The sequence below is a fragment of the Curtobacterium aurantiacum genome, from assembly GCF_018598555.1.
Lineage (GTDB): Bacteria > Actinomycetota > Actinomycetes > Actinomycetales > Microbacteriaceae > Curtobacterium > Curtobacterium aurantiacum.
This window is the reverse complement of record NZ_JAHEWN010000006.1, coordinates 1-56,619: the sequence shown is the minus strand read 5'-3', so window position 1 is coordinate 56,619 and position 56,619 is coordinate 1. Positions and strand designations below refer to the sequence as shown.

Below are 56,619 nucleotides of genomic sequence, written 5' to 3'. Positions count from 1 at the left end.
CCAGACCGCGATCCTCCGCGGGTTCATCGCCGCCGCCACCGGTGCGCAGGACAACTACGCGATCGCCCGGCAGTTCCTGGCCGCCGACTTCGCGCAGCGGTGGAACCCGCGTCAGGGCGTCACGATCCGCGACGGCAGCGGCACCGTCGAGCGCGCCGACGACCGCGAACTCACGTACACGATGACGGCCAGTGCGACCGTCGACTCCGAGGGGGAGTACACCCAGGCCGTCCGGCCGACCTCGTCGACCCTGACGTTCCAGTTCGTCCGCGAGGACGGGGAGTGGCGCATCGCGTACGCCCCGGACGGCATCATCCTGTCGCCGGTCGGCTTCGAGTCGGTGTTCCAGCCGCACGCGCTCTACTTCTACGACCCGACGTACCGCTTCCTCGTGCCCGACCAGCGCTGGTTCCTCGCCCGGTCCTCCACGAGCACCCGCATCGCGAGTGCCCTGCTGGCCGGTCCGGCGGACTGGCTGAAGGGTGCCGTCGTCTCGTCGTTCCCGGAGGGCACCCAGCTGTCCCTCAACGCCGTGACCATCGACAGCGGGACCGCCCTCGTCGACCTGTCGAGCGACGCCCTCCGCGCGAGCACCGTCGACAAGGTCCGGATGCGCGAACAGCTCAGCAAGTCGCTCGCCTCGGTCGCCACCATCTCGTCCGTCTCGATGACCATCGAGGGCGCCACCCTGTCCGTCCCGGACTCCGGTGGCGCCGACGCGCAGCAGAACCCGGACGTCGACCCCCGGCCCCTGGTCGAGGAGGACGGCGTCGTCGGCTACGCGGCATCGGGCACCGGCAAGGTCGCCGAACTCGGCAGCGGCGTCGGTGCCGCGATCGCCCGCCTCGACCCGACCTCGATCGCGCTGTCGGCGTCCGGCACCACCGCCGCCGTCGGCAACCGCGACGGCGCCGTCGTCGTGCGCGGCAAGGACCGCCTGCGGGTCGACGCTCGCGAGGACCTCGTCGCCCCCGTCGTCGACGACCTCGGCTTCGTCTGGGTGGGACAGCAGTCCGACACCCGCCGCATCACCGCGTACGGCCTCGGAGGCGACCCCCACCAGGTCCGCACCACCCTGCCGCGCGGCGACCTCGTGTCGTTCCAGGTGTCCCGGGACTCCACCCGCGCACTCGCCCTCATCGAGACCTCCGACGGTCCGGGGCTGTACGTGATGGCGATCATCCGCGGCTCCGACCGGTCACCGAGCTCGTTCGGCGCCCCCGTCCGCGTCCAGGCGGCGAGCGGCACGGCCGTCGGCGCCGCGTGGGTGAACGACACCGACGTCGCCTCGGTCGGGCAGACCAGCACCGGGCCGAACATCGTGCGCACGACCATCGGCGGCAAGTCGAGCACCCTGCCGAAGCCCGACGGCCGCGCGACCGCCATCAGCGGCGGCAGTGGCGGCGCACTGCTCCTCCGGATGTCGAGCGGCGACGTCCTGCAGTCCACGGGGGGTGGCTGGGACACGACGGGCGTCAGCGCCGACGTGCTCGGCGTCCAGCGCTGACGGCACGGTCCTCAACAGCCCGCCCGGCCTGGAGGCCCGTCCACCGCCCGGCGGACCGGCCCACCGCCGTCGTCCGGTCGCCACCAGACTCGTGGCCGTGCCCCCTGACGACGCCCCGACCCCCTGGCGCGACGCCCTGCTCGCCGTGCTCGGCCTGTTCCTGCCGGTCGCGTGCCTGGGCTGCGGCCAGCCGGACCGCGCGCTCTGCCCGCCGTGTCGAGCCGCACTCGCCGCGCGGCCCCGACGGGTCCGACTCGTCGCCGGCGTCCGGCTCGACGCGGCCTTCGAGTACGAGGGGCTGGTCCGCACCCTGGTCCTCGAACTGAAGCTCCGGGGCCGCGTGGACGTCGCCCGTCCGCTCGGTGCCCGGTTCGGTGCCCTCGTCCGCAGCGCGCTCGCCGAGGCCCCGGACGGCGCCGTGGTGCTCCGGATCCCGCCGTCGCGGACGGGTGCCCACCGACGCGGCTTCGACCCGGTGGTGCTGCTGCTCGCCCGGGGCGGGGTCCGGAACACCCGCCGGCTCGTCCGCACCCCGGCCGGACGCCGGCGATCCGGACCGGGGCAGAAGGAGCGGTCAGCGGTGGAACGCGTCGCCGCGACCGTCGGGACCCTGCGTGCGACCGGCGTCGACGGCCGCGTCGTCGTGCTCGTCGACGACGTCGTCACCACGGGCGTCACGATGGCCGAGGGCGTCCGTGCGGTGCGGGCCGCCGGCGGCCGGGTCGTGCGCTGTGTCGCCGTCGCGAGCGTCGACGACTGAACGTCTCCGTGAACACCCGGTGTCCTCTGTGCGTCCGGTGAGTGTCCGGCGGACTCGCCGCCCGCCCGTGACGCCGACAGGGTGCCGGGTCTAGCCTCACGACAAGGCGTTCGGGTCGCCGGACGGAGGCGACGCGCCGACACTGGATGGGAGCCGCCACATGGACGTGACGATCACGGGCCGGAACGTCGGGGTCACCGACCGATTCCGCACCTACGTCGAACAGAAGTCCGAGAAGATCGACGTGCTCGCCGACCGCGCCCTCGCGTTCGAGGTGCGCATCAGCCGCCACCACGAGAAGTCGAGCGGCAGCCAGGGCGAGGACCGCGTGGAGCTCACACTGATCGGGCCGGGGCCGCTCGTGCGGGCCGAGTCTGCGGCGTCCGACAAGTACGCCGCCTTCGACCTCGCCTTCGCGCGGATCATGGAGCGCCTCCGTCGGGCGCGTGACCGCCGCAAGGTGCACCACGGCCGGCACCGCCCCACCTCCGTCGCCGAGGCCGCAGGCAGCGCCTTCGACGGCATGGGAGTCGTCCCCGCCGACGGCAAGCTCATCGAGGACGTCGCGACCGGGGCCGTCCCGGTCGTCGACGAGCAGGGCACCGAGGAAGAGGACGAGGTCTACAGCCCCGTCGTCATCCGGCACAAGGTCTTCGAGGCCGCACCGATGACGGTGGACGACGCCCTGTACTACATGGAGCTCGTCGGGCACGACTTCTACCTGTTCGTCGACGCCGAGACCCGTCGTCCGAGCGTCGTGTACCGGCGCAAGGGCTGGGACTACGGCGTGATCGGCATCGACGAGGTGTCCGGCGCCCAGGCGCAGGCCTCCGCGCAGGCAGACGCCGACGCCGAGGCCGAGCGGGCCGCTGCCATCGCCTGATCCCCTCCACGCGGAACGCAGGTTCCGCACCGTGTGCGCGGTCCGTTCGCGGGCCGCGCACACCCGTGTCCGCCACGGCTGCGCCGCTCACAGCGCCGTGCGTTCGCGGGTTGCTAGCATGACTGGTCGATCGGGCGCGCAGGTCGCGCGCGACGACCTCGTAAGGAGTTCACGTGGCAAACGTGCTGGAGAAGGTCCTCCGCATCGGCGAAGGACGAACCCTCCGTCGGCTGAAGGCGTACGCCTCGGCGATCAACGACCTCGAGGACGACTTCTCGAGCCTCACCGACGAGGAACTCCACGACGAGACGAAGGAGCTGCGCGAGCGGTACGCCAACGGCGAGACCCTCGACGACCTCCTGCCCGAGGCGTTCGCCGCCGTGCGGGAAGCCGCGAAGCGCACCCTCGGCATGCGGCACTTCGACGTGCAGCTCATGGGCGGCGCGGCCCTGCACCTCGGCAACATCGCCGAGATGAAGACCGGTGAGGGCAAGACCCTCGTCGCGACGACCGCCGCCTACCTCAACGCGATCCCGTCGCGCGGTGTGCACGTGATCACGGTCAACGACTACCTGGCCTCGTACCAGTCGGAGATCATGGGCCGCGTCTTCCGCGCGCTCGGCATGACCACCGGCTGCATCATCGCGAACCAGACCCCGGCCGAGCGCCGCGAGCAGTACGCCGCGGACATCACGTACGGCACGAACAACGAGTTCGGCTTCGACTACCTGCGCGACAACATGGCGTGGCAGGCGTCCGACATGGTCCAGCGCGGCCACTTCTTCGCCGTCGTGGACGAGGTCGACTCGATCCTCATCGACGAGGCACGGACGCCGCTCATCATCTCCGGGCCGTCCTCCGGCGAGGCGAACCGCTGGTTCACCGAGTTCGCCTCGATAGCCAAGCGCCTCACCCCGGGTGAGGACTACGAGGTCGACGAGAAGAAGCGCACCGTCGGCGTCCTCGAGCCCGGCATCGAGAAGGTCGAGGACTACCTCGGCATCGACAACCTGTACGAGTCGGCGAACACCCCGCTCATCTCGTTCCTGAACAACTCGATCAAGGCCGTCGCCCTGTTCAAGAAGGACAAGGACTACGTCGTGATGAACGGCGAGGTGCTCATCGTCGACGAGCACACCGGCCGCATCCTGATGGGCCGCCGCTACAACGAGGGCATCCACCAGGCGATCGAGGCGAAGGAAGGCGTCGAGGTCAAGGCCGAGAACCAGACCCTCGCCACGGTCACGCTGCAGAACTACTTCCGCCTGTACCAGAAGCTCTCCGGCATGACCGGTACCGCCGAGACCGAGGCGGCCGAGTTCATGTCGACCTACAAGCTCGGCGTCGTCCCGATCCCGACGAACAAGCCGATGCAGCGCATCGACCAGACCGACCTCGTCTACAAGAACGAGAAGGCGAAGTTCGAGCAGGTGGCCGAGGACATCGCGGAGCGCCACGAGAAGGGCCAGCCCGTCCTCGTCGGCACCACGAGCGTCGAGAAGTCCGAGTACCTGTCGAAGCTCCTCGCGAAGCAGGGCGTCAAGCACGAGGTCCTCAACGCGAAGAACCACGCGCGTGAAGCCGCGATCGTCGCCCAGGCCGGTCGCTTCGGCGCGGTGACCGTCGCGACGAACATGGCCGGTCGTGGTACCGACATCATGCTCGGTGGCAACGCGGAGTTCCTCGCCGTGCAGGAGATGCATGCGAAGGGCCTCTCGCCGACCGAGACCCCCGACGAGTACGAGGCGGCGTGGGACGACGTGTTCGCCCGCGTCAAGGCCGAGGTCGAGGAAGAGGGCGACAAGGTCCGTGCCGTCGGCGGCCTGTACGTGCTCGGCACCGAGCGCCACGAGTCGCGCCGCATCGACAACCAGCTGCGTGGTCGTTCCGGCCGCCAGGGTGACCCGGGCGAGAGCCGCTTCTACCTGTCGCTGACCGACGACCTCATGCGCCTGTTCAACTCCGGTGCCGCCGAGAGCCTGATGGGCCGCTCGAACGTGCCGGACGACCTGGCGATCGAGAACAAGCTCGTCGGCCGTGCGATCCGTTCCGCCCAGGCGCAGGTCGAGGGCCGCAACGCGGAGATCCGCAAGAACGTCCTGAAGTACGACGACGTCCTGAACCGCCAGCGCGAGGCGATCTACAGCGACCGCCGCCACATCCTCGAGGGCGACGACCTGCACGACCGCGCGCAGTCGTTCCTGAAGGCAGTGATCGACGACGTCATCGACACCCACACCGGCGAAGGTTCCCCGGACGACTGGGACCTCGACGCCATGTGGACCGAGCTCGGCACGCTCTACCCGATCTCGATCTCCATCGACGAGGTCATCACCGAGGCCGGCTCGAAGGGCAAGGCGTCGCGTGACTTCCTGGCCCGCGAGATCCTCTCGGACGCCAAGCTGGCGTACCAGCAGCGCGAGGAGCTCCTCGGCGACGAGGCGATGCGTGAGCTCGAGCGTCGTGTGGTGCTCTCGGTGATCGACCGCCGCTGGCGCGACCACCTGTACGAGATGGACTACCTGAAGGACGGCATCGGCCTCCGCGCGATGGCGCAGCGTGACCCGCTGGTCGAGTACCAGCGCGAGGGCTACGCCCTGTTCCAGACGATGATGGGGCAGATCCGCGAAGAGTCCGTGGGCTACCTGTTCAACCTCGAGGTGCAGGTGCAGTCGGACGGCGAGAACGCGGTCATCGAGGCCAAGGGCCTCGGCGAGGACGAGGTCTCCGGCCTCGAGTACTCGGCGCCGTCGATCGACGGCGAGGTCGAGGTCCGCGACGAGAAGGGTCGTCTCGAGCAGGCGGCGACCGCCCGTGCGCAGCGCGCCCAGGCCGAGGCCGAAGCCGCCGCCGAGCCCGAGCAGGGTTCCGCCTTCGGCAACGCGGCCACCGCATCCGGCCAGGCCGCGGCGAGCAACCGGGCCGAGCGTCGACAGGCCGCCAAGAAGAACTAGCGTCCGCGCGCGAGCGCACCGTGAGCAGGAATGGTCGGGTCCCACGTCGGGACCCGACCGTTCCTGCTCACCAAGCGTGACCGCCGACGGACGGGAGGCCCGTGGCGGCGCCGCCACGGGCCTCCTGTCCGTCCGCCACCCGCCTTACAGGACTCCGATCGCGGTCGCCTGCCAGCGTCCGTGCCGCTCTTCGAGCCGCATCGCGACCGCCCGCGCGTGGCTGCGCGTGTGCACGACCACCGTCGCCTCGGCGACGCCGGCTGCCGGTCGGCAGACGAGGACGCTGCCGACCCGCAGCACCGGACGCCCGCGGGCCCGCCGACTGGAGCCCCGGGCCTGCGCGGCCACCGCGGCCCGCTGCTGCAGGTGCCGCTGCACGTCGTCGCTGATCCACCGGGCGATGCTGTCGACCTCCCGCGCGCCGGTCAGCACCTCGGCGACGCAGAGTCCGAGCGCTCGTGCCGTCGTCGCCGGATCCGGAGGGCCGGTCTCCACGACGGGGTCCGGGTCCGGTTCGACGATCCGGAGCGGCGGTGGGTGCACCGTCGTCGTCGCGTCCTCGATCCGGCGTGCCTGCTCTGCCACACCTGCCCCTTCCGTCGTGGAGCGAGCGTATGGGGCGTGCAACATGCGAAATACACACGGCCTTGGCCTGTGGACAGCACGATGTTCTCCACAATGCGGCGCACCTAGACTGATCGGGTGTCGACCCTCAGTGACCTCGTCCTCGCGCAAGGCCGTTCCTCGGAAGCAGACGTGGAGTGGCTCCACCTGCTCGTGGGGGACTGGCAGCTCCTCGCCGACCTGTCCTTCGCCGACATGGTGCTCTGGGTCCCGACCGCCGAGGACGGCTCCTTCGTGGCCGTCGCGCACGCCCGGCCGAGCTCGGCGGCGACGCTGTTCTACCGGGACATCGTCGGGCAGGAGATCCGCGAGGAGTGGCGTGGCCAGGTGACCGAGAGCTTCGCCGGGTCACGGGTCGTCGACTCCGCCGAGCCGGACTGGTACGAGGACACCCCCACCCGCGTCCGGGCCATCCCGGTGCTCCGTCGTCTGAGCGCGAAGAGCGCCGAGACCACCGAGCGCCCGATCGCCGTCGTCACCCGGCACTCCAACCAGGACGAGATGCGGACGCCGAGCCGCCAGGAGCTCAACTTCACCGCGAGCGCGAACGACCTGTTCGGCATGATCGCGACGGGCGACTTCCCCGACCTCGGTGCGCCGGCCGGCCCGCGTCGTGGTGCGCCGCGTGCCAGTGACGGCCTGTTGCGCCTCGACACCGCCGGCATCGTCACGTTCGCGAGCCCGAACGGCCTGAGCGCGTTCAACCGGATGGGCTTCGAGGGGGAACTCGAGCGGAAGTCCCTCGCCGAGGTCACCACCGAGCTCATCGGCGCCCAGCTCGACGTCGACGAGTCCCTGCCGCTCGTCGTCACGGGTCGCGCACCGTGGCGCGCGGACATCGAGTCGAAGGGCGTGACGGTGTCGCTCCGCTCGATCCCGCTCCGCGACCACGGTGAGCGCATCGGCGCGATCGTGCTCTGCCGCGACGTGTCCGAGCTGCGGCACCAGGAGCGCGAGCTCATCACCAAGGACGCCACGATCCGCGAGATCCACCACCGCGTGAAGAACAACCTGCAGACGGTGGCGTCCCTGCTCCGCATCCAGGCGCGTCGCACACACTCGGACGAGGCGCGGACCTCGCTGCAGAACGCCATGCGCCGCGTCGCCGCCATCGCCGTCGTGCACGACACCCTGTCGAGTGGCCTGAGCCAGACCGTCGACTTCGACGAGGTGTTCGACTCGGTGCTGAAGCTCGTGACCGAGGTCGCCGCGTCGCACAACACCACCGTGCACCCGAAGAAGACCGGCGAGTTCGGCGTGCTGCCCTCCGAGGCCGCGACGCCCCTCGCCCTCGGACTCACCGAACTCGTCACGAACGCCGTCGAGCACGGGTTGGACGGCCGCGACGGCGAGGTCGAGATCGTCGCCCGCCGCTTCGACGACCACCTGGAGATCGAGGTCCGCGACAACGGCGTCGGGCTCCCGGAGGGCAAGGTCGGATCGGGTCTCGGCACGCAGATCGTCCGCACGCTCATCCAGGGCGAGCTCGGCGGCACCATCGACTGGCACACCCTGACGGGCAGCGGCACCGAGGTGACGATCACCATCCCGTTCCGCTGGCTCACCGCCCCCGCCTGACGCCCGATCCGAGCTCGCAAGACACCGGTGTTCGCCGGTCGAACACCCGCGTTCCGGTGTTCGACGCGTGAACACCGGTGCTTTGCGCACCCCACCCGCCGCGCGCACGACGACGCCCGCCATCCCCGAGGGGACGGCGGGCGTCGTGGTGTCAGACGACCGGGGTCAGGACGCGCGGCGAGCCCGGGCGGCGCGACGCTTCAGCGCACGACGCTCGTCCTCGCTGAGACCACCCCAGACACCGGAGTCCTGGTTGTTCTCGAGGGCGTACTGCAGGCACATCTCGGTGACCGTGCAACGCGCACAGACCGACTTGGCCTTCTCGATCTGGTCGACGGCGGGCCCGGTGTTCCCGACGGGGAAGAAGAGCTCGGGGTCTGCGGTGAGGCAGGCAGCCTTGTCACGCCAGTCCATGTGTGGTGCTCCTTGATGTCGATGCTCGAACGGCAGGCCGGGGCCGTGGTTCGGGGGATCGGAACGCTGTACATGCATGCGGCATGAAAGGGGACAACTGTGGGGAGGAGTCCGCTGGAAGCGAGTCTGACGCCCGCGCGACGCTCGGGGGAGGAGCGATGAACCACGGGAGACGCACACCACATCGTGCCGTCCAAACGACCTCCAATATCGTTCCATACTGGTAGGGCCAAATCAAGGGTTCCGATGCTGGAGGATCACTGTGCACGACGACACCCCGAACGACATCGATCCCTCCGCTCCCGCCGTGCGCCGGTCGCCGGCGATGCTGGGGCTGCTCGCAGTGGTCGGCCTCGAGTTCCTCGCACTGGTGGTCGTGACCGTCGTGCTGGTCGTCGAACTGCTCGTCGCGCCGGCCGCGAGCATCGCCTCCGGCATCGCGCTCACCGTGCTCGTCGCCATCGCCGCGCTCTGGCTCGGCGCCCTGGTGAACGGGCTGTGGCAGGGACGCTCCTGGGTGCGCTCCGGCATCATCGTCTGGCAGGTCCTGCAGGGTGCGATCGCGATCGGGGCGTTCCAGGGTGTGTTCCGGGTCGCCGCCGTCGGCTGGCTCCTGCTCATCCCGGCGCTGCTCGGCATCACGCTGGTGCTGTCGCGGTCGGTGACGGCCGCGCTCGCGCGCCCGGTCGAGTAGACGGTCTGGTCCGCTACGCACTGGAGGCCCGGTGCCGGTTCTCGGAACCGGCACCGGGCCTCCAGTGCGTGGCCGGCCGTCAGACCAGGCCGAGCTTCTTCCGCAGGCTGGCCACGTGCCCGGTGGCCTTGACGTTGTAGAGCGGCAGCTGCACGCTGCCGTCCTCGTCGACCACGATCGTGGACCGGATCGTGCCGGTGACGATCTTGCCGTAGTTGTTCTTCTCGCCCCAGGCCGCGTACGCCTCGTGCACGGCGAGGTCGGGGTCGCTCAGCAGCGGGAACGTCAGCGCCTGCTCGTGCTGGAACGTCTTGAGCTTCGCCTGCTCGTCCTTCGAGACGCCGAGGACCTCGTAGCCGGCGGCCTGCAGCGAAGACATGTTGTCGCGGAAGTCGCAGGCCTCGGTGGTGCAGCCCGGGGTGGACGCCGCCGGGTAGAAGTACACGATGACCTTCTTGCCGCGCAGGGCAGCCAGGGAGTGTTCGACGCCGTCCTGGTCGGGCAGCGTGAAGTCGGGGGCGGTGTCGCCGGGGACGAGACGGTCGGTCATGGTGCTCCTGTTCGCGTCGTGCGCTCACGAGTGGTCGTGGGCGCGCGAAACCCATGCTATTGTTGATTCCCGTTGCGGCACGGAAGCCGGAACATGCACCTCTAGCTCAATTGGCAGAGCAACTGACTCTTAATCAGTGGGTTCTCGGTTCAAGTCCGAGGGGGTGCACCGCAGGACGAACGCCCCGGCTCATCGAGTCGGGGCGTTCGTGCGTTCCGGGGGTCTTCGATCGTCGACGCGGGGACACGCCCGAGGTGCGTCGAACCGCGGAATTCAGTCCGCGGGGACGTCGACGATCCGTTCCTCGCCGACGACCGGTTCGAGCGCTCCCGCCGATGCCGCTGCGAGGTCGGCGGTGAGGACACCGAGTGCGTCCCGGGGGACCCACACCTCGAAGGTCGCCGCCCGCCCGTACTCGGTCGGCCCGAGCGTCGCGTGGTGGTGCCGTACCCAGTCGCGCAGCACGTTGTCGAGCCGACCGGCCTCGGCGTGCTCGACGTCGAAGCGCACCTGCGTGAGCGCCTCGCGACGGACCAGGACCGCGGTGTCGAGCGCCTCGGACACCGAGGTCGAGTAGGCGCGGACCAGGCCGCCGGCACCGAGCTTGACCCCGCCGAAGTACCGCGTGACGACCGCGACGACGTCGGTCAGCTCGCGGCGTCGCAGGACCTCGAGCATCGGGACGCCAGCCGTGCCCGAGGGCTCCCCGTCGTCCGAGGAACGGGCCTGGTCGCCGAGCACGCCCGTGACCATCGCCGTGCAGTTGTGCCGGGCGTCCCAGTACCGCCGGCGGACCTCGGCGATCACCCGGTCGGCGTCCTCGACCCCGGAGACCGGTGCCACGGTGGTGATGAAGCGGGACTTCGTGATCACGATCTCGTGCTCGATGCGCGCCGCGACGGTGGCGGGGAAGCGGCGGGGCATGCCCACGAGGGTAGCGGCGCGGTGTCGGGCGCCCGCGCTAGCATGGCGTCCACGCGCCGGACCCACAGGTCGCGCGGACACGGCTGGGGAGGAGTCCGAGATGGACACGGGTGATCTGAAGGGCGGGGCGCTCGACGCCGCCGAGCTCGCGCGCCGCCTCAACCTGCTCCTCGACTTCGAGGAGTCCCAGCGCGGCGCCCCGGTGCCGTTCGCCTCGATCGAGGAGTACGTCGCGGCGCACGGTGGCTCCCTGTCACGGGCGAAGTGGACGTACATGCTGTCCGGCGACGGGCGGCGCAACCGCGACACCGAGCTCCTGCGTCTGCTGGCCGGGTTCTTCGAGGTCGACGAACGCTTCCTGCTCGAGGACAGCGAGGTGCCTGAGCGGATCGGAGCCCAGCTCGCCCTCGTCCGGTCCCTGCGTTCCGCCCGCGTGAGCGGCTTCGCGGCTCGGACCTTCCCCGGTGAGCTCTCACCCGACGCGTTGCGGCGCATCGCCGAGGTGCTCGAGGAGGAATCGCAGCGGGGGAGCGTCCTGTGACCGAGTCGTTCGTCGAGGCGTTCTGGGCCCGTGGCGCCGCCGAGGGGTGGTCCGACGTCGACCAGGCCGTCGCCGCCGCGGCAGCGGTCGTCGACAAGCCGATCGTGGTGCGCGAAGAGGCGTTCCTCGCCGCCGAGCCGGTCTGTGGCTTCGTGGCGACGCTCGCGCACGCGCACCTCGTGATGATCTCGCCCACGGCGTCGCCGACCTTCCGCTCGTTCGTCATCGGGCACGAGCTCGGGCACGTGCTGCACCGCCACCAGGAGCACGCCCCGCAGAGTGCGTACATCCGCGACGTCATCCCCGACCTGCCGGAGTACAAGGTCGAACGGGCGCTGGCTCGCGGGATGTTCTCCAACACGTACGAGCACGAGGCCGAGGTCTTCGCCGACCGGCTCGCCACCCTGATCCGTCAGCACCGCGGCCGCCCGAGCGCCTTCCGCGGGGTCTTCGGGTGATCATCGCCGTCGTCCAGGCGGTGCTGCTCATCGTCGGGACGATCGTGCTGTTGGTCATGCAGCGCGGGCAGGACCGAACGCTCGCGTTCACGTTCCTGCTCTTCGCGGCGACGATCGTCACGAACGTCGACCCCCTGTACCGGTGGCTCGACCCTCGGCTCGGCGGGTTCAACGTCGTGACCCTCATCAGCGACTGCCTCATGGTGGCCGGCACGAGCACGCTGCTGTGGGGTGTCGCGAAGGCGGTCGGCGCCGCACGGCCGTGGCTCCGGAACGCCGTCCTGGTGTCGTTCGCGGTGGTCGTCGTCGTGGTCGTCGTCGCGTTCACGGTGCTCGACAAGCCCGCCTCCACGACGACGTTCATGCTGGACGCGGGCTCGCACCCGGCGGCCACCGTCTACTCGATCGCGCAGACCGTCTACCTCGGGGTGGCCCTCGGCGCGATGGGGTTCATCTGCGTGCTCCGACTCCGCGAGGCCCGGACGACGACCGACCTGGTGGGGCTGTGGGTCCTCGTCCTCGGCGGCGTGCTCGGGGTCGTCCGGATGGTCGTGGTCGTCGTGATGGACGTCGCACACGTCACGGGCGACCTCGACCGCACGCACGCGCTCTCGCTGCCGTACGACGTCACCACGCCCGGCGCGGTGCTCTGTGTCGCGTCCGGCATGCTCCTGCTCGTCTTCGGACACCGGATCTCCCGTCGACGCCGGACCCGACGGGTGGAGGACGCGTTGGCCCGGCTGGCACCGCTGCACGACCGGGTCGGGGTGGACAACGCCTACCCGCCGACCGACGACCCCGCCACCCGGCTCAGCCGCCGCATCGTCGAGATCAACGACGGGGTCCGGACCGCACGCGCGTCGCTGACGGACACCGAGCGTGCCGTGCTCGCCGACGCCGAGGCCGCACTCGAGACCGTGTAGACGCTCGACGCTTCGGAGCGGGCCGTGTACAGTCTGTAGCAAGTGCTACAGATCCTGTGGCCTGCCGGGGTCGGGACTCGGCCGCGTTGGGGGCGGCCGAGCACCACCCGCCCGGGCGCCGCGCGGGAGAACCGTTGTCTAGGATCGGACCGTGCTCGTCTTCGCCGCAGTCGTCCTGTTCCTCGGTGCCGTCTTCAACGTCATCACCTGGCCGCGCTTCTTCCAGCGCGTCGCGAAGGACTCCCGTGCCCGTGACGCCGCCGGCAAGCCGACGACGTTCTACACGGTGCACCTCGTGCTCCTGCTCATCGCGCTCGCCATCGCCGTCGCCTCGGTCGTCGCGGGCATCCTGCTGCTGGCCTGAGTCGGTCCGAGCAGCCGCTGGGCGGCCCTGGTCCGCACCACCCGCCGGCCTGGAGGCCCGTGGCGGCGCCGCCACGGGCCTCCAGGCCGCCCTCGGTCACCATCGCGAGCCGCGCGCACGGGCCGCTTCAGCCCCGCTTCAGCGGACCACGGCAGGATCGACCGCATGCGTGTGCTGGTGGTCGACGACGAGGTCCGGCTCGCCGACGGGGTGCGCCGCGGCCTCGAGGCCGAGGGATGGGCGGTCGACGTCGCGAACGACGGCGTGGACGGCCTGTGGCACGCACGCGAGTTCCGGTACGACGCGATCGTGCTCGACCTCATGATGCCGGGCCTGAGCGGCTGGGCCGTGTGCGCGCAGCTCCGGGCGGACGGCGACTGGACCCCCGTCCTGATGCTGACCGCGAAGGACGGCGAGTGGGACCAGGTCGAGGCGCTCGACGCCGGTGCCGACGACTACGTCACGAAGCCGTTCTCGCACCCGGTGCTCGTCGCGCGGCTCCGGGCCCTCGTCCGCCGGGGGGCGCGCGAACGCCCCACCGTGCTGACGCTCGGTGACCTGGTGGTCGACCCCGCTGCCCGGACCGTCGCCCGCGGTGCCACACCCGTGGAGCTGACCAGCCGCGAGTTCGCCGTGCTCGAGTACCTCGCGCGGCACCCGGGACAGGTCCGGTCCAAGCGCGACGTGATCGAGAACGTCTGGGACGTCGACTTCGAGGGGGACCCGAACATCGTCGAGGTCTACGTCGGACACCTCCGCCGGAAGCTCGACCGTCCCTTCGGTCGTGCCGCGATCGAGACCGTCCGCGGGGCCGGCTACCGGCTGGCGGCCGACGGTGGCTGACGGCGCCGGGGCGACGACCCGGCGGCGACGGTTCCGGTCGGTCCGGGCCCGCACCACCCTCGGCGCGGGGGTCGTCGTGCTCGCCGCCCTGGTCGTCGGTGCCGTCGCGTTCGTCGTCGTGCTCCGGCTCGTCTTGCTCGACGGCGTGCGCACCTCGGCCGAGGCGGGGCTCGAGCAGGTGTCCTCCCGGGTCGAGGCGGACGGCGCGGCAGCCGTGGCGGACTACGAGGACGTCCTGGTGCAGGTCGTCGGCGACGGCGGGACGGTCCTGGCGCACGGCGAGGACGCCGACGGGGCCGCGCTGCCCACCAGCGACGAGTCCCGGTGGACGCACGACGGGGAACACTGGCTGCTCGTGGCGGACGACGTGGACCTGCCGGGCGGTGGCGAGGCCACGCTCGTCTACGGCGCCACGCTCGACCAGGCCGACACCGCCGTCCGCACCGCCGTCGTCCTCCTCGCCGTCGGCGTCCCCGTGCTCGTGCTCCTGCTGGTGGCCGTCACGTGGACCGTCACCGGGCGGTCGCTGCGGCCGGTGGAGCGCATGCGCGCCGAGGTCGAGACGATCCGCGCCGCCCGTCCGGACGCGCGGGTGGAGGTGCCGGACACCGGCGACGAGGTCGCTCGGCTCGCGACCACCATGAACACCATGCTCGACCGACTCGAGCGGTCGGCCGAGAGCCAACGGCGTTTCGTGTCCGACGCCTCCCACGAACTCCGGTCACCGATCGCCTCGATCCGGCAGCACGCCGAGGTCGCCGTCGCGCACCCGGAGCGGACCGAGGTGGCCGACCTCGCCGACGTCGTCCGGTCCGAGGCGGTGCGCCTGCAGGACCTCGTCACCGGGCTGCTCGAGCTCTCCCGCCTCGACGAGGGCGGGATCCGGACGCGGCGCCCCGTCGACCTCGACGACCTGGCACTCGACGCCGTGGCGCGGGCGAGGGCACGCTCCACGGCCGGTGCCGCGCCCGCGCACAGCCGCGTCGCCGCGGCGGTCCGGGTGGACGGCTCGGCGATCTCGGCGGCACGGGTCCTCGGCGACGAGCGCGTGCTGGCGGGGGTGGTCCGGAACCTCGTCGACAACGCCGTCCGGCACGCGAGCACACGCGTCGCGGTCTCGCTCGCCGAGCACGACGGGTCTGCGGTGCTCACGGTCGACGACGACGGTTCCGGGGTGCCCGAGGACGAGCGGGAGCGGGTCTTCGAGCGGTTCGTGCGACTCGACGAGGCGCGCAGCCGGGACGCCGGTGGCGCGGGACTCGGACTCGCCATCGTGCGCGACGCCGTCCGTGCCCACGGCGGTGACGCGACCGTCGTTGCGTCCCCGCTCGGTGGCGCACGCTTCGTCGTCCGCATCGCACTCGGCGGCTGAACAGGCGGCTTCAGGGCTGCTTCAGCACCCCGCCGACATGCTCGTCCACATGAACCTCCGCACCCAGCACCAGAAGCCCTCCGCCCGCCGCATCGCCGCGTTCGCCGCCCTGCCGATCGCCGCGGCGCTCGCGCTCACCGGCTGCGCCAGCGACGACTCCGACGACGACACGGGCTCGGCCGGCTCCGGCTCGGTTGGCTCGTCCGCCACCGGCTCGTCGTCCTCCGGCTCGACGACCTCCGGGTCGTCCTCCGCGGCCTCCGCGGGCTCGAACAAGGCGCTGCTCGCCGCCGTCGCCACCGCCCGTGGCGAGGTCGGCTCCGGCACCGTCATCTCGGTCGAGCAGGAGCAGGGCGCCTCCACCTACGAGGTCCTCGTCGTGACGAAGGACGGCACCGAGCACGAGGTGCACACCGACGCCGACGGCACCGCGGTCGCCGGCACGCCGCAGACCGAGGCCGCCGACGCGGACGACCAGGCCGAGCACGAGCGCTTCGCCGCCGCCGCGGACCTCAGCGTCAAGCAGGCCGTCGACGCCTTCCAGGACCTGCACGCCGGCACCGTCACCGAGCTCGGTCTCGACGACCACGTCGGCACGGTCGTCTGGGAGGGCGACGTGGTCGACTCCTCGGGCACGAAGCACAGCGTGCGCATCGACGCCGGCTCCGGTGACGTCGTCACCGACCGCGTCGACACCGACGACTGACCGGCACGCGTCGGCCGCTGTCGCTCACGACTCGAGCGGCGGCCCGAGCACCTTCCGGATCGCCAACGAGGCGAGTTGCTCGTCCGGGGTGTCGAGCAGCACCCGGTACGTCTCCTGCTCCGCGACGAACTCGACGCAGACGGCGTCCTCGTCACACGGGCCGAGCCGCCACCCCTGCACGTGCTCCATCGGCACCACGGTCCGGGCCTCGCGCTGGTAGTCGGTCTCGGCTTCGAGCCGGTCCGCGAACACGCGGAGACGCCCGAATGCACCCCGCCAGCTGAGCTGCAGGTCGAGGGTGGGAGAAGCAGAACGGTCCGGCACCCGCCGATAGTAGCGACGGGTGCCGGACCGTTCGTGTTCGCCCTGCGGGCCTTGCGCTCCGGGGACAAGCGGAGCGGCTACGCCCCGTCGTCGTCCCGGTCGCCGTCGCGGCGGACCTGGGCTGCGGGGTTGCGGACACCGATCGGGTACGGACCCGTGACGCCTTCGCGCAGGGCGGCGATGCGCAGGATGCGGTCGCGCTGCAGGAACCAGCCAACGATGAGCAGCGGGATGACGATGACCAGCGAGGCGATCGTGTACGTGCCCACGGGGTAGTCGATCGCCATCAGGACGATGACCGACGCCAGGAACGCCAGGGTCAGCCACGCCGTGACCGGTGCACCCGGCAGCCGGAAGGTGGGTTCCTTCGCGAGCCCCTGCTTGGCCCACTGGCGGAGCCGCATCTGGCACAGGATGATCGTGCCCCAGGCCGTGATGATGCCGAGGCTGGCGATGTTCAGCGCGATCTCGAACGCCTGACTCGGCACGAAGTAGTTCAGCACCACACCCGCGACGGTGAACGCCGCGGTGAGCAGGATGCCGGCGTACGGCACGCCGCCCTTCGACATCTTCGTGGTCCACTTCGGCGCCGAGCCGTTCATGCCCATCGAGTGGAGCGCGCGACCGGTCGAGTAGAGGCCGGCGTTCAGCGACGACAGCGCGGCGGTGAGCACGACGAAGTTCATGATCCCGCCGACGATCGAACCGACCTGCGGGTTGCCGAGCGACGAGAAGAACGTCACGAACGGGCTCTCGCCCTCCTTGTACGCCGTGTACGGCAGCAGCAGGGAGAGCAGGATGATCGAGCCGACGTAGAAGACCGCGATGCGGAAGACGACGGAGTTGATCGCGCGAGGGATGACCTTCTCGGTGTTCTGCGTCTCACCCGAGGCCGTGCCGACGAGCTCGATCGCCGCGTACGCGAACACGACGCCCTGGATCACGATGACCGCGGGGAGCAGCCCGTTCGGGAACAGCCCGCCGTTGTCGCCCCAGATCGTGAACCCGGTGCGCACGGCCTCGCCGCCGGCCTCGACCGGGAACGCGAAGACGAGCCACACGATGGCGACCACCAGGAACGCCACGAGCGCGGCGACCTTGATCAGGGCGAACCAGAACTCGAGCTCGCCGAAGACCTTCACCGCGACCATGTTCGCGGCGAGGACGACGACCAGGGCGATCAGCGCCAGCAGCCACTGCGGCGCCGCGGTGAAGGCGGACCAGTACTGCAGGTAGATCGCGACGGCGGTCGTGTCGACGATCGAGGTCATCGCCCAGTTCAGGAAGTACATCCAGCCGGCGGCGTACGCGAACTTCTCACCGTAGAACTCGCGTGCGTACGAGATGAACGACCCCGAGGACGGACGGTGGAGCACCAGCTCGCCCAGTGCCCGCAGGATGAAGAAGGCGAAGATCCCGGCGACCAGGTAGGTCAGCGCGAGTGCGGGCCCAGCGGTGTGGAGTCGTCCGCCGGCTCCGAGGAAGAGGCCGGTCCCGATCGCGCCGCCGATGGCGATCATCTGCAGTTGCCGGGGCTTCAGACCGTGCTGGTAGCCCTCCTGCTCGTGCGAGAAGTCGTTCGCCGGCGCTCGGTTCACACCCGTGTCGTTCTGCGCTGTCATGCGCGACAACCTACATGCGCACCGGACCGGGGTGTCACTCGGACCCACGATCGAGTCGATCTGGACGACTGAGCGTCCGCACAGGTCATCGGCCCCGGTTCCTGAACGACGGTCGCCGTCCGTTGCTTGCATGGAGGGATGGACATCCTCCTCCGACTCCTCGTCGCGATCGGGTTCGCCCTGCTCGTCACCGCCGTCGTCGCCCTCGTCCTGCACCTGGTCCTCCGGGCGATCGCGCGCCGGGAACGCTGGGCCGGCGTGCTCTCGCGCCGGACCAAACACCCCTTCCGCACGGTGCTCCTGGTGGTGCTGCTCTGGATCGCGTTCACGTCCAGCATCCCGAGGAACGCCGACGCGTACCCGTGGCGCGACGAGGTCGTGCACGCCTTCCTCATCGTCACGATCGCGGCGGGTTGCTGGCTCGCGTGCCAGGTCGCGATCTTCCTCGAGGACCTCGGGCTGCACCGCTTCCGCATCGACGTGCCGGACAACCGCCAGGCACGACGCATCCGCACGCAGGTGCTCATCATCCGACGGCTCACCGTCGCCCTGCTCGTCATCATCGCCGTCGGCGCGATCCTGCTGACCTTCGACGGGGTCGAGGCGGCCGGCGCGAGCGTCCTCGCCAGCGCCGGGCTCATCTCGGTGGTCGCGGGCCTCGCCGCCCAGTCCACGCTCGGCAACGTGTTCGCGGGCATGCAGCTGGCGTTCTCCGGCTCGATCCGGGTGGACGACGTCGTCGTGGTCGAGCAGCAGTGGGGCCGGATCGAGGAGATCACCCTCACCTACGTCGTCGTGCACCTGTGGGACGACCGACGGTTCGTCCTGCCGTCGACGTACTTCACGAGCACCCCGTTCGAGAACTGGACGCGCACCGGCAGCGAGCTCCTCGGCGCCGTGGAGTTCGACCTCGACTGGCGGGTGAGCCCGGCCGACATGCGCGCCGAGCTCGACCGGATCCTCGACACGTCGACGATCTGGGACCGCCGGGTCAAGGTGCTCCAGGTCACCGACGCCGTCGGGGGACTGGTCCGGGTCCGCATCCTCGTCACCGCTCCGGACGCCGGCGGGCTCTTCGACCTGCGCTGCTACGTGCGCGAGGAGATGGTCGAGTGGATCCAGCGGACCCACCCGGATGCCCTGCCGGTCCAGCGGGTGCAGCTCACCGAGCCGACCGCCCCGGCACCGCGCCGACGCGGACGTCCGGCAGAGGGGGACTCCCAGCTGTTCGGCGACGACGAGCGCGGTGCGCTCTTCACCGGACCGATCCAGACCTCCGGCATCCCCGAGTCGGAGCGCTGATCCGGTGACGGGATCGGCGTGCCCTGCACGGCCACGACGACGAACGGGAGGCACGGTGCCAGCTGGCACCGTGCCTCCCGTTCGTCAGGCCGGTCGCGTCGACGACCGCCTGCCGTGTCTCGACCTACTGGCGCGCCTTGACCGCGCGGTCGTCCTCGACGACCGTGCCGATGGCCACGATCGACGTGGCGATCCACGCGACCCAGGTCAGCGCGAGCCGCCAGTCACGCGGTCCTTGGCGGGTGGTCTGCAGCACGCTGTAGCCGCTGATGAGCGAACTCCACACCGCACCGTTGAACATGAACTTGCGCACAGAGGCCTCCTGTCGTCGTGCTGACAACGCTACCGGCCCGTAGTTGCCATGCCCCCAGGAGAGGTCGGTGAGCCGTTGTCGGCCCATCCGAGGAACCACTCCCGGGCGACGCCGGTGAGGTCTTCGAGCTTCTCGGCGACCTCGACCATGCGCGGGGGCTGGTTCTTGTCGACCTCCCAGGCTGCATACGCCTGACGTCCGACACCGAGCCGCTCGGCGAACTCGGCCTGCGTCATGCCGCTCTCTCGACGGACCTTCCGCACGCGCTCACCGAACGAGAAGGTCGGGTAGCGGTGTCGCATCTGCACCACGTTTGACATGGGGCCGAGCGTAGCCATACCTACGCAGACGTGTCAATAGGTACGCAGAATCCACCCAGCTAGTTGCACTGGAACCTAGACATAGCTATCGTCCGTGTCATGACCGATAGCAATAGCCAGACCGACGAGCAAGTGCTCGCGATCGGCGACGTTGCGACCCGTCTCGGTGTGTCGATCGCGACAGTACGGCGTTGGGAGCGCGACGGCAAGATCGCCGCGTTCCGGACGCCGGGGAACCAGCGTCGGTTCCGCGATCGCGACGTCGAGACGATCCGCACCGGAGGCCGCTCGTGAGCGTCGAGGCAATGAGCCTCGCGCTCCACCACAGCAACGCGAAGGGCACCGCGAAGATCGTGCTCCTCGGCATCGCGAACCACGCCGGAGACGGCGGCTCGTGGCCGTCCGTGCCGACCCTGGCCGCGTACGCGAACGTCGACGAGCGAGGCGTCCAGCGGGCGATCGAACAGCTGATCAAGTCCGGCGAGGTCCGCCGTGACCTGCAGGCCGGCGGGCTCCGCGGCATGGCCGACTTCGACCGCCCGAACCTCTACCACGTCACCCTCGCCTGCCCGGTGAACTGCGACCGCACGACCGCCCACCGCGTCTCGTGCGTGACGTGCGGCAAGCCGCTCAGGCCCCGCGAGCGACGCCTCAGGGTCCTCTACTGCCACCGCGCCGAGTGCCACCCGAACCGGGTGGCGTTCGCGCCACCCGGTGGCGCAGGTGACACCCCGGGGGGTGGCGCAAGCGCCACCCAAACCGTCCCTGAACCATCCACACATCTATCTCACTACCCAAAGCAACCACAGACCGCGCGCGGAGCTACTTGCACGACCCGCACCGGACTCCACGACTTCCACCCCACGACCGGCTGGTGCCTCAACGCCTGCGGCGCACGAGACGAGGAACGATGACCCCCGACATGCACAACGACCCGTACGTGCTGCTCGCACTCGCAGCAGCAGCGTGGGTGATGCTCTGCCTCCCTGCCCCTCGTCCTCGGCGTCGGAAGACCGACGCCCCTCGCGAGAACCGTTGGAGGAACCGGTGGCACTAAGCATCCGCGAGCCCGCCGACTGTGTCGCAGCTGGGTACGACTCGCACGATCCCGACGACGCGGGACTATGTCGACGCTGCGGTGCAGTCCTGACCATCACCTTGCGTCCAGAGCAAGGCGCAGGGACAGCACCGAGAGATCGCGTGACCGAGATCGGCACGAGCCTCCGAGACCTCGGCATCGCCGTGTCGGTCGGATCGTTCGTCCCCGGCGGCGTGGCCGTCCGCCTCGACATCGCGGACGTCAGCCGGTGGCTCGAACCCGACGAGGCGCACGCGATCGCCACCGCGCTCGAAGCAGCAGCGATCGAGGCCGTGCACGAGGACCGAGCGCAGCGGCGGCGGGCCACGTGAGCAGACACCACCGCGGCGCGACGGGCACCGCGCTGCGCAAGGCCCGCGTGCGGATCGCCGCCACGCTGCCCGCCGCGTGCGTCAACCAGCCCTGCCGCCACGGTGGGTTCGTGTTCCCCGACCAGGCATGGGACGTCGGCCACATCATCGACGCGAGTGCCGGCGGAAGCGACGCCCTCGACAACCTCGGCCCCGCGCACGTCGAGTGCAACCGCCGCGACGGCGGCAAGCTCGGCGCAGCGATCACCAACGCTCGCCGCGCCGCGACGAGCACGACCAACCGAAGGATGCGCCCATGGTGACGAAGCCGAAGTCCGAGCTCGTGCCGACGCAGACGAGCGCACTCTTTGAGATCGCAGATCAACCCCCGCATGGCGTCTCGAAAACTTTCTCTCACTCCGGGGCGCTGGGCGTCCGGATCACCCCGACCGAGCCGAAGCGCGGCGGGGGAGTCCCGCCGCTGTGGGTGTCGCCGTCCGATCGCGCCGACGAGTGGGAGCACGAGTTTCTCCGGGGGGCTGACCTCATGGGATTCGACCCCACGCCGCAGCAATGGCTCCTCGCCGACGCCCTGAACGCGCACCACGACGACGGCGAGCCCCTCGCCAGCACGACCGCGGTCTGCGTTCCTCGCCGAGCGGGCAAGACGACGACGCTCCTCGCGACCGCGCTCGGCCGCGCAGCCGAGCGGCCCAACTACGTCGTGCTGTTCACCGCGCAGTCAGGCACGAAGGCCCGTGACCGGTTCCTGGCCATGGCCCGCACGCTCGAGCGGCGCTGGCCCAACGAGGCCGAGCGCGGCTTCAAAATCCTGAAGGGCGCCGGGCACCAGGTCGTCGAGTTCACCAACGGATCCTTCCTGCAGGTCGTCCCGCCGAAGCAGGAATCGTTCCGCGGTGACGAGGGCGACCTGATCATCCTCGACGAGGCGCAGGAGCACGACGCCGAGGTCTCCGGCGAGCTGCTCGGCGCGATCCTGCCCGTCATGGACACCCGCCCGGGCGCGCAGCTCGTCGTCGCCGGCACCGCTGGCGAGCACCGGTCCGGCCTGTTCTGGGACACCCTGGAGGAGGGCCGCACCAGCGTGCGGGCGATCCGCGCCGGACAGGAGGCCGAGTCGCCGACCGGCATCTGCGAGTACGCCGCGTCCGACCAGATCAGCGCCCCGGACCTGCTCACGGACGGCCAGAAGGACTGGTCGAAGGCCGAGCCGCTCGTCACGGCCGCGCACCCGGGCGTCGGGACGCTCACCACGGTCGCGAAGATGCGCGAGCGGTTCGCGAAGCTGCCGCTGCCGCAGTTCCTCCGCGAGTACCTCGGCGTCTGGCCCGAGGACTACAGCCGCTCCGCGATCGATGCGAAGGCATGGCGCGACGCTGGGCTCGACTTCGAGGACCGTCCGGCCGACGTCGTGTTCGCGTTCGACGTCGCTCCGGAGGGCACGACGGCGGCGATCGCCGCCGCGTGGCGCGTCGAGGGGGAGGCCCGCGTCGAGATCGTCTGGCACGAGCCGCTCTCGGACCGGCTCGTCACCGAGCTCACCCGGCTCGCGTCGACGTACCGGACCACGGTCGGCCACGACACCGTCGGCGCGGTGCTCGCCGAGGCCGAGGCGCTCGGCCGGAAGCGGCCCAAGCCTCGGACCCGGCCGATCGTCTACCGCGACGTCGGAGCCGCGTGCGCGACGTTCATGAAAGACCTCATGGCCGGCAAGCTCCACCACTTCGACCAGCCCGAGCTCAACGCCGCCGCGGCCGGTGCGGCGAAGCGCCCGCTCGGCGAGAACGCCTGGGGCTGGGGCCGGAAGGCGTCCGGCGACACCGACATCACGCCGCTCGTCGCCGCGACGATCGCGCTCCGCACCTACGACACCACCCCACGACGCGAGTCCAGCCGGATCGTGTCAAGCCGATCCCTCAGGAGGGCCTCGTGATCCGCAACACGCACACGGGCGAGCGAGTCGAGTGGGGCCTGGAGTCGCCCCCGCGAAGCGGAATCGTCGTCGAGCTCCCGAAGCGGGTCGACTACGACGTCGACGCGCTCACCGGCCGACGGCCCGGCGAGTCTGTGGCCGAGTTCGGGAGGCTCGCCGGCGTCCGCTGCGACGACCTCGCATGCCAGTGCCACCGATCGGCATGGCTCCACTCGGTGAACGAGTGCCAGCTGAGGCCCGTGACGCGGGCTTTCGTCGAGGTGCCGCTCTGGTAGACACTCTGCAAACCTATTCAAAGTAGCCATAGCTATCAAAGCGCCGTTACGGTCCCTCCCATGGGAATCCGGACGGCGCTTCGACTCGTGCAGGACGCGACCACGCTCGAACGGTCCCGCGACTCTGCAACGGGCATCATCAGCCCCTGGCAGACCGGTGCGCCGACGAAGATCGTCTGGTCCGACATTTTCGGCACCAAGGCCGAGCTCATCACTCGTGCGGACGCCATGACGATCCCGCCCGTCACCAAGGGTCGCGGCATCATCGTGTCCCAGATCGCGCCGGCCCCGCTCCGCGCCTGGCAGGACGCCGAGCTCGTCTCCGATCAGCCGGAGTGGCTGCACCACACCGAGGGTGCCCTCGGCCCCTGGCACCGCATGGCCTGGACGATCGACGACCTGCTGTTCTCCGGCTACTCGCTCTGGGGCGTCGAGCGCGGCGACGACGGCAAGATCACCGACGCGCACCGCATCCCGATCGAGTGGTGGAAGATCGACCCGCAGTCCGGGGAAATCCTCGTCCAGAACAGCGGCGACGGCAAGCAGGAGCCCGTCGACGACTCGTCCGTGATCCTGTTCCCCGGCCCTCAGGACGGGCTCCTCTCGATCGCGACGCGGAGCCTCCGCGGTGCTGCGTCGATCGAGGAGTCCTGGGTCAAGCGCATGCGCGTCCCGATCCCCGTCACCGAGCTCAACCAGACGCAGGACAACGGGCTCACGCCCGAGGAGGCCGAGGAGCTCGTCCAGGCGTACATCGACGCCCGCATGGACGAGAACGGCGCGGTCGTCCTCACGCCCTTCGGCGTCGAGCTCGTCGCGCACGGCACCGAGGCCGTCAACGTCGCGACCGACGCCCGGAACTACTCGAAGGTCGACGTCGCCAACTTCCTCATGCTCCCGGCATCGGTGCTCGACGGGTCCGTGTCGACCGCGTCGCTCACCTACTCGACCAAGGAGGGCGCCCGCAACGAGGTGCTCGACTACCCGCTGCGCTACTGGTCCGACCCGATCGCCGCCCGCCTCTCGCAGGACGACGTGTCCGACGAGGGCGTGTCGATCCGCTTCGACTTCACGCGCATCACCACCCCGACCGCGAGCCCGTCCGGGCCGAACACGGAGGACTGACCACATGACCGACGTACAGATCGAGGCCGGCACCCTCACCGCGAATCGCGAGGAGCGTGTCGTAACCGGCATGCTCCTCCCGTTCGGTGAGGTCGGCCGCACCAACCTGGGGAAGTTCAGCGTCCCCGGCCCCGGCGTGTTCCAGATGCCCGAGGACACGAGCACGCTCCTGGCAAACCTCGACCACAACCGCGAGCACCCGGTCGCGACCGCGCTCACCGCGACCGAGACGCCCGCTGGGATCGTCGCGTCGTGGCGCGTCGCGAAGGGCGCTCAGGGCGACCAGCTGCTCGCCGAGATCGACGACCCGAGCAACACCGAGGCGCGCCGGGCGCTGTCGATCGAGGTCGCCGACGTCGTGCTGCGCGCCGGGAAGGCCATCTCGGGCCGCATCTTCGGCGGCGCGTTCGTGAAGGCCGGCGCGTTCCCCTCCGCGACCCTCATGGCCGCAGACGTCGGCGAGGAGCCGGGCAACGAGCCCGTCGCGCCCGATGACCCCGAGGCCGAGACGACCGAGGAGTCCAAGACCAACCCGGACGGGTCCGTCACGAAGACCACCACGTCGACCAAGACCGAGGCCGACGCCGAGGGAAACACCACCACCGTCAAGACCGTCACCACCCTCACCACCGAACCCGCCGCGCCGCCGGCCAACACCGAAGGAGACACCGTGCCGAACGCACAGGTCCCGAACACGCTCACCGCTCGCAAGGCCGGCGACGCCCCGAAGGGCCTGTCGTTCCTCGGTCTGTCCCGCAAGCTCGCCGAGGCCAAGGGCAGCGGCTCGCAGTCGCTGTACGCCGCGATCGCCAAGGAGGAGGAGGCCGCGTCCAGCCTGTTCGCCGCGCTCAACGACGTCAAGTACGACGGCGGGCCCGCCGACGCGATCACCGCCGTCCCGCAGTGGCTCGGCGAGCTCTACTCCGGCCGCGCGTTCCAGCGCCGCATCACGCCGCTCGTCGGCTCCGGGTCGCTCACGAGCTTCAAGATCGCCGGGTGGCGCTGGGCTGTGAAGCCCGAGGTCGGGCCGTGGGCAGGTAACAAGACCAACGTGCCGTCGAACACCCCGACGACCGAGTCCTACGAGACCACCGCTCGCCGGTTCGCTGGCGCGCACGACGTCGCCCGCGAGTACCGCGACTTCAACGTCACCGAGTTCTGGGACGGCTACTTCCGCGGCATGACCGAGTCCTACGACCGCCAGGTCGACCAGGCCGTGCTCCTCGACCTGCTCGAGGCGGCGACCCCGGTCACCCGCGGCACCGTCCCCACCGACGTCTCCCCGGGCATGGTGTCGATCGTCGACGGCGCGCTCGCGATCCTCGACGAGGGCCTGCCGTCCTACGCCGTCGTCGCCAAGGATCTCTACCGCGACATCCTGCTCACCCGCAACGACGACACCCTCGCGTACCTCAACGCCGCGTTGGGCCTCGAAGAGGGCACGATCACCACGTTCAAGGTGATCCCGCACAAGGACATGACCGCCGGCACGGCGCTCGTCGGCGCGAAGGAGGCCGCGACCAGCTACGAACTCCCCGGCGTCCCGATCCGCGTCGAGGGCCTCGACATGGTCAAGGGTGGCATCGACCCGGGCCTGTTCGGCTACCAGGGCACCGTCATCCACGACGAGGCCGCGCTCGCGCTCGTCGAGCCCGCCAGCGCACCCGCAGCGTTCGCGTTCTCGGACCCCTACGGCCCCACCGTGCCCGTCGAGTCCAGCGCGCCCACCACGCCCGCCGGTTCCTGAGAGCGCAGGGAACGTCCGTGAACATCATCCCCGTCGACCCCATCGTCCTCGCGCTCGGCGACCAGCCGATCGGTGAGTTCCAGGCCGAGTTCGTCGACGACCGGGGCGACGTCGCGGACGTTCCCGCCGACGAGCTCACGGCTGAGCTCGTCACCGCGGGCAGCGCGCCCGCCCGCTACACGGTGGCAGTCCGCGCGACCGAGGAGCTCGTGACGATCACCTGGCCGGACATGCCGGCCCTCACGGTCGCCGGGGTGCTCCGCGTCGTGGTCCGAGGCAACGGCGTCCGCATCGGCACGCTCCGGCTCGTCGTCGAGGACTACACGACCGGCTGGCTCACGATCGACGACGTCCGCGCTCGCACCAGCTGGGCGGACGCACCCGACGACGACGTGACCCTCTACGAAGTGCTCGAAGCCTCCCGGGTCGCGTGCATCAACTGGGCGCCCGCCCTCGCCGAGGGCGAGCTCCCGCCGGCCAACTACCTGATCGCGCAACTCATGCAGGCCCGGTCGGTGTGGAACAGCGTCAAGTCCGGCCCCGGCGACCAGATCGGCGCGGACGGCTTCACCGTCCGCGTGTTCCCCCTCGACGCGACCGTCAAGGCGCAGCTGCGCCCGAAGCGCGCTCTACCGGTGATCCGGTGAGCGCGTCGTCGCAACTCGGCGACGTGTTCGCCGCGATTCTTCCGTCCCGATTCAAGGTCGTCGGCGAACCGCGCGAGCTCGACGCCCTGCAGGCCCGCGAGCCCGTCGTCGTCGTGATCCGGACCAGCCTCGAACCGGGCCCCCGCGCCCGCGTGCGCGTCAACACGTTCGCCGTGTGGGTGATCCAGCCGAAGCAGTTCGAGGGAGCCGAGGACGCCCTCGACGACGACCTCGACGAGGTGCTCGCGCTGATCGACGGCGACGAGCGACTCCTCTGGACGAACGCCGAGCGATCGACGTACGGCCGCAACGAGGACGGCAACGACACCTACCCCGCCTACCGAATCACCCTCACGCTCGCCACGAGCGTCCAGATCAAGGAGTAGCACCATGGCCGACCCCATCATCCCCGTGACCGCACGACCGCTGAAGTCGATCGTCCTGTCGCTCGAAGGCAACGACTTCGGCGCGCACGTGTCCAACGTCGCCCAGGTCCCCACCACGCAGCAGATCACCTGGCAGGGGCTGAAGCCCTCCGCCGCGCTCACGTCGTCGTCCGCCCCGACGTGGGTCACGACCATGAACGTCGTGCAGGACTGGGAGAACCCCAACTCGCTGAGCAACTACCTGCTCGCCAACCAGGGCAAGACCGCGACCCTGCGGTTCTACCCGGCCGACGACGGCGAGTTCTACACCGAGACGGAGGCGACCCTCGTCGCGCCGCAGATCGGCGGCGCGGTGAACGCCTACAACGAGTCCACCGTCTCGCTCGGCTGCACGCCGCCCGAGCCGCACTTCCCGTCGCCGGAAGGCACCGCACCGACGGCACCGGACGACGACCCGTCCACCCCGATCCAGTCCTAGCGAGAGGCCGCCTGGTGCTCGACGTCCGAGGCTCCGACGAGCTCCAGGCGGTCATCCTCGCCCTTCGGCAGATGGACCGCACGCTGCGCAAGCAGATCTACCGGTACAGCCGACAGGCGATCGCGCCGGACTGGAAAGAGGCAATCGCCTCTGCATCAACCACTGACATTGAGCGGCAAGTGCTGCTCCGTGGCGCACGCGCCGACGTGTCGGCCGACCGCATCACGCTCGTCGCCGCGAGCTCGAAGCGGAAGCTCCGAGGCGGCGCGAGCCCCGCCGACATCGGCCACGCCGTCGAGTTCGGTGCCCCCTGGCGGCGTGCGGAGATCACCGCGACGTCCTCGAAGGGCAAGCGGTACTCCTACACCCGCACCGTCAACAAGCAGTTCAAGCCCCGCCGTGCCCGCGGCCACGTCGCCTACCCGGTTGCCATGCGCAACGTCGGCCGGTACGCGTCGCTGTGGGTCCAGATCACCGTGCGAGCCATGCACGAAGCCGTAGAAGGGAGGTCGTCCTAGTGGCCGGCATCACCATCAGTCTCCTGTCCAACGTCCGCGACGTCGTCCGCGGAGCGAAGGAAACCGAGGGAGCACTCGACGACGTCGCCGACGCCCTCGACGACCTCGCCCGCGAGGGCAAGCGCACCGGGCAGGAGCTCGGCGACGGCATCACCGACGGCATGGACGGCACCGCCCGCGAGGCTAAGCGGCAGGGCGACAAGATCGGCGATGCCCTCGCTGACGGCGTCGGCGACGGCACGAAGGAAGCCGGGAAGGACGTCGACCAGCTCGAGCGGAAGTTCCGCGAGCTCGCCGAGGCCACGAAGCGGACCGACCTGAGCCCGGGGCCGTCGATCGCGAAGACGACCAAGCAGGGCATGTCGGAAGCCTCCGAGTCCGTCCAGACCTTCAGCGACGAGGCGAAGTCGAACCTCTCCGAAGTCGCGTCGTCGTTCACCGGCGACACCCAGTCCGTCGTCGACCTGTTGCAGGGCACCCTCGGCGGCGTGATCGCCGATCTCGGGCCCCTCGGCCTCGCAGCCGGCACGGCCGGCGCCGCCGCGATCGGTCTGATCGGGCAGGCGTTCGTGCAGGCCGGTGAGGACCAGGAGGCGTTCAAGGAGCGCGTCAAGACCATGACGCAGGAGCTCGTCGACGAGTTCGCCGACACCGGCGACGCCGTGTCCGCGATCGACGAGAAGCTCCGCCAGTGGGCGTCCGACAACGAGCGCTACGGGGTGTCCCTCGTCGACCTCCGCAAGGACGCGAAGCTGCTCGACGTCGGCTTCGACGACCTCGCGACCACGATCGCGGGCGGCACCACGAAGGAGCTCCGCCGGATGCAGGAGCAGGTCGAGGAGTCGGAGGAGAAGCTTCGACGCGAGGCGGCGACCCTCGACACGACCGCGAACGCACACCGAGAGGGCGCCCGCGCCGCTGGCGAGAACGCCGAGCGGCTCCGGAAGGACGTCCTCCCCGCGATCGAACAGCAGATCGAGGCGAACGAGAACGCCGCTGCCGCACAGGAGGCCCTCGCCAAAGCGAACGGCATGACGGTCGAGCAGTACGAGGCGTACGTCGACGCGACCAACCGGAGCAAGGAAGCGACCGAAGCTTTCGCCGACAGCCTGTCGACGACCCTCGCCGACGCCGCCGAGTCGAGCGCCGAGGCCCTCGACAACCGGATGCTCAACACCGACAAGTACCTCACCGGGCTCCAGGAACGCACCGACGCCGCCCTCCAGTACAAGGCCAACGTCCAGGCGATCGGTGAGCAACTACCCGCCGACCTGTTCAACTTCGTGCGCGAGCAGGGTCCCGGCTTCTCCCGCGAGATCGCGACGTACCTGTCCGCGACGCCCGCGCAGCAGGAGGCAATCCGCGCCGGGTGGTCGATCGACGCGCAGGTCACCGCGGACACGTCCAACCTCGACGCGACGACCGACGCGAAGGGCAAGGAGACCAAGAAGGGTCCGACGTCGAAGGTCCAGGGCGACACGTCCGACCTCGACAAGAAGACCGACCAGAAGGCCAAGGAGAAGAACCCCGGCCCCACGTCCAAGCTCCGCGCCGACACGAGCGACGTCGACGACGCGATCAAGAAGCTGAAGGGCCAGAAGGTCGACGGCCCCACCGTCGTCTACAAGGCCGACACGTCCGCGCTCGACGACGTCAACCGGCGGATCGCCAACAACCCCGTCACCCAGATCGTCAACCAGCGCATCGGAAAGCGAGTCGCCTGATGCCCTCCACCGTCTCCTCCGACCTGATCAGCCACGAGAACACCTACGCATGGCTCGGCACCGCCGGGAAGTCCGTCTCGACCCTCACACGCGACGGCATCGAGGTCCGACGCAACCTCGACCCCAACCCCGGGTTTGAGGTCGACACGTCTACCTGGAGCGGCTCCGCCGGCACGACCGGTGTCGACGTCTCCCGCTCGACGACCGTGTCCCACACCGGGTCGTCGTCGCTCCGAGTCCGCTGGCAGTCCCCGACAGCACAGGCGTCCTGGGCAGCCCACACGGTGACCGGCCTCGTCGACGACACCGACTACATGGTGTCGCTGTGGATCTCGGTCCCGATCAAGCTGGCACGCCCGGTACTCCTGTCCGTGACCGACTCCGGCACGCAGGGGCCGAACGCCGTCACCGTGCAGGCCGCGACCCCCGGGTGGCAGCGCGTGGTGATCCCGTACCGGACGCTCGTGGGCCGCACGGGATTCTCGATCTGGCTGTGGGACCCGAACGTGTACACCGGCGGCTACCTCGACCAGAGCGTGTACATCGACGACGTGCTGATCGAGACGGGCAGCGCCGAGCTCCCGTTCTTCGACGGCTCGACGCCGAGCTACGTCGAGTTCGAGAACACGCAGCCGCTCGTGGTGAACGGGTGGCAGGAGGGCGCCACCGGCCGGAACATCGTCAACCCGATCATCGGCGGCGGCATCGACGTGACGCTGCAAGAAGCGTCGCTGAGGCAGGGCGCGTTCGAGCTCGTGTACCAGGACGAGGACGAAGCGGCGTTCGCGTTCGCCATGCACCAGCGCCCGTCGACGTTCACGATCACCGACTCCGAGCGTCCCTCGGTCGCCATGACGTACGTCGTCGACGGCCGGATCAGCCGCACCCTCGACGACGAGACGCGCGACTACTGGATCGTTCGCGTCGAGTACCAGGAAGTGTGACCGTGGCGATCCTCACCGCGCAGACGTTCACGCTCACCGTCGCCGGCACCCGGCTCGACCCCGTCGGGAACCGCATGGTCGTCACGATGGACGAGGGCAACAGCCCGTGGCTGACCGCCGAGGCCACCGTGCGCCGCCCATCGGACGCCGTCATGGCGCTGCTCGAACCGGATCGGCGATCGCCGGTCGTCCTGACACTCGCCGCGCCTGCGTCGCTGACGCTGCGGTTCACCGTGCAGGGCCGCGAGTTCGCCCCGGAGTCGGACACCGTTGCGCTGACGCTCGTCTCGGACGAGTACCCGCTCCTGACCTACGCGCCGTCGACCCCGGTCGACCTGCGCGCGAAGAGCTACCAGGCATCGGCGCGTGCGATCGCCGCGAAGGTCGTGTCGACCGCACTCGGTAGGGCCACCGCGGTCGAGCTCGCCGCTGGCACCGCCGACCAGTCGTTCACCACGTACGCCGCCGCGCAGAACCTTATCCCCAACCCCGACGTCACGACGCTGAACACCTACGCGGGCTCGTCGACCCCGGCCGCGCAATTCAGCTTCGACCTCACGCCCTACGACGGCGTGAACTACGCCGCCGCCACAGGGCTGTCGCAAGTGACCGTGATCCAGGTCGGCCTCAACCAGGGCACCGTCTCCGCGTCGCCCGGCACCACGTACACCGCGAGCGTGCTCATGCGCGCCACCAGCGGCAGCAACGTGACCGGGACGCTGATCCTCCAGTTCACCAACGAGGCGGGCACTGTCGTCTCGCAGAGCACGAAGGGCCTCGGTCTGCTGAAGGTGCTCGTCAACCAGCAGACCGACAGGGTGTCCATCACCGGCACCTGCCCGGAGGGCGCCACGTCGGTGCGGCTCGTCGCCCGCGGGTCGAGCTCCTCTCGGACGTCGATCGCCGTAGGCAAGTGGATGATCACCGAGGGCGACGGCCTCGAAACCGACGGCACGTCGCTCATGACGTGGTTCGCTGGCGACTCGGTCCCCGGCACGACCGGCTACGTCTACGGCTGGGACGGCGCAGCCAACAACTCGTCGTCGACCCGCACGCCGGTCGTCGATCGCGAACCCGAGTCGCTGCTCTGGAAGCAGACCGACGTCGCGGACGACTTCCTGCGGCCGATCCTCGAATCGATCGGCATGCGCCTGTTCCAGAACGAGGCCGGCACGTTCGTTCTCGCCGACAACGGGTACAAGGTGCCCGGGCAGGTCGTCATGCAGCACGGGTCGACGCTCTACGGCGGCCAGGAGTCGTCGTCGGTGCTCGACGACGGTGAGGACGGGTTCCCGCTCAACGCCGACGCCGTGATCGTTACCTACGCCTGGACCGACGCCCTCGGCCGCGCGCGGACCGCGACGGACTTTGCGAAGGCCGGCGCGACGTACAGCCGCCCCTACGTGCTCGAGAAGACCGACACCCCGTACCCAGGGCCCGGGCAGGCGAAGTTCCTGCTCGCTCGGCTCCTCGCCCGGAAGCGGCAGATCGACACGGTCGGTCGACCCGACTGGTCCGCTCGCCCGGGCATGTCCGCGGTCGTGTCGCTCCCGCACCGACCAACCGCGACGGGCTACGTGCAAGCCCTCGTGTTCGACCTCTCCGCCGCGACGATGACCGTCACGACGAAGGGCCTCGTCACCACCCCGCCCGGCTCGATCGGGAACGCACCCATCACCCAGACCATCGGCAGCGTGGCCGGAACCATCGCTGCTTACACCAACTAGGAGGCCCACGTGGCTGTAGGAGACGCCGCAGGTGCGGCGGGACTCAAGGTCTACGACGACTCGCTGCTCGTCACTGACCTCGACACCGGGCTCAACCAGCGCGGCGACGAGCTCGCCGCCGTCATGGGACGGACGAGCAAGGTCGAGAAGGCGATCCTCGCGACGCCCAAGTTCAGCGTGTCCCGCTCGTCGACGGGCCTGACGTTCAACCACGACGAAGCTCGGATCGTCACCGGCACCGCGTGGGCCGCCCCGACGAAGCGCGTCGGCGGGTTCACCTGGTCCGGCGGCGTACTCACGGTCCCGCGTGCCGGCATGTACATGGTGCAGGCCACGCTGAAGCTGAACGCCGAGGACTATTACGCCCAGTACGTCATGGTGACCCGGAACAGCGAGGACGCCGCAGACGCCGGCGCCGCCGTCTGCAGGGCGGTCGTCTACCCCGGCCCGCGCGGCTTCAACGACGACCCGAACGTTGCCCCGTCGATCACCGCATCTCGGCTGTGCGTGTCCCTGAACGCGAACGACAAGCTCCGCGTCGTCGGGTACCAGCGCAACTACGGCGGACAGTCCACCGCGATCGACGCGGGCTCGACCTCGCTCACCTTCGAGGTGCTGTGGGTGGACGAGCAGTGACCGCGGCCGACGCGGTGCTCGACGACCCGATCACTCGGTGGACGACGCTCGTCGCGGGCGTCGGCGCGATCGTGCTCGCCGTCCTCTACGTCATCGTCAAGCTCCGCAAGCTCGCCGATGACCTCGGCCTCGTCAAGCACGAGGTCAAGAACGACCACAAGACGAACCTCCGCGAGGAGGCCGACGACCGCCACTCGCAGAACTACCGGGCGCTTGCCCGGATCGAGGAGAAGGTCGACGCCCTCGCGATCACCGCGGGCGTCCACCAGTTCCGACTCGACCAGATCGACGAAGACCTCGAACGCACCCGAGACAGGAGACCCGAACGATGACCCTCACCCGCACCACGCGCGCCGACGCCTCGGCGTACGCGCTCGGCCTTGCTGGTCGCACTCGCGACCGCCTGCCCGTCCCGTGGACCGCCTCGCCCGTGATGGACGACTGCGCGGCGTTCTGCTCGCACGTCCTCTGGGGAGGCAAGCCCGGGCCGATCCTCTGGGTCGACAACTTCAAGACCGCGGGCGACGGCACCTACGCCGCCGGCACCGACGACCTCGAACCGTGGGACGTCCTGATCTTCGACTGGGAGGGCAACGGCGTCGGCAACCACGTCGAGTTCATGGTCGGGGATCTCGGCAACGGCTACGTCACCACCTACGGCGCCAACGGAGCCGACAGCCGCGAAGCCCGCTACCGGACGCGCCCCCTGCGGTACGTCCAGGGCCGTTTCCGCCCCCGGTGGACGTCTGCACCCATCCCCGCCCCGTCCAAGCCCGCCAACAGCCACACAGCCCCTAGGAGGCACCGCATGTACAGCATCATCCCCGTGACCAAGAAGCCGACCGAGAAGGCCAACGCCGCCTACGTGTGCGGCCCGAGCGGCAAGCGCGTCCCGATCCAAAGCCCGGAGGACCGGGACCTCCTCGTCCGCTACCGCGACAACGACGGCTCCGACACGATGCTCACCCGCGAGCTCGACATCGTCGCCAGCTACCTCGAGCGGATCGCCTGATGGGCGACCACGAGAAGACCACGTCGACCGCCTCCGCGATCGGCACCGTCCAGCGCTACGCGAAGGCGCTCGTCGCGCTCGTCGGGTCCGTGCTCACCGCCGGGGTGTTCACGCTCCCGGACGAGGCGCAGCCCTGGGTCGGCCTCGGCATGGCCGTGCTGACGACCGTCGCCACGTACGCGGTGCCGAACGCGACGCCGCCTGAGGAGGTGACCAGCGCCGGCTACCCGGACGGGTTGAAGACCGAGCCCGAGGACGCGCTCGGCTAGGAGTCACCGAGGCGCGACTCGCACGCTTCGGTGACCTTGCTGAGGGTCGGGGCGTACAGGTCCGAGCCTGGGTCGACGTTCTCCATGGACGCCTCGACGCAGGCTCGGACTGGCGCGTCTCCGGCGTCCTTCGGGTGGGAGCGCAATGACTGGCCTCCGACGTACGCGACGACACCGACGATCACGAGGAACGCGCCGACGCCGATCCACCACTTCAACTTCCCCATGCGGGGAGGGTACCGGTCCGGGGCCTGTTCGGGTCAGGTCCCGGACCGGGGGTCACGCCGCCAGCCGGGTCGCGGCGGACGCCCGCTCCAGGTCGTCGAGCTCGACGTGCAGGTAGATCGCCGTCGTCGTCGGTTTCGCGTGCCCGAGGAACTCCTGGGCGACCCGGAGGTTGTTCCCCGTGCCCCGGTAGACCGTCGTGCCCGCACGGTGGCGCAGAGCGTGCGTGTTGAGCCCCGTGAGGTTCCGCACGTGCCGCCAGATCGTTGCGGGCTCGACGTGCGGCGCCCGGGGCCCGGGGAAGTAGTAGCCGGCGCGCACCTGGTCGCGCTCCAGGACGTCGAGCGCCGCGGCGAGCTCCGGCGACGTGTGCAGGTGACGCAGCTTGCCGCCCTTGCCCCGCACGGCGAGCCACTCGCCGCGCCGGTCGTCGACGTGCAGCCCCGCGATCTCGCTCGCCCGGAGGCCGCACTCCGCGCCGAGCAGCAGCATGACGCGCTCGGACGGCGTCGCCTCGTCGAGCGCGCGCACCAGGACGTCCGTGCTGGCGATCCTCGCCGCCGTGCGGGGCACGGGAGGCCGGGACATGTCCTCGGTCGGGTTGACGCTCACGAGGCCCTGACGCGCCGCCCAGCGGTAGAACGTCCGGAAGCTGGCGACGACGGTCGCGCGCGTGTTCGGCGTCCACGAGGCGTCCGCGTCGAGGAAGTCCCAGAGGTCGTCCTCGGTCGCGGTGAGCGGGTCGACGACGGCGGAGAGTCGGCGCAGCCAGTAGGTGCGGGTGCTGACGGTGGCGGGGGAGTACCGACGACCGAGGTAGGTCGCGTACGCGGCAAACGTGTGCATACCTTCAACTATCTCGAATACCGGTAGGTATGACGGCGTGTTGTCAGATCACTCGTACGGCACGACGGCTTGCCGCGCCGGGCGGTCGTCCTCGCCCGTCTCAGTGCGCCAGTTGAGGTTCAGGACGTCAGCGTGGGTGCACGCGCGGTAGACCGCCCGGAAGCGCTCACCGCATGAGCAGCGAATCGTCTTGACGTCGCCCGTGGGCGGCGTCAGCACGTGCGGCGGGGTCGCGCTCATGCTGCGACTGCGCTCAGGTGGCGAACCGGTGCAATGTATCGGCCCGTACATTGGAGCGCCGCCGGTCACCCTGCCGCGGCATCGGCTGGAGGAGTGTTCGTGCGTCAGGCGGTCATCGGAGCGGCCCTGCTCGTCGTCGGCGCGGTCTGCGTCGTGTTCGGGTTGCTGCCCCTCGACGACCTCGCCGTGCTCGCAGACCGGGTCCTGCCGGTCCTGGGGTTCGTGCTCGGACTCACCATCGTCGCCGAGCTCGCCGCCGACGCCGGGGTGTTCGACCGCCTCGCCGACGTCGCCGCTCGGATCGGCGGCGGTCGCACCGTCGGTCTCTGGGGCGCGGTCGTCGTCCTCGCCGTGCTCTGCACCGTCTTCCTGTCGATCGACACCACGGCGGTGCTCCTCACCCCGATCGTCATCTCGCTGGCGCGGCGGGTGGGGCTGCCCCCGATGCCGTTCGCCCTGACCACGGTCTGGCTCGCGAACACCGCCTCGATGCTGCTGCCGGTGTCGAACCTGACCAACCTGCTCGCCGTCGACCGGATGGGGCTCGGCGGCCCGCTGCCGTTCGCCGGGCTGATGGCCTGGCCCGCCGTCGCCGGGGTGGTCGTGCCGTGCGCGGTGCTGCTCGTGGTGTTCCGGGGCAGGCTGTTCGGTCGCTACACGCCCGTGTCGGTGCGGAAGCCGAGTGACCCGGTGTCGTTCTGGGCGGCCTCCGGGGTGCTCGTCGCCCTCGTCGTCGCGCTGACCGCCGGCGTGACCGTCTGGATCGCGGCGATCGCGGCAGCCCTCGTGCTCGTCGTGGTCGCGGCGTTCCGGTCGCCGTCCGACCTCCGGGTGTCCCGCGTGCCGTGGTCGACCCTGCTCTTCGCCGCCGGGCTCTTCGTGGTGGTCGAGGCGCTGCACACGACGGGCATCACCGATCCGATCGTGCACGCGCTGCAGGGCGGTACCGGCACGGGCTCGCTGCTGCTGCTCGGCGGAGCCGGGGCGGTCGCGGCGAACGGCATCGACAACCTGCCGGCGTACCTGGTCCTCGAGCCGGCCGCCGGGCACGAGGCGCTGCGGTACGCCGCCCTGCTCATCGGTGTGAACGCCGGGTGTCTCATCACCCCGTGGGCCTCGCTGGCGACGCTGCTGTGGCACGCTCGCCTGTCGGCCGAGGGCGTGCACCTGTCGTGGGGCCGCTACATCGCGCTCGGCTGCATCGTGGCGCCGCTCACCGTCGTCGCCGGGGTCCTGGCACTCGCGCTCTGACGCGGGCGGGCCGCATGGTCAGAGCCAGTCGCGGGTCTTGAAGACGCGGTAGAGGACGAGCGACGATGCGATGATGATCGCGAGCGACGCCCCGAGGCCGCTCCAGGCCCCCTCGCCCGGGAACTTCACGTTCTGGCCGAAGAAGCTCGTCACGCCGGTCGGGATCGCGATGATCGCCGCCCAGCTCGTCACCTTCTTCATCACGGTGTTCTGCCGGTTCGACGCCAGGTTCAGGGTGGTGTCCAGCACGCTCGAGACCGCGTCGCGGAGCTGCTCGACCGAGTCGGCGATCGAGACGAGGTGGTCCTCCACGTCGCGGAAGTACGGCCGGATGCCGTTCGAGATCGTCTCTGCGTCGCCGTGCAGCAGCGAGGCCACGCTGTCCCGGGTCGGGACGACCAGCCGCCGGAGGACACCGAGGGTCTTGCGGAGCCGGAACGAGCGACGCTGGATCTGCTGCTCGCGGGGGTCGCCCGGCTCGAACAGGTCGTCCTCGAGCGCGTCGAGCTGTCGCTCCAGCTCCTCGACGGTGTCGGTGGCCCGGTCGACGACGGCGTCGAGCAGCGCCCAGACGAGCCAGGGCACGCCGTGCTCGGCCATGTCGGAGTTCGCGGTGATGCGGCGCTCCATCGGCGTGGTGTCGACGTCGGAACCGTGGATCGTGACGAGGGCGCGCTCCGTGACGAAGGCCTTCACCTCGTGCGTGACGAGGTCACCGTCGTCGTCCGTGCCGCCCACGTCGTAGACGACCAGGAAAAGGCTGTCGCGGTACCGGTCGAGCTTCGGGCGTTGGCCGTGCTCGACCGCGTCCTCGACCGCGAGCGCGTGGATGCCGAGCTCCTCCTCGACCTGCTCGAGGTCGGCAGGCGTCGGGTCGGTGTAGTCGATCCAGACGAAGGTGTCCGGGTCGGCGACGAGTTCGGAGATGCGGTCGACGGGGAAGTCCCGCTCGACGGAGTCACCCCTGCACCACGCCCGTGTCCTGACCATGCTCGTCAGCCTAGTGAGACGGCCGACCCGGTCATCCCGGGTCGGCCGTCGTGGTGCTGCGGAGCCGCTCAGCCGACTCCTGCTCAGCCGACTCCTGCTCAGCCGACTCCTGCTCAGGAGGCTCCTGCTCAGTAGGCGGAGACGAGCTTGTCGTCCTCCACCTTCAGGTACTGGTTCACATCGAACGAGTCCTCGCCGCGCTTCTGGTCGCCGAGGTAGGAGGTGTACTCGTACGAAACGCTCCCGTCCTTCGTGCTCGTCACCATCACGGTGCCGGAGCGGGACGCCTCGACCCGCAGCTCGGGCATCGACGTGACGTCGTACCGCACGCCGCCGTCGGCGTCGTACGGCCCGTACCAGGGGCAGCCGCTCAGGGCCCGGAGCTCGGTCTTCGCGGAGCAGTCGTCGATGAGGTCGGACACGTACTGCTCGGCGTCCTGCTCGAGCGCCTCGGTGGCCTTCGGTGCGAAGTCGACGTAGCCCGACGAGACCGGACCCACGGTGAGCTCCTCGGTGCCGCCGGTGAAGTACTTCGTCCCGCCGACCTCGACCTCGTACGTGCCGGGGTAGGCGAGCGAGGTGAACTTGCCGTCCTCGATCGTGCCGACCTCCTCGCCGCCGACGGTCACCGGTGCGCCCTCGAGGACGTCGGAGGCCGTCAGGGTCACCGTCTGCGCGAGCGGCCGGGTGATGCGCCACTCGTCCTTCACCAGGAACGAGGTGCCGGTGCGGCGGAGCGACACCTGGCCGGAACGGTTCTTGTCGTCCTGCGTGTAGCTGATGGTGGCGATCGCGGTGTCTCCGGACCGGGCGACCCGGCCGACGCGGATGTCCGACGGCCGGTCCTCCGCGCTCTTCAGCACCGTCGAGTCGAGCATGGCGGCGTCGTCGGGGACCTCGCTGAGGTCGGCGGCGGTGTCGGCGTCCCCGCTGGCGATGGCCTGCACGTAGGACTTGACCGTGGGCGCCGGGCCCCAGACGTTCGCGCGGAGGACGCTCGTCGTGACGGCGCCGGCGATCACGACCACCACGACGGCGCCACCGGCGATGAGCGAGCGGACCAGGATCTTCTTCGCCCGCGGGGACATCGGTGCGGGTGCGGGCGCGCCACCGCCGATGAACGGTTGCGACCCGTCGGCCGGCTGCGCCCCGTACGCCGGCTGCGCCCCGTACGCCGGCTGCGCGCCGTAGGGCGGCTGTGCGCCGGACGTCGGCTGTGCGCCGTACGCGGACTGCGGGGCAGACCCCGACGGCGGGTACGGCGCCTGCTGGCCGGCGCCCGGGGGAGTGTTCCACGCGGCGGCAGCCGGAGCGTCGGCAGCAGCAGGCGCACCGGGAGCAGCAGGCGCACCGGGAGCAGCAGGCGCACCGGGCGCGGCCGGGTCGACGGACGCGGTGGGAACGACGGGGGTACCCGTGCCGGCGGCGGGCCCGGCCGGGAACGCCTGCGGCACGACGGGCCGGGGGTCCGCGCCGACCAGACGCGACGTCCCGAGCACCACGGCACCCCCGAGGCGGGGCAGGAGCACCGGGGCGAGGTACCGGGCGACGACCTCGATCACGCCACCCCACAGGGCGAAGACGATCGGCGTCCACGGTGCGACGCCGATCGATCCCGACCCGTCCACCGAGCTCGTGCCGCTCACCTGGTACGAGGCGACCCCGGTGCCGAGGACGAAGAACAGCAGCCCGAGTGCGAACCACACGAGCGGCGTGACGACCCAGTCGAGCGTGCTCCGCACCCGGTCGTTGCGGCGGACGGCGAGTGCGAGGCCGGCCACGACCGAGGTGACGACGACGAACAGCACGACGAGCCAGGTCCAGCCACCGGCTCCGCCGAACACCGAGGCGGTGTCGCCGGCGGACCCGAAGCCGGACGTCCCGACGCCGCCGAGGAAGCCGAGCGCGGTGAGTCCGACCGCGACGTTGCCGAGCAGCAGGGGCAGGGCGGAGCCGGAGGACGGCTGGGCGATGAGGGCGACGACGATGACGGCGAGGGCGACCAGCACGACGAGGACCGTGAGCTGCGACGCGGCGACACGGAGCGTGCCGAGCAGACGGGCGGCGAAGACGTTGCGACCGGCGAGGACGGAGGGCCGGGCGAGGAGCGCTGCCAGGGCGCCGATGACGAACGCGCCGAGGACGCTGCCGACACCGACGGCGTGCACCGGCTCGATGACCGCTCCGGACACCGACGGGAACCGGATCGCGAAGAGGGCGGCCGCGACGTTCGTGAGCACCGTCGTCACCAGCCCGGACACCACCGCGGTCACGAGCACCTGCGTGCGGCCGAGGGCACGAGTCCGGATGCGTCGCGTGAGCACGACGGCCAGGATCACCTGTGCCACGAGCACCAGTGCCGGGACCACGGCGAGGGAGCCCGAGCCGGACCCGAGGAACCCGATCGACCCGGACAGGTGCAGGCGGCCGAGGTCGGCGAGGGCGACGAGCTGTGCCGGTGCACCGAGCAGGACGCTGACGCCGGAGAGCAGGGACTCGACGTCGGGCGCCGACCCCGCGCCGAGGTCGGCGCCGGAGCCGGTGCTCGGACCCGTCGAACCGCTGCCGCCGGACGCGAGCAGCGCCACGGTGATGAGCAGCGAGAGCGCCGCGACGACGTACGCCGCGACCCAGCCGCCGACGGCGGCGAGGACGGCCGCCAGCCAGTCGCGACCGGACACGGACCGCAGGAAGCGACCGAACGCACCGGACGACTGCGCGGCGGGGGCGGGCTGTCCCGACCACTGTTGCGGGCCTCCAGGCTGCTGCTGCCAGGCGGGCTGCCCGAGACCGGGCTGACCGGGACCGGGCTGACCGGGACCGGGCTGACCGGGACCGGGCTGACCGGGACCGGACTGACCGGGACCGGGCTGACCGTTCCAGGCGGGCTGCCCCGGACCGGGCTGCGACAGCGGGACGGGCGGGTTCGGCGGGTTCTCGCTCACGGCTGTGGGTCCTCTCCGACCGGGAGGCCGGCGCCGCGCTCCAGCACCCGTGTCCCCCCGACACGTGCCTGCAGCGTAGCGGAACCGCCGATCCGCCGTGAATACGCTGTCCCCGCGCTGGTAACTTCGGCACCGCACCCGGCGCACGACGCCGGCCGTCGCACCCGACGGACCGACGCACCCGCGCACCCGACGCACCCGGCCTCCGCCGGGCGGAACGGAGATCACACCACCCCATGCCTGCAGACCGCACCGAACAGACCCGCTACTCGTTCGTCGTCGCCTCCAACCGCCTCCCGGTGGACCGCGTCGTCGACCAGGACGGCAACGAGGGCTGGCGGCACTCGCCCGGTGGCCTCGTCACCGCCCTCGAACCCGTGATGCGCGCGAACGACGGAGCCTGGGTCGGCTGGGTGGGGCAGCCCGAGGTCGAGGTGGAACCGTTCGACAACGAGGGCATCCACATCGTCCCCGTGCCGCTCTCCGACGACGACGTCGAGGAGTACTACGAGGGCTTCAGCAACGACACCCTCTGGCCGCTGTACCACGACGTCATCGAGCACCCGAGCTACCACCGCGACTGGTGGAACGCGTACAAGCGGGTCAACGAGCGGTTCGCCGAGCAGATCGCCGAGATCGTCGAGCAGGACGGCATCGTCTGGGTGCAGGACTACCAGCTGCAGCTCGTGCCGGCGCTCCTCCGTGCGAAGCGTCCCGACCTGACCATCGGCTTCTTCAACCACATCCCGTTCCCGCCGGTCGGCATCTACGCGCAGCTGCCGTGGCGTGCGCAGATCCTCGACGGGCTGCTCGGTGCGGACGTGATCGGCTTCCAGCGGCACGACGACGCGAGCGACTTCCTCCGCGCGGTCCGCCACATCAAGGGCTACACGACCAAGGGCACCACGATCGACGTCCCGGTGGACGACCCGGCAGCGCCGCGGAGCCGCAAGGGCATCACGGTCCGGCACGTCGAGGCCCGCCACTTCCCGATCTCCATCGACGCCGAGAGCTTCGAGGCGATCGCCCACAAGCCCGAGGTGCAGGAACGCGCGCGGGAGATCCGCGAGAGCCTCGGCAACCCGAAGACCGTCCTGCTCGGCGTCGACCGGCTCGACTACACCAAGGGCATCCGGCACCGCATCAAGGCGTTCGGTGAGCTCATCGAGGACGGGCGGATCGCCGTCGAGGACGCCGCCCTCGTCCAGGTCGCCAGCCCGAGCCGCGAGCGTGTCGACTCGTACGCCACGCTCCGCGACGAGATCGAGCTGAGCGTCGGCCGCATCAACGGCGACCTCGGTGTCATCGGCCACCAGCCGATCTCGTACCTGCACCACGGCTACCCGCGCGAGGAGATGGTGGCGCTGTACCTGGCCGCCGACATCATGCTCGTGACGGCACTGCGCGACGGCATGAACCTCGTCGCGAAGGAGTACGTCGCCGCCCGCTTCGACAACGACGGCGTGCTGATCCTGTCCGAGTTCGCCGGAGCCGCCGACGAGCTCAAGCAGGCCGTGATCGTCAACCCACACGACATCGGGGCGCTCAAGGACAGCATCCAGCGCGCCATCGAGATGCCGCGCCGTGAGCGCTCGACGCGCATGCGCGCGCTCCGCAAGCGCGTGAAGGACAACGACGTGGCGCGCTGGTCGCGCTCGTTCCTCGAGGCGCTCGACCGCCACGCGCCGCGGAACGCCCAGATCGACCCGTCCGCAGCGGATCCCCGCGAGACGCACCGCGAAGCGCAGACCGACAACATGTCGATCTTCGACCAGGACGCCCAGTCCGCGCGTGCCGCCGAGGACACCCGGGAGGACCGTGATGCGTGACGAGACGACGACCGGTGACCTCGATGCGGCCCTCGAGACGCTCGCGGCTGCGCCGCGACTGATCGTCGCGCTCGACTTCGACGGCACGCTGGCACCCTTCGCCGACGACCCGTCAGAGGTCGGGGCACTGCCCGGCTCGTGGGCCGCGGTCCTGACACTGCACCGCGCGAAGGACACCGAGGTCGTGCTCGTCTCCGGGCGCCCCCTCGGCAGCCTCGCCGCGGTCACGCACGCGCCGGACGAGATGGCGCTGGTCGGTTCGCACGGCGTCGAGTGGCGTGTCGACGGCCACGCCGAGGCCGCGCTCACCCCCGACGAGCTCGAGCGCGTCGCACGCATCGGCGCGGCGCTCGACGAGGTCGGCGAGCGGTACCCCGGTGTCGTCATCGAGCACAAGCCCGCCGGGCACGGCGTGCACACCCGTCGGGTCTCCGCCGAGGTCGCGGCCGAGGCGAACGCGGCGGCGAGCCGCGCGGCGCACGATGCCGACCCCGCGGTGCTCGAGCGCGGCGGCAAGGACATCGTCGAGTTCGCCGTGCGGCACGTCACGAAGGGGGACGCCATCGCCCGGCTGCGCGAGCTGCACGGCGCCGACGCGGTCTTCTTCGCCGGTGACGACGTCACCGACGAGGACGGCTTCCGCGTACTCCGTGACGGCGACGTCGGTGTGAAGGTCGGTCCGGGCCAGACGCGGGCCGGCTACCGGATCGACGACCCCGCAGCCCTGACCGGCGTCCTGAAGCAGCTCGCGAGGCTCCGCGCCACCCGCTGAACACGGGCCACGAGCATGAGAATGCATGGGGGTGCGCAGCTGGTATCCCAAAGCGTCCTAGACTCATCCCATGCCTGATATCGACGTCAAGCCGCGCAGCCGGGTCGTCACCGACGGGATCGAAGCAACCACCTCGCGTGGCATGCTGCGGGCCGTCGGTATGGGAGACGAGGACTGGAGCAAGCCGCAGATCGGCATCGCGTCCTCGTGGAACGAGATCACGCCGTGCAACCTCTCGCTCGACCGCCTCGCGCAGGGTGCGAAGGAGGGTGTGCACTCCGGTGGCGGCTACCCGCTGCAGTTCGGCACCATCTCCGTCTCGGACGGCATCTCGATGGGGCACGAGGGCATGCACTTCTCCCTCGTCTCGCGTGAGGTCATCGCGGACAGCGTCGAGACCGTCGTCAACGCCGAGCGCCTCGACGGCACGGTCCTGCTCGCCGGCTGTGACAAGTCGCTCCCCGGCATGCTGATGGCCGCCGCGCGCCTCGACCTGGCGAGTGTCTTCCTCTACGCGGGTTCGGTCATGCCGGGCTACGTGAAGCAGGCCGACGGCACGATGAAGGAAGTCACGATCATCGACTCCTTCGAGGGCGTCGGCGCCTGCAAGGCCGGCACCATGAGCGAGGAGGAGCTCAAGAAGATCGAGTGCGCCATCGTCCCGGGCGAGGGCGCCTGCGGTGGCATGTACACGGCGAACACGATGGCCTCGGTCGCCGAGGCCCTCGGCATGTCGCTGCCGGGCTCCGCGGCCCCGCCGAGTGCCGACCGCCGTCGTGACTACTACGCGCACCGCTCCGGCGAGGCCGTGGTGAACATGCTCGAGCACGGCATCACCGCGCGTCAGATCCTCACGAAGGAAGCCTTCGAGAACGCGATCGCCGTCGCGATGGCGCTCGGCGGCTCGACCAACGTCATCCTGCACCTGCTCGCCATCGCCTACGAGGCCGAGGTCGAGCTGTCGCTGGACGACTTCAACCGCATCGGCTCGAAGGTCCCGCACCTCGCCGACATGAAGCCCTTCGGCAAGTACGTCATGGTCGACGTCGACCGCAACGGCGGCATCCCGGTCATCATGAAGGCGCTGCTCGACGCGGGCCTGCTGCACGGCGACTGCATGACCGTGACGGGCAAGACCGTCGCCGAGAACCTGGCCGAGATCGACCCGCCGGCACTCGACGGCGAGGTCTTCCGGACGCTCGACAACCCGATCCACACCACCGGAGGCCTGACCGTCCTGCAGGGCTCCTTCGCCCCCGAGGGCGCCGTGGTGAAGACCGCGGGCTTCGACGCCTCCGTCTTCGAGGGCCCCGCCCGCGTGTTCGACCGCGAACGTGCGGCGATGGACGCCCTGACCGAGGGACGCATCCAGAAGGGCGACGTCGTCGTCATCCGCTACGAGGGCCCCAAGGGCGGCCCGGGCATGCGCGAGATGCTCGCCATCACCGCGGCCATCAAGGGCGCGGGCCTCGGCAAGGATGTACTACTCTTGACCGACGGTCGATTCTCAGGCGGCACAACCGGCCTGTGCATCGGCCACATCGCACCGGAAGCAGTGGACGCAGGTCCAGTCGCTTTCGTTCGTGATGGCGACCGCATCCGTGTCGACATCGCGGCTCGCTCGCTCGACCTACTGGTCGACCCGGCCGAGCTGGAGGCCCGCCGAGAAGGCTGGGCCCCGCTGCCCCCGCGCTACACCCGCGGAGTCCTCGCGAAGTACGCCAAGCTCGTCAAGTCCGCCGCCCAGGGCGCGGTCACGGGCTAGCGTCCGACACCCGCACCACCGCCACCACTCAGGCAAGGACCACTCATGCCCACGGAAGCAACGCCGTTGTCCGCGGCCGCCGGTGCACGCCGGTCGCCGGAGATCCTGACCGGCTCGGGAGCCGTCCTCCGGACGCTCGAGCACCTCGGGATCACCGACGTCTTCGGCCTGCCGGGCGGAGCCATCATCCCGTTCTACGACGAGCTGATGGCGTCCACCACGATCCGTCACATCCTCGTCCGTCACGAGCAGGGCGCCGGCCACGCCGCCGAGGGCTACGCCTCGTCGTCCGGCAAGGTCGGCGTCGCCATCGCCACGTCGGGCCCCGGCGCGACGAACCTCGTGACCGCCATCGCCGACGCCTACATGGACTCGGTGCCGTTCATCGCGATCACCGGCCAGGTGTTCTCGACGCTGATGGGCACCGACGCGTTCCAGGAAGCCGACATCGTCGGCATCACGATGCCGATCACGAAGCACTCGTTCCTGGTGACCGACCCGGCCGACGTGCCGGCGACCCTCGCGGCGGCGCACCTCATCGCGACGACCGGCAGGCCCGGTCCCGTGCTGGTTGACATCACGAAGGACGCCCAGCAGAAGTCGGCGCCCTACGTGTGGCCGCCCAAGATCGACCTGCCCGGCTACCGCCCGGTCACCAAGGCGCACGGCAAGCAGATCACCGCGGCCGCGCAGCTGCTGTCCGAGTCGAAGCGTCCGGTGCTCTACGTCGGCGGCGGCGTCATCCGCTCCCGTGCGACCGCCGAGCTGCTCCGCTTCGCCGAGGCCACGGGCGCGCCGGTCGTCACGACCCTGATGGCGCGCGGCGCGTTCCCGGACTCGCACCCGCAGCACCTCGGCATGCCCGGCATGCACGGCACGGTGCCGGCGGTGCTCGGCCTGCAGGACAGCGACCTCATCGTCGCCCTCGGGGCCCGCTTCGACGACCGCGTGACCGGCAAGGCGGACGAGTTCGCGCCGGACGCCAAGGTCGTGCACGTCGACATCGACCCGGCCGAGATCTCGAAGATCCGCTTCGCCGACGTCCCGATCGTCGGTGACGCCCGCGAGGTCCTGGTCGACCTGCTCGACGCCTGGGGCGGCATCGCCGTCGAGGACCGAGCGTCGACCGACGAGTGGTGGGCGAAGCTCCACCAGCTCAAGACCGACTTCCCGCTCGGGTACGCCGAGCCGACCGACGGACTCCTCGCGCCCCAGGGCATCATCAAGCGCATCGGTGAGCTCTCCGGTCCCGAGGCCGTCTACGCCTCCGGTGTCGGCCAGCACCAGATGTGGTCTGCGCAGTTCATCAAGTACGAGCGACCCAACGCCTGGCTCAACTCCGGTGGCGCCGGCACGATGGGCTACTCGGTCCCCGCGGCGATGGGTGCGAAGGTCGCCCAGCCGGACCGTGTGGTCTGGGCGATCGACGGCGACGGCTGCTTCCAGATGACGAACCAGGAGCTCGCGACCTGCGTCATCAACGACATCCCGATCAAGGTCGCGATCATCAACAACTCGTCGCTCGGCATGGTCCGGCAGTGGCAGACGCTGTTCTACGACGGCCGGCACTCCTTCACCGACCTCGAGACGGGGCACGCCTCGCGCCGTGTGCCGGACTTCGTGAAGCTGGCCGACGCGTACGGTGCCCTCGGCATCCGCGTCGAGAAGGCCGACGAGGTCGACGCCGCGATCGAGCTCGCCCTCGCGACCAACGACCGCCCGGTGGTGATCGACTTCGTCGTGAGCCGTGACTCGATGGTCTGGCCGATGGTCCCGCAGGGCGTCAGCAACTCGTCCATCGAGTACGCCCAGGCACTCGCGCCCACCTGGGACGACGAGGACGCCGACATGACGGGAGAAACCGCATGAGCCACGTCCTCTCCCTCCTCGTGGAGGACAAGCCCGGTCTGCTGACCCGTGTCGCCGGGCTGTTCGCCCGGCGCGGGTTCAACATCGAGTCGCTCGCCGTCGGCAACACCGAGGTGGACGGCCTCAGCCGGATCACGGTCGTCGTCGACGTCGAGGACCTCCCGCTGGAACAGGTGACGAAGCAGCTCAACAAGCTGGTGAACGTCATCAAGATCGTCGAACTGGACTTCTCGCAGTCGGTCCAGCGCGAGCACATGCTCGTGAAGGTGCGCGTCGACAACCAGACGCGCTCGGCGGTGCTCGAAGCAGTGAACCTGTTCCGTGCCCAGGTCGTCGACGTGGCGACCGACTCCCTGATCGTCGAGGTGACCGGCGACCCCGGCAAGATCCAGGCGATCCTCCGCGTGCTCGAGCCCTACGGCGTCAAGGAGCTCGCCCGCGCGGGACTCCTCGGCATGGGCCGCGGACCGAAGAGCATCACCGACCGGGTGCGCTGAGCACCCGCCACACCCTTCCCGGGCGCCGATGGTGCCCGGCACCGACCCCAGAACCAAGGAGACACACCCTCGTGACTGACATCGTGTACGACGCCGACGCCGACCTGACGCTCATCCAGGGCAAGAAGGTCGCCGTCATCGGCTACGGCTCGCAGGGCCACGCCCACGCACTCAACCTCCGTGACTCGGGTGTCGAGGTGAAGATCGGCCTGCAGGAGGGCTCGAAGAGCCGCCAGAAGGCCGAAGAGGCGGGCTTCGAGGTCCACACGCCGGGCGACGCCACCGCGTGGGCCGACGTCGTCGTCATCCTCGCGCCGGACCAGGTCCAGCGCATCGTCTACGCCGAGGACATCCGTCCGAACCTCAAGCCGGGCGCGACGCTCGTCTTCGGCCACGGCTTCAACATCCGCTTCGGCTACATCGAGGCGCCCGAGGGTGTCGACGTGTCGCTCGTCGCGCCGAAGGGCCCGGGGCACACCGTCCGCCGCGAGTACGAGGCCGGCCGTGGCGTCCCCGTGATCGTCGCGGTCGAGGTCGACGCTTCCGGTTCCGCCTGGGATCTCGCGTGGTCGTACTCGAAGGCCATCGGCGGCCTGCGCTCCGGCGGCATCAAGACAACCTTCACCGAGGAGACCGAGACCGACCTGTTCGGTGAGCAGGCCGTCCTCTGCGGTGGCACGTCGCAGCTCATCCAGTACGGCTTCGAGACCCTGGTCGAGGCGGGCTACCAGCCGCAGATCGCCTACTTCGAGGTCCTGCACGAGCTGAAGCTCATCGTCGACCTCATCTGGGAGGGCGGCCTCACCAAGCAGCGCTGGTCGATCTCCGACACCGCCGAGTTCGGTGACTACGTCTCCGGCCCGCGCGTGATCTCGCCGGACGTCAAGGAGAACATGAAGGCGGTGCTCGCGGACATCCAGAACGGTGCCTTCGCGAAGCGCTTCATCGAGGACCAGGACGCCGGCGCACCCGAGTTCAAGGCGCTCCGCGCCAAGGGCGAGGGCCACCCGATCGAGGCCACCGGCCGTGAGCTCCGCGCGCTCTTCGCGTGGAAGCAGAACGACGGCGACTACGTGGACGGCTCCGCCGCGCGGTAGTCTTCCGAGAACCACTCGATGACGAGGCGGCGGTGCACTGTGCACCGCCGCCTCGCGATGTGACCCGAACGTTATGCAGCAGCTCTCCTCCAGCCCCGACGCCGCGGACAGGCGTCCCTCCGCCGTGCGCCCGGACGATTCCCGACACGCGTCGGCCGTGCCGCGCACCCGCGGTCAGGACCGCGCCGACCAGCATGGGATGATCGTCGGATGGCGGTGACGAAGCGAGCGGTCCACATCGGCGCCGGCAAGATCGGGCGCGGGTTCGTGGGCCAGTTCCTCGTGGCGAGCGGCTACGAGCTCACCTTCGTCGACGTCGACGAGCGCGTGGTCTCCGCCCTCAACGAAGCCGGCCGGTTCGTCGTGCACGAGGTCGGCGAGAGGCCGGTCGAGAACCTCGTCCACGGGTTCCGTGCGCTGAACAGCAAGACCGACCGAGAGCGTGTGGTCCAGGCCATCGCCGCGGCCGACGTCGTGACCACCGCGGTGGGCGCCCGCACGCTCCCGCTGGTCGCGCCGCTCATCGCCGAGGGGCTCGCGGCACGTCCGCTCGAGCGCGGCGACGTCACGATCGTCGCCTGCGAGAACGCCTTCAACGCGACCGACTCCCTGCACGCCAGCATCCGCCGCGCCCCGATCCTCGAGGACCGCGACATCGCCGCCGTCTTCGCGAACTGCGCGATCGACCGCATCGTGCCGGACCAGTCCGGCGTGCTCGGCCAGTCCGGTGGACTCGACGTGGTGCTCGAGCCGTTCTACGAGTGGGTCATCGAGCGCACCCCGTTCCTGGGGTCCGACGCCGAGCCGCCGACGATCGAGGGCGTCACCTGGGTCGACGACCTGCAGCCGTTCGTCGAGCGCAAGCTCTACACGGTGAACACCGCGCACGCGACCGCCGCTTACCACGGGTACGTGCGCGGCATCCGGCTCATCCGTGAAGCACTCGAGGACGACGCCGTCCGCGCCGAGGTCGACGGCGTCCTCGCCGAGACGACGGCGCTGCTGATCGCGAAGCACGGGTTCGACCCTGCGGACCACGCGCGCTACGTCGCCGCGAACCTCTCCCGCATCGCGAACCCGCACCTGCCGGACTCCACGGCACGCGTCGGGCGCAACCCGCTCCGCAAACTCGGTCGGCGCGAGCGCTTCGTCGGCCCGGCGTCGCAGCTCGCCGAGCGGGGCCTGCCCGTCGAGCACCTGCTCGGCGCGGTCCGCGTGGCGCTCGCCTTCGACGACGAGAACGACCCGGAGTCGATCGAGCTGCACGCGCTCCTGCGTTCCGGTGCGACCGCGCACGCGCTCACCGAGATCCTCACCGGCCTGATGGAGAGCCACCCGCTCTTCCCGGCCGTCCGCGACGTCGTCGCCGAGGTCCTCGCGACGCAGCCCGCCGACGCCTGACGAACGCCGAAGCAGGCCCCTCGCCGACGACGGTTGGTCCCGCGGCAGGCTCGTCCCTCGTAGAATCGGGGGCATGACCACGGCAGCATCCCCACCAGACGGGTCGACCGACCCGGACGTGCCGAACGCCGTCGACACCGACGACGCCGCCCTCAGCTGGGGGGACGCCGACGACGCCACCCACGTCGACGCGGCGCACAACCCGGTGGCGGTGCGTGACCGCGGAGCGCGCGACCCCGAGGCACCCGAGACCTCCGGCGCGCTCGTCGGGTTCGGCGTCTTCGGCGGCCTCTACCTGCTCTACACGGTGGCCTGGCTCCTCACCGCGTCGACCGCGTACGTCTCCGGCGTCGACACGGTCCTCACGCTCTTCGTCGAGGTGCTCCGTTTCCTCGCGATCCTCGCGCCCGCCCTCTGGTTCACCGTGGTGCTCTGGGCAGCCCGCGGCAGCCGGACCCGCACCCGACTGCTCTGGATGCTCCTCGGCGCCGTCGTGCTGTTCCCGTGGCCGTTCCTCCTGACCCGGAGCTTCGGGTGACCGGGGCCGTGCCGGCGACGACCCGCCGGAACACCGCCCCCGTCGTCGCGAAGATCGTGGTCTGGGCCGTGTTCGCGGTCCTGTTCGCCTACATGACGGTGCAGGCCGTCGGCAACCTGACGCAGATCACCCAGCGGGTGGACGCCTTCAACGCGTTCCTCGAGACGACCTCGGGTGGCGACTCGCTGCAGACCAGCACACCGTGGCTGTGGCTCGTGCTCGACATCCTGATCGCGCCGGTCGCGTTCGTCGCGGCGATCGCCATCACCCGGCGTGCGAGCCTGCCCGTCACGATCGCGGTGTTCGTGGTCGCCTTCGCGGGCGCCGGCGCCCTCTGGCTCGACCTCCAGCTGTACGTCCCGACGCTGCTGGACTTCTGACGCGACCCGCCGACGGCCAGGAGGCACGGTGCGGCCCCGCCCCGTGTCTCCCGGCCGTCGTGTGGTTCTCCACAGGACCGCTCCCGCGGTCGTCACCACCGGCCTGCGTCGATAGCATGGTGGGATACCAACCGTCTCGAGTGAGGAAACAGCTGCTGTGTCGAAGCCGGTCGTCCTGATCGCCGAAGAACTCTCGCCCGCAACGGTCGACGCCCTCGGGCCCGACTTCGAGATCCGGAACGTGGACGGCACCGACCGTCCGGCGCTCCTGGCGGCGCTGTCCGACGCGCACGCCGTCCTCGTGCGGTCCGCCACCAAGATCGACGCCGAGGCGATCGCCGCGGCGCCGGCCCTCAAGGTCGTCGCCCGTGCCGGCGTCGGCCTCGACAACGTCGACATCAAGGCGGCGACGACCGCCGGCGTGATGGTGGTGAACGCCCCGACCTCGAACATCATCTCGGCGGCGGAGCTCACGGTCGGGCACATCCTGTCGCTCGCGCGGCACATCCCGGCCGCCCACGCCTCGCTGGCCGCCGGTGCGTGGAAGCGCTCGTCGTACACCGGTGTCGAGCTCTACGAGAAGACCGTCGGCATCATCGGCCTCGGCCGCATCGGCGCGCTCATCACCCAGCGGCTGCAGGCGTTCGGGGTCTCCGTCATCGCCTACGACCCGTACGTCACCACTGCGCGGGCGCAGCAGCTCGGGGTCGAGCTCGTCTCCCTCGAAGATCTGCTGCGTCGGGCGGACTTCACCACGATCCACATGCCGAGGACGCCGGAGACCCTCGGCATGATCTCGGACGCCCAGTTCGCGCTCATGAAGCCGACCGCGTTCGTCGTCAACGTCGCTCGCGGTGGCCTGATCGACGAGGACGCCCTGCACCGGGCGCTGACCTCGAACACCATCGCCGGAGCGGGCCTCGACGTCTTCGTGTCCGAGCCCCCGAAGGACTCGCCGCTCCTGGCGCTCCCGAACGTCGTGGTGACGCCGCACCTCGGTGCCTCCACCGACGAAGCGCAGGAGAAGGCGGGCGTCTCGGTCGCCAAGTCGGTCCGTCTCGCCCTCGGCGGCGAGCTCGTGCCCGACGCCGTGAACGTCGCGGGCGGTGTCATCGACCCGTACGTGCGCCCCGGGATCCCGCTCGTCGAGAAGCTCGGTCAGGTCTTCACCGCCCTCGCGACGTCGCCGGTCACGAGCATCGACGTCGAGGTGCACGGCGAGCTCGCCGAGTACGACGTCAGCGTCCTCAAGCTCGCGGCGCTCAAGGGCGTCTTCACCGACGTCGTCAGCGACCAGGTCTCCTACGTCAACGCACCGCTCATCGCGGAGCAGCGCGGGGTCACCGTCCGCCTGATCACCGAGACCGACAGCCCGGAGTACCGCAACGTGCTCACGATCCGCGGTGCCCAGTCGGACGGCCCGGCGATCAGCGTCTCCGGCACGCTCACCGGCCCGAAGCAGGTCGAGAAGCTCGTCGAGATCAACGGGCACGACGTCGAGGTGCCGCTCGACCGGCACCACGTCGTGATGGAGTACACCGACCGTCCGGGGATCGTGGCGGTCTACGGCAAGGAGTTCGGCCAGGCCGGCATCAACATCGCCGCGATGCAGATCTCGCGCGAAGCCGCCGGCGGGCAGGCGCTCAGCGTCCTGACGGTCGACTCGCCCGTCCCGGCCGAGATCCTCGAGCACGTCCGCTCCGCGATCGACGCCTCCTCGCTCCGCGAGATCGACATCACGCTGTAGGGGAGTGGCGGACATGAGCAGTGCGCAGACGATCCGACTCGCGGTCATCCGCGGCGACGGCATCGGTCCCGAGGTCGTCGACGAGGCACTGAAGGTGCTGCACGCCGTGCTGCCCGACGACCTCATGGTCGAGGAGACCCCGTTCTCCCTCGGCGCCGCACGGTACCTGGAGACCGGCGACATCCTCACGGACGACGACATGGCGGCCATCGCCGAGCACGACGCGATCCTGCTCGGTGCGGTGGGGGGCGACCCGCGCGACCCACGCCTGGCGGGCGGCATCATCGAGCGCGGGCTGCTCCTGAAGCTCCGTTTCGCGTTCGACCACTACGTGAACCTGCGGCCGACGACGGTCCACCCGGCCGTCGCGACGCCGCTCGCCGACCCAGGCGAGGTCGACTTCGTCGTCGTGCGTGAAGGCACCGAGGGGCCGTACGTCGGCAACGGCGGTGCCATCCGCACCGGGACTCCGCAGGAGATCGCGACCGAGGTCTCGCTGAACACCGCGTTCGGCGTGGAGCGGGTCGTGCGGTACGCGTTCGACCTGGCGCACCGCCGCCCGCGTCGGCACCTCACCCTCGTGCACAAGAGCAACGTCCTGGTGCACGCCGGGGCCCTCTGGCAGCGCACCGTCGCGGCCGTCGGCGCCGAGTACCCGGACGTCACGGTCGACTACCAGCACGTGGACGCGGTCACCATCCACATGGTCCGCGACCCCGCTCGTTTCGACGTCATCGTCACCGACAACCTGTTCGGCGACATCATCACCGACCTGGCCGGCGCGATCAGCGGCGGCATCGGTCTGGCGGCCTCGGGCAACATCAACCCGGACGGCACCTTCCCCAGCATGTTCGAGCCGGTCCACGGTTCCGCGCCGGACATCGCAGGTCAGCAGCTCGCCGATCCCACTGCCGCGATCCTGTCCGTCGCCCTGTTGCTCGACCACCTCGGTCGCGGTGACCTGGCGGCGGCGGTGACCGGCGCAGTGGAGTCCGACCTCGCCGATCGGGGCACCACTCCGCGTCGCACGGCCGAGATCGGCGACGCGATCGCCGCCGCGGCCACGGCACGCACCACCACCGCCTGAGAAGGAGCCCTCCCCATGAGCACCGACACCGCCTTCGGACTCGAGTTCGCCAACACCCCCTCAGCCGATCGCCGGGCCGCTGCGGAGCGCGAGCAGATCCTGGCCGACCCGGGCTTCGGCAAGCACTTCACCGACCACATGGCCACGGTCGAGTGGACGCTCGACGACGGCTGGCACAGCGCGTCGATCCACCCGTACGGGCCGCTGTCCCTCGACCCGAGCGCGAGCGTCCTGCACTACGCCCAGGAGATCTTCGAGGGGCTCAAGGCCTACCGGCACGCCGACGGCTCGGTGTGGTCGTTCCGACCGGACGCCAACGCTCGGCGGTTCCAGCGGTCCGCCCGACGGCTCGCGCTCCCGGAGCTCCCGGTCGAGGCGTTCGTCGAGTCGATCCGGCAGCTCGTGCAGACCGACGTCGACTGGGTGCCCTCGGCGCCCGAAACCAGCCTGTACCTGCGGCCGTTCATGATCGCGACGGAGTCGTTCCTCGGGGTCCGCGCCGCACAGGCCGTGGCGTACCACTGCATCGCGAGCCCGGCCGGTGCGTACTTCACGTCCGGCCCCAAACCGGTGTCGATCTGGCTGTCGACGCAGTACGCCCGTGCCGGCAAGGGCGGGACCGGTGCGGCGAAGACCGGCGGCAACTACGCCTCGTCGCTGCTGCCCCAGCAGGAGGCGTACGAGCACGGTTGCCAGCAGGTGATGTTCCTCGACTCGGTGGAGGGCAGGTACCTCGAAGAGCTCGGCGGCATGAACGTCGTCCTCGTCAAGTCGGACGGCACCCTGGTCACGCCCGACTCCGACTCCATCCTCGAGGGCATCACGCGTGACTCGATCCTGCAGTTGGCGGAGGACCGCGGGCTGACCGTCGAGAAGCGCCGGGTGACGCTCGACGAGTGGCGGGACGGTGTCGCCGACGGCTCGATCACCGAGGCCTTCGCGTGCGGGACCGCCGCCGTGGTGACCCCGATCGCCGAACTCCGGGGCGAGGGCTTCACCATCGGCTCGCCGACCGTGGGGGCGGGGGAGCTCACGATGTCCCTGCGCGACGAGCTCACCGACATCCAGTACGGCCGTCTTCCCGACCCCCACGGGTGGATGACCAAGCTGACCGACGCGTCCTGATCGACCGGCGGGCGTGGGTAGGGTCGAACAGTGAAGATCGCACGGTTCAGCAGCAAGGGTGAAGACCCCCGGTACGGCATCCTCGACGAGCGGCACCTGGTGGTGCTCGCCGGAGACCCGATGTACCAGGGGTTCGAGACCACGGGGGAGCGGGTCGCACTCGCTGACGCCAAGCTCCTCGCCCCCGTCATCCCGCGCTCGAAGGTCATCGGCGTCGGGCTCAACTACTCCGAGCACGCCTCCGAGATGGACGAGCGCGCCGGCGACGACCCGGTGGTGTTCCTCAAGCCGAACACCTCGGTGATCGGTCCCGACGAACCCATCCGGCTGCCCGCCGACATCGGCCGCGTCGACCACGAGGGCGAACTCGCCATCGTGATCGGCTCGCTCGCGAAGAACGTCCGGCGAGAGGACTTCGCGAGCGTCATCCTCGGGTACACGATCGCGAACGACGTGACGGCCCGTGACCTGCAGGCGCGTGACGGCCAGTGGACCCGGGCGAAGGGCTTCGACACGTTCTGCCCGCTCGGCCCCGTGATCGAGACGGAGATCGACCCGTCGGACATCCGGCTCGAGACGCGCGTTGACGGCGACCTCCGTCAGGCGGCGTCGACGAACGAGATGGTGCACGACATCCCGTCGCTCGTCGAGTTCGTCTCCTCGATCTGGACCCTCCTGCCCGGCGACGTCATCCTGACCGGGACCCCGGCCGGCGTCGGGCAGATCCGGGACGGCGAGATCGTCGAGGTCACCATCTCCGGCATCGGCACGCTCAAGAACCCGGTCATCGCCCGGCACTGACAGCGGCCACGAACGGCCCGTTCCCCGGTGGGGAGCGGGCCGTTCGTCGTTGCCGGGCGCGAGTGCTCCCGGTGCCGCTGCAAGCGACACGCCCGGGATGTGGGCCGGCTTGGCGCTGCCGTTCACCTCTGCGTAAAGTAATCACTCGTTGCCGCTGAGGCGGAGAACGGAACGGCCGAGACGATCACCGGGTTGAACACCTGGAGATGCAGTCCGGACGGGGTCCCGCTCAGGCAACGTCCTCCTGAAGAAGTCGAAGTGATTCGACGTGTCCGAGGGTGGAACAAGACGAATGCCTCTCTGGCGGAGCCCCTTGTGGGTCGAGCGGGGAGTGCGTCTGGTCCTTGAGAACTCAACAGCGTGCACATTGTCAATGCCAATTTATTGATTGACCTCGTGCCTGGTCG

General features: G+C 70.4%; 59 protein-coding genes and 1 tRNA gene (1 of these 60 only partly in view). 47 read left to right on the top strand and 13 right to left on the bottom strand.

All coding sequences use genetic code 11. The annotated features are described in order from the left end of the window. The 4 genes from KK087_RS07255 to secA all read left to right on the top strand — a co-directional run. Positions 1–1,507: the 3' portion of an LpqB family beta-propeller domain-containing protein gene (locus KK087_RS07255; RefSeq protein WP_214528324.1), read on the top strand. It extends 176 nt beyond the left edge of the window; 1,507 of the gene's 1,683 nt are visible here — the last part of the coding sequence; its start codon lies beyond the left edge, outside the window; the stop codon is at positions 1,505–1,507. Between the two features lie 97 nt (positions 1,508–1,604). Further along, complete coding sequence (locus KK087_RS17880; RefSeq protein ID WP_214564688.1) at positions 1,605–2,267, top strand: ComF family protein; 663 nt, start codon at positions 1,605–1,607, stop codon at positions 2,265–2,267. A gap of 160 nt (positions 2,268–2,427) precedes the next feature. Further along, the gene (gene hpf / locus KK087_RS07245; RefSeq protein ID WP_214543582.1) at positions 2,428–3,150 is read left to right on the top strand and encodes a ribosome hibernation-promoting factor, HPF/YfiA family; all 723 of its coding nucleotides are present in this window, start codon (positions 2,428–2,430) and stop codon (positions 3,148–3,150) included. 173 nt (positions 3,151–3,323) lie between these two features. Then, on the top strand, positions 3,324–6,104 hold the full coding sequence (gene secA, locus KK087_RS07240) for a preprotein translocase subunit SecA (RefSeq protein ID WP_214528321.1): 2,781 nt from the start codon (positions 3,324–3,326) through the stop codon (positions 6,102–6,104). A gap of 144 nt (positions 6,105–6,248) precedes the next feature. On the opposite strand, the gene KK087_RS07235 is transcribed toward secA, so the two are convergent. After that, complete coding sequence (locus tag KK087_RS07235; RefSeq protein ID WP_214564687.1) at positions 6,249–6,689, bottom strand: Rv3235 family protein; 441 nt, start codon at positions 6,687–6,689, stop codon at positions 6,249–6,251. Positions 6,690–6,806: 117 nt separating this feature from the next. Between KK087_RS07235 and KK087_RS07230 the strand changes: the two genes are divergently transcribed. Next, positions 6,807–8,306, top strand: a complete 1,500-nt coding sequence (locus KK087_RS07230; RefSeq protein ID WP_027466510.1) for a sensor histidine kinase — start codon at positions 6,807–6,809, stop codon at positions 8,304–8,306. A gap of 165 nt (positions 8,307–8,471) precedes the next feature. On the opposite strand, the gene KK087_RS07225 is transcribed toward KK087_RS07230, so the two are convergent. Continuing rightward, on the bottom strand, positions 8,472–8,720 hold the full coding sequence (locus KK087_RS07225) for a WhiB family transcriptional regulator (protein WP_017888820.1): 249 nt from the start codon (positions 8,718–8,720) through the stop codon (positions 8,472–8,474). 262 nt (positions 8,721–8,982) lie between these two features. Between KK087_RS07225 and KK087_RS07220 the strand changes: the two genes are divergently transcribed. Continuing rightward, positions 8,983–9,414, top strand: coding sequence for a hypothetical protein (locus tag KK087_RS07220; protein ID WP_214564686.1), 432 nt, complete (start codon positions 8,983–8,985; stop codon positions 9,412–9,414). Positions 9,415–9,493: 79 nt separating this feature from the next. Here KK087_RS07220 and bcp read toward each other — a convergent pair whose 3' ends face one another. Continuing rightward, on the bottom strand, positions 9,494–9,964 hold the full coding sequence (gene bcp, locus KK087_RS07215) for a thioredoxin-dependent thiol peroxidase (RefSeq protein WP_214564685.1): 471 nt from the start codon (positions 9,962–9,964) through the stop codon (positions 9,494–9,496). 95 nt (positions 9,965–10,059) lie between these two features. Between bcp and KK087_RS07210 the strand changes: the two genes are divergently transcribed. Continuing rightward, a tRNA-Lys gene (locus KK087_RS07210) sits at positions 10,060–10,132 on the top strand. Between the two features lie 105 nt (positions 10,133–10,237). Here KK087_RS07210 and KK087_RS07205 read toward each other — a convergent pair. Then, positions 10,238–10,888 carry a YigZ family protein gene (locus tag KK087_RS07205; protein WP_250892676.1) on the bottom strand — a complete coding sequence of 217 codons (651 nt, stop codon included), beginning with the start codon at positions 10,886–10,888 and terminating at the stop codon, positions 10,238–10,240. A gap of 100 nt (positions 10,889–10,988) precedes the next feature. Between KK087_RS07205 and KK087_RS07200 the strand changes: the two genes are divergently transcribed. The 7 genes from KK087_RS07200 to KK087_RS07170 all read left to right on the top strand — a co-directional run bounded on the left by KK087_RS07200 (position 10,989) and on the right by KK087_RS07170 (position 16,095). Further along, the gene (locus tag KK087_RS07200; protein WP_214528316.1) at positions 10,989–11,429 is read left to right on the top strand and encodes a hypothetical protein; all 441 of its coding nucleotides are present in this window, start codon (positions 10,989–10,991) and stop codon (positions 11,427–11,429) included. Continuing rightward, positions 11,426–11,887: an ImmA/IrrE family metallo-endopeptidase gene (locus KK087_RS17350; RefSeq protein ID WP_214528315.1), complete on the top strand. Its 462-nt coding sequence runs from the start codon at positions 11,426–11,428 to the stop codon at positions 11,885–11,887. The genes KK087_RS07200 and KK087_RS17350 overlap by 4 nt, the downstream gene beginning before the upstream one ends. Beyond that, positions 11,884–12,810, top strand: coding sequence for a hypothetical protein (locus KK087_RS07190; protein ID WP_214564684.1), 927 nt, complete (start codon positions 11,884–11,886; stop codon positions 12,808–12,810). Before KK087_RS17350 ends, KK087_RS07190 begins: the two co-directional genes overlap by 4 nt. A gap of 151 nt (positions 12,811–12,961) precedes the next feature. Next, positions 12,962–13,174 (top strand): SCO4848 family membrane protein, encoded by a 213-nt coding sequence (locus tag KK087_RS07185; RefSeq protein WP_214528313.1) that lies wholly within the window; start codon positions 12,962–12,964, stop codon positions 13,172–13,174. Between the two features lie 165 nt (positions 13,175–13,339). After that, positions 13,340–14,017 carry a response regulator transcription factor gene (locus tag KK087_RS07180; protein ID WP_214528312.1) on the top strand — a complete coding sequence of 226 codons (678 nt, stop codon included), beginning with the start codon at positions 13,340–13,342 and terminating at the stop codon, positions 14,015–14,017. Further along, positions 14,010–15,389, top strand: coding sequence for a sensor histidine kinase (locus KK087_RS07175; RefSeq protein ID WP_214564683.1), 1,380 nt, complete (start codon positions 14,010–14,012; stop codon positions 15,387–15,389). The genes KK087_RS07180 and KK087_RS07175 overlap by 8 nt, the downstream gene beginning before the upstream one ends. A gap of 49 nt (positions 15,390–15,438) precedes the next feature. After that, positions 15,439–16,095, top strand: coding sequence for a PepSY domain-containing protein (locus KK087_RS07170; RefSeq protein WP_214564682.1), 657 nt, complete (start codon positions 15,439–15,441; stop codon positions 16,093–16,095). 24 nt (positions 16,096–16,119) lie between these two features. Here KK087_RS07170 and KK087_RS07165 read toward each other — a convergent pair whose 3' ends face one another. Beyond that, positions 16,120–16,419 (bottom strand): hypothetical protein, encoded by a 300-nt coding sequence (locus KK087_RS07165; RefSeq protein ID WP_214564681.1) that lies wholly within the window; start codon positions 16,417–16,419, stop codon positions 16,120–16,122. A 77-nt stretch (positions 16,420–16,496) separates the two neighbouring features. After that, complete coding sequence (locus KK087_RS07160; protein WP_214528308.1) at positions 16,497–18,041, bottom strand: amino acid permease; 1,545 nt, start codon at positions 18,039–18,041, stop codon at positions 16,497–16,499. Positions 18,042–18,179: 138 nt separating this feature from the next. Between KK087_RS07160 and KK087_RS07155 the strand changes: the two genes are divergently transcribed. Beyond that, the gene (locus KK087_RS07155) at positions 18,180–19,343 is read left to right on the top strand and encodes a mechanosensitive ion channel family protein (RefSeq protein WP_214564680.1); all 1,164 of its coding nucleotides are present in this window, start codon (positions 18,180–18,182) and stop codon (positions 19,341–19,343) included. Between the two features lie 124 nt (positions 19,344–19,467). Here KK087_RS07155 and KK087_RS07150 read toward each other — a convergent pair whose 3' ends face one another. Further along, positions 19,468–19,656, bottom strand: coding sequence for a hypothetical protein (locus tag KK087_RS07150; protein ID WP_214528306.1), 189 nt, complete (start codon positions 19,654–19,656; stop codon positions 19,468–19,470). A gap of 29 nt (positions 19,657–19,685) precedes the next feature. Beyond that, on the bottom strand, positions 19,686–19,976 hold the full coding sequence (locus KK087_RS07145; protein WP_214564679.1) for a helix-turn-helix domain-containing protein: 291 nt from the start codon (positions 19,974–19,976) through the stop codon (positions 19,686–19,688). Between the two features lie 99 nt (positions 19,977–20,075). Between KK087_RS07145 and KK087_RS07140 the strand changes: the two genes are divergently transcribed. From KK087_RS07140 to KK087_RS07055, 18 genes are all read left to right on the top strand, one after another. Then, complete coding sequence (locus KK087_RS07140; RefSeq protein ID WP_214564678.1) at positions 20,076–20,270, top strand: MerR family transcriptional regulator; 195 nt, start codon at positions 20,076–20,078, stop codon at positions 20,268–20,270. Positions 20,271–20,281: 11 nt separating this feature from the next. Continuing rightward, positions 20,282–20,890, top strand: coding sequence for a helix-turn-helix domain-containing protein (locus KK087_RS07135; RefSeq protein ID WP_214564677.1), 609 nt, complete (start codon positions 20,282–20,284; stop codon positions 20,888–20,890). A gap of 286 nt (positions 20,891–21,176) precedes the next feature. After that, positions 21,177–21,386 (top strand): hypothetical protein, encoded by a 210-nt coding sequence (locus tag KK087_RS07130; protein ID WP_214564676.1) that lies wholly within the window; start codon positions 21,177–21,179, stop codon positions 21,384–21,386. Next, positions 21,383–21,688: an HNH endonuclease gene (locus KK087_RS07125; protein WP_214564675.1), complete on the top strand. Its 306-nt coding sequence runs from the start codon at positions 21,383–21,385 to the stop codon at positions 21,686–21,688. The genes KK087_RS07130 and KK087_RS07125 overlap by 4 nt, the downstream gene beginning before the upstream one ends. Next, positions 21,682–23,319 carry a terminase large subunit domain-containing protein gene (locus tag KK087_RS07120; protein ID WP_214564674.1) on the top strand — a complete coding sequence of 546 codons (1,638 nt, stop codon included), beginning with the start codon at positions 21,682–21,684 and terminating at the stop codon, positions 23,317–23,319. The genes KK087_RS07125 and KK087_RS07120 overlap by 7 nt, the downstream gene beginning before the upstream one ends. A 335-nt stretch (positions 23,320–23,654) precedes the next feature. Beyond that, entirely contained in the window at positions 23,655–24,719 is a 1,065-nt protein-coding gene (locus tag KK087_RS07115) for a phage portal protein (RefSeq protein WP_214564673.1), read from the top strand. Positions 24,720–24,723: 4 nt separating this feature from the next. Then, positions 24,724–26,466: a hypothetical protein gene (locus KK087_RS07110; protein ID WP_214564672.1), complete on the top strand. Its 1,743-nt coding sequence runs from the start codon at positions 24,724–24,726 to the stop codon at positions 26,464–26,466. Between the two features lie 17 nt (positions 26,467–26,483). Then, positions 26,484–27,113: a hypothetical protein gene (locus tag KK087_RS07105; RefSeq protein WP_214564671.1), complete on the top strand. Its 630-nt coding sequence runs from the start codon at positions 26,484–26,486 to the stop codon at positions 27,111–27,113. Further along, complete coding sequence (locus KK087_RS07100; RefSeq protein ID WP_214564670.1) at positions 27,110–27,499, top strand: hypothetical protein; 390 nt, start codon at positions 27,110–27,112, stop codon at positions 27,497–27,499. Before KK087_RS07105 ends, KK087_RS07100 begins: the two co-directional genes overlap by 4 nt. Before the next feature lie 4 nt (positions 27,500–27,503). Then, the gene (locus KK087_RS07095) at positions 27,504–27,977 is read left to right on the top strand and encodes a hypothetical protein (protein ID WP_214564669.1); all 474 of its coding nucleotides are present in this window, start codon (positions 27,504–27,506) and stop codon (positions 27,975–27,977) included. 14 nt (positions 27,978–27,991) lie between these two features. After that, positions 27,992–28,495: a hypothetical protein gene (locus KK087_RS07090; RefSeq protein ID WP_214564668.1), complete on the top strand. Its 504-nt coding sequence runs from the start codon at positions 27,992–27,994 to the stop codon at positions 28,493–28,495. Next, positions 28,495–30,219, top strand: a complete 1,725-nt coding sequence (locus tag KK087_RS07085) for a hypothetical protein (protein ID WP_214564667.1) — start codon at positions 28,495–28,497, stop codon at positions 30,217–30,219. Before KK087_RS07090 ends, KK087_RS07085 begins: the two co-directional genes overlap by 1 nt. Continuing rightward, positions 30,219–31,163, top strand: a complete 945-nt coding sequence (locus tag KK087_RS07080) for a hypothetical protein (RefSeq protein WP_214564666.1) — start codon at positions 30,219–30,221, stop codon at positions 31,161–31,163. The genes KK087_RS07085 and KK087_RS07080 overlap by 1 nt, the downstream gene beginning before the upstream one ends. Positions 31,164–31,165: 2 nt before the next feature. Continuing rightward, positions 31,166–32,890 carry a hypothetical protein gene (locus KK087_RS07075; protein ID WP_214564665.1) on the top strand — a complete coding sequence of 575 codons (1,725 nt, stop codon included), beginning with the start codon at positions 31,166–31,168 and terminating at the stop codon, positions 32,888–32,890. A 9-nt stretch (positions 32,891–32,899) separates the two neighbouring features. Continuing rightward, positions 32,900–33,526: a hypothetical protein gene (locus KK087_RS07070; RefSeq protein WP_214564664.1), complete on the top strand. Its 627-nt coding sequence runs from the start codon at positions 32,900–32,902 to the stop codon at positions 33,524–33,526. Further along, on the top strand, positions 33,523–33,858 hold the full coding sequence (locus KK087_RS07065; RefSeq protein WP_214564663.1) for a hypothetical protein: 336 nt from the start codon (positions 33,523–33,525) through the stop codon (positions 33,856–33,858). Before KK087_RS07070 ends, KK087_RS07065 begins: the two co-directional genes overlap by 4 nt. Further along, complete coding sequence (locus KK087_RS07060; protein WP_214564662.1) at positions 33,855–34,538, top strand: hypothetical protein; 684 nt, start codon at positions 33,855–33,857, stop codon at positions 34,536–34,538. Before KK087_RS07065 ends, KK087_RS07060 begins: the two co-directional genes overlap by 4 nt. Beyond that, on the top strand, positions 34,538–34,807 hold the full coding sequence (locus KK087_RS07055; RefSeq protein ID WP_214564661.1) for a hypothetical protein: 270 nt from the start codon (positions 34,538–34,540) through the stop codon (positions 34,805–34,807). Before KK087_RS07060 ends, KK087_RS07055 begins: the two co-directional genes overlap by 1 nt. Here KK087_RS07055 and KK087_RS07050 read toward each other — a convergent pair. From KK087_RS07050 to KK087_RS07040, 3 genes are read right to left on the bottom strand one after another with little or no spacing between them, the layout of a single operon-like run. After that, entirely contained in the window at positions 34,804–35,034 is a 231-nt protein-coding gene (locus KK087_RS07050) for a hypothetical protein (protein WP_214564660.1), read from the bottom strand. The two genes, KK087_RS07055 and KK087_RS07050, sit on opposite strands and share 4 nt — an antisense overlap. Before the next feature lie 52 nt (positions 35,035–35,086). Further along, positions 35,087–35,878, bottom strand: a complete 792-nt coding sequence (locus KK087_RS07045) for a tyrosine-type recombinase/integrase (protein WP_214564659.1) — start codon at positions 35,876–35,878, stop codon at positions 35,087–35,089. Between the two features lie 48 nt (positions 35,879–35,926). Next, positions 35,927–36,118: a hypothetical protein gene (locus KK087_RS07040; RefSeq protein WP_214564658.1), complete on the bottom strand. Its 192-nt coding sequence runs from the start codon at positions 36,116–36,118 to the stop codon at positions 35,927–35,929. A 99-nt stretch (positions 36,119–36,217) separates the two neighbouring features. On the opposite strand from KK087_RS07040, the gene KK087_RS07035 reads away from it, so the two are divergent. After that, on the top strand, positions 36,218–37,369 hold the full coding sequence (locus tag KK087_RS07035) for an ArsB/NhaD family transporter (RefSeq protein ID WP_214564657.1): 1,152 nt from the start codon (positions 36,218–36,220) through the stop codon (positions 37,367–37,369). An 18-nt stretch (positions 37,370–37,387) separates the two neighbouring features. Here the strand turns inward: KK087_RS07035 and KK087_RS07030 are convergent, their stop codons facing one another. Both KK087_RS07030 and KK087_RS07025 read right to left on the bottom strand, forming a co-directional pair. After that, a complete protein-coding gene (locus tag KK087_RS07030; RefSeq protein ID WP_214564656.1) occupies positions 37,388–38,359 on the bottom strand; it encodes a magnesium transporter CorA family protein in 972 nt (323 codons plus the stop codon). A gap of 128 nt (positions 38,360–38,487) precedes the next feature. Continuing rightward, entirely contained in the window at positions 38,488–41,304 is a 2,817-nt protein-coding gene (locus tag KK087_RS07025) for a hypothetical protein (protein ID WP_214564655.1), read from the bottom strand. A 236-nt stretch (positions 41,305–41,540) separates the two neighbouring features. Between KK087_RS07025 and otsA the strand changes: the two genes are divergently transcribed. The 13 genes from otsA (at position 41,541) to KK087_RS06960 (ending at position 56,212) form a co-directional block, all read left to right on the top strand. Further along, positions 41,541–43,133, top strand: a complete 1,593-nt coding sequence (gene otsA, locus KK087_RS07020) for an alpha,alpha-trehalose-phosphate synthase (UDP-forming) (RefSeq protein WP_214528302.1) — start codon at positions 41,541–41,543, stop codon at positions 43,131–43,133. Then, positions 43,126–43,905 (top strand): trehalose-phosphatase, encoded by a 780-nt coding sequence (gene otsB / locus KK087_RS07015; RefSeq protein ID WP_214564654.1) that lies wholly within the window; start codon positions 43,126–43,128, stop codon positions 43,903–43,905. Before otsA ends, otsB begins: the two co-directional genes overlap by 8 nt. Before the next feature lie 70 nt (positions 43,906–43,975). Next, positions 43,976–45,670, top strand: coding sequence for a dihydroxy-acid dehydratase (gene ilvD, locus KK087_RS07010; RefSeq protein ID WP_214543593.1), 1,695 nt, complete (start codon positions 43,976–43,978; stop codon positions 45,668–45,670). A 45-nt stretch (positions 45,671–45,715) separates the two neighbouring features. Then, the gene (locus KK087_RS07005; protein ID WP_027466529.1) at positions 45,716–47,539 is read left to right on the top strand and encodes an acetolactate synthase large subunit; all 1,824 of its coding nucleotides are present in this window, start codon (positions 45,716–45,718) and stop codon (positions 47,537–47,539) included. Beyond that, positions 47,536–48,036, top strand: a complete 501-nt coding sequence (gene ilvN, locus KK087_RS07000; RefSeq protein ID WP_017888842.1) for an acetolactate synthase small subunit — start codon at positions 47,536–47,538, stop codon at positions 48,034–48,036. Before KK087_RS07005 ends, ilvN begins: the two co-directional genes overlap by 4 nt. Positions 48,037–48,107: 71 nt before the next feature. Further along, entirely contained in the window at positions 48,108–49,133 is a 1,026-nt protein-coding gene (gene ilvC, locus KK087_RS06995) for a ketol-acid reductoisomerase (RefSeq protein WP_027466530.1), read from the top strand. Between the two features lie 210 nt (positions 49,134–49,343). Further along, positions 49,344–50,534, top strand: coding sequence for a mannitol-1-phosphate 5-dehydrogenase (locus KK087_RS06990; protein ID WP_214528299.1), 1,191 nt, complete (start codon positions 49,344–49,346; stop codon positions 50,532–50,534). Between the two features lie 73 nt (positions 50,535–50,607). Beyond that, positions 50,608–51,072, top strand: a complete 465-nt coding sequence (locus KK087_RS06985) for a hypothetical protein (RefSeq protein WP_214528298.1) — start codon at positions 50,608–50,610, stop codon at positions 51,070–51,072. Then, positions 51,069–51,452 carry a hypothetical protein gene (locus KK087_RS06980; RefSeq protein ID WP_214528297.1) on the top strand — a complete coding sequence of 128 codons (384 nt, stop codon included), beginning with the start codon at positions 51,069–51,071 and terminating at the stop codon, positions 51,450–51,452. The genes KK087_RS06985 and KK087_RS06980 overlap by 4 nt, the downstream gene beginning before the upstream one ends. A 157-nt stretch (positions 51,453–51,609) precedes the next feature. Next, complete coding sequence (serA, locus tag KK087_RS06975; RefSeq protein WP_214564653.1) at positions 51,610–53,199, top strand: phosphoglycerate dehydrogenase; 1,590 nt, start codon at positions 51,610–51,612, stop codon at positions 53,197–53,199. Positions 53,200–53,212: 13 nt separating this feature from the next. Next, a complete protein-coding gene (locus tag KK087_RS06970) occupies positions 53,213–54,286 on the top strand; it encodes a 3-isopropylmalate dehydrogenase (RefSeq protein ID WP_214564652.1) in 1,074 nt (357 codons plus the stop codon). Positions 54,287–54,301: 15 nt separating this feature from the next. Beyond that, on the top strand, positions 54,302–55,411 hold the full coding sequence (locus KK087_RS06965) for a branched-chain amino acid aminotransferase (RefSeq protein ID WP_214564651.1): 1,110 nt from the start codon (positions 54,302–54,304) through the stop codon (positions 55,409–55,411). Between the two features lie 30 nt (positions 55,412–55,441). Continuing rightward, entirely contained in the window at positions 55,442–56,212 is a 771-nt protein-coding gene (locus tag KK087_RS06960; protein WP_214528293.1) for a fumarylacetoacetate hydrolase family protein, read from the top strand. Positions 56,213–56,619: the final 407 nt, after the last annotated feature.

What these genes read in the sequence shown, in the direction of transcription:
- hpf (WP_214543582.1), top strand. Translation starts at nt 2,428, where the DNA reads ATGGACGTGACGATCACGGGCCGGAACGTCGGGGTCACCGACCGATTC.
- KK087_RS07225 (WP_017888820.1), bottom strand. Translation starts at nt 8,720, where the DNA reads ATGGACTGGCGTGACAAGGCTGCCTGCCTCACCGCAGACCCCGAGCTC.
- bcp (WP_214564685.1), bottom strand. Translation starts at nt 9,964, where the DNA reads ATGACCGACCGTCTCGTCCCCGGCGACACCGCCCCCGACTTCACGCTG.
- KK087_RS07205 (WP_250892676.1), bottom strand. Translation starts at nt 10,888, where the DNA reads ATGCCCCGCCGCTTCCCCGCCACCGTCGCGGCGCGCATCGAGCACGAG.
- KK087_RS07200 (WP_214528316.1), top strand. Translation starts at nt 10,989, where the DNA reads ATGGACACGGGTGATCTGAAGGGCGGGGCGCTCGACGCCGCCGAGCTC.
- KK087_RS07180 (WP_214528312.1), top strand. Translation starts at nt 13,340, where the DNA reads ATGCGTGTGCTGGTGGTCGACGACGAGGTCCGGCTCGCCGACGGGGTG.
- KK087_RS07170 (WP_214564682.1), top strand. Translation starts at nt 15,439, where the DNA reads ATGAACCTCCGCACCCAGCACCAGAAGCCCTCCGCCCGCCGCATCGCC.
- KK087_RS07160 (WP_214528308.1), bottom strand. Translation starts at nt 18,041, where the DNA reads ATGACAGCGCAGAACGACACGGGTGTGAACCGAGCGCCGGCGAACGAC.
- KK087_RS07155 (WP_214564680.1), top strand. Translation starts at nt 18,180, where the DNA reads ATGGACATCCTCCTCCGACTCCTCGTCGCGATCGGGTTCGCCCTGCTC.
- KK087_RS07145 (WP_214564679.1), bottom strand. Translation starts at nt 19,976, where the DNA reads ATGTCAAACGTGGTGCAGATGCGACACCGCTACCCGACCTTCTCGTTC.
- KK087_RS07140 (WP_214564678.1), top strand. Translation starts at nt 20,076, where the DNA reads ATGACCGATAGCAATAGCCAGACCGACGAGCAAGTGCTCGCGATCGGC.
- KK087_RS07135 (WP_214564677.1), top strand. Translation starts at nt 20,282, where the DNA reads ATGAGCCTCGCGCTCCACCACAGCAACGCGAAGGGCACCGCGAAGATC.
- KK087_RS07120 (WP_214564674.1), top strand. Translation starts at nt 21,682, where the DNA reads ATGGTGACGAAGCCGAAGTCCGAGCTCGTGCCGACGCAGACGAGCGCA.
- KK087_RS07115 (WP_214564673.1), top strand. Translation starts at nt 23,655, where the DNA reads ATGGGAATCCGGACGGCGCTTCGACTCGTGCAGGACGCGACCACGCTC.
- KK087_RS07110 (WP_214564672.1), top strand. Translation starts at nt 24,724, where the DNA reads ATGACCGACGTACAGATCGAGGCCGGCACCCTCACCGCGAATCGCGAG.
- KK087_RS07095 (WP_214564669.1), top strand. Translation starts at nt 27,504, where the DNA reads ATGGCCGACCCCATCATCCCCGTGACCGCACGACCGCTGAAGTCGATC.
- KK087_RS07080 (WP_214564666.1), top strand. Translation starts at nt 30,219, where the DNA reads ATGCCCTCCACCGTCTCCTCCGACCTGATCAGCCACGAGAACACCTAC.
- KK087_RS07060 (WP_214564662.1), top strand. Translation starts at nt 33,855, where the DNA reads ATGACCCTCACCCGCACCACGCGCGCCGACGCCTCGGCGTACGCGCTC.
- KK087_RS07055 (WP_214564661.1), top strand. Translation starts at nt 34,538, where the DNA reads ATGGGCGACCACGAGAAGACCACGTCGACCGCCTCCGCGATCGGCACC.
- KK087_RS07050 (WP_214564660.1), bottom strand. Translation starts at nt 35,034, where the DNA reads ATGGGGAAGTTGAAGTGGTGGATCGGCGTCGGCGCGTTCCTCGTGATC.
- KK087_RS07045 (WP_214564659.1), bottom strand. Translation starts at nt 35,878, where the DNA reads ATGCACACGTTTGCCGCGTACGCGACCTACCTCGGTCGTCGGTACTCC.
- KK087_RS07040 (WP_214564658.1), bottom strand. Translation starts at nt 36,118, where the DNA reads ATGAGCGCGACCCCGCCGCACGTGCTGACGCCGCCCACGGGCGACGTC.
- KK087_RS07030 (WP_214564656.1), bottom strand. Translation starts at nt 38,359, where the DNA reads ATGGTCAGGACACGGGCGTGGTGCAGGGGTGACTCCGTCGAGCGGGAC.
- otsA (WP_214528302.1), top strand. Translation starts at nt 41,541, where the DNA reads ATGCCTGCAGACCGCACCGAACAGACCCGCTACTCGTTCGTCGTCGCC.
- otsB (WP_214564654.1), top strand. Translation starts at nt 43,126, where the DNA reads ATGCGTGACGAGACGACGACCGGTGACCTCGATGCGGCCCTCGAGACG.
- ilvD (WP_214543593.1), top strand. Translation starts at nt 43,976, where the DNA reads ATGCCTGATATCGACGTCAAGCCGCGCAGCCGGGTCGTCACCGACGGG.
- KK087_RS07005 (WP_027466529.1), top strand. Translation starts at nt 45,716, where the DNA reads ATGCCCACGGAAGCAACGCCGTTGTCCGCGGCCGCCGGTGCACGCCGG.
- ilvN (WP_017888842.1), top strand. Translation starts at nt 47,536, where the DNA reads ATGAGCCACGTCCTCTCCCTCCTCGTGGAGGACAAGCCCGGTCTGCTG.
- KK087_RS06990 (WP_214528299.1), top strand. Translation starts at nt 49,344, where the DNA reads ATGGCGGTGACGAAGCGAGCGGTCCACATCGGCGCCGGCAAGATCGGG.
- KK087_RS06985 (WP_214528298.1), top strand. Translation starts at nt 50,608, where the DNA reads ATGACCACGGCAGCATCCCCACCAGACGGGTCGACCGACCCGGACGTG.
- KK087_RS06970 (WP_214564652.1), top strand. Translation starts at nt 53,213, where the DNA reads ATGAGCAGTGCGCAGACGATCCGACTCGCGGTCATCCGCGGCGACGGC.
- KK087_RS06965 (WP_214564651.1), top strand. Translation starts at nt 54,302, where the DNA reads ATGAGCACCGACACCGCCTTCGGACTCGAGTTCGCCAACACCCCCTCA.